Origin of the sequence: Terrimonas ferruginea DSM 30193, from assembly GCF_000425585.1 — a bacterium.
GTDB lineage: Bacteria > Bacteroidota > Bacteroidia > Chitinophagales > Chitinophagaceae > Terrimonas > Terrimonas ferruginea.
On record NZ_AUDS01000014.1, the window covers coordinates 1 to 57,671 of the forward strand.

Consider the following 57,671-nt stretch of genomic DNA (forward strand, 5'->3'; position numbering starts at 1 on the left):
CCACCAAACTGGTGGTGCTATACGGCGACAAAGAAACCAAGACCAACACCGTGTCTTTGCAACAACTATTACAAATACCCGATACCCAAACCCGGAACACTTTATCTTTGCAGTACTACAAAAAACAAAGCCATCAGCACACAGGTAACGACCAATGCCGATGGCTTCAAAAACAAAAACCAAAGATATGAGGAAAAAAATTGTCCCTGCGGATAACCGCAGGGTTTTGTCTTTCCCTTAAGTTGACGGCTATGGTGTATACACGAACCACGGAAGTGTAACTTTGCTAAGGCTCCTGAAGAAATGCCGCAACTTTCCCGGCGTTTATATTACCCAATCCTGGAACAGTTATTGCACACCGCACAAAACTTTATTCCAAAAATCAACACGCAGCAAATGGATAACAAAACACTTTCCATCGTCTCTTACATTACCATTATCGGATGGCTCATTGCTTATGTCATGGGAAAAGACAAAATGGACAGCCTGCTCCGGTACCACCTCAAACAATCACTCGGGCTCGGACTGGTCAGTCTCGCCTTTTCCATCTCTCTCAATATTGTGGCTTCTATCGTTCCGGCCTTAAGCTTTCTCGGTATTATCGGTTATGCCATCATCGTACTCTGGGTGATCGGCATCATCAACGCCGCCAACGGCGAAATGAAACCTGTTCCTTTTATCGGGAAGGCATTCGAAGACAAGTTTTCTTTCATCGGTTAATCAACTGATCAATCCTGAGTATACATCCTAAGCAGAAGGCTATCCTTCTGCTTTTTATTGCGCACTTTTGAGATTGGACTCAGGCACTACTATCCCGGTGAAAGGTTCTTTAAAATCTATTTCATAGCAGAATATCTTGGACAGTACCCGGCGTATAATGCCGGTACTTCCCTCGGGAATTGTACCTTTTTTCACGTTGTAATCTCTCGTTAGCTGCACGTGATCGTTTTTCTGAAATTTCATTATTGAACGGTTAATTGACTTTTGTAATAGTTGTATGCTTGCTTCACCGCCTGTATCGCGGCTACTCTTTTCGCCGTGTTGTTGGATGTCAGGTCATCTTTATAGGCCGCTACTATCGTAAGAAATGTGTTCGTTAATTTTTCATGCTCCTGTGCCAATGCCGCCGCCTGCTGCCTGTTGGCATCAAGATTTTGCAGTTCAGGTACCAGTGGCTCCTCCGCCGTGCCGCCGGACTTCGCCTGGGCCGGTGCAGGAATAGATATACCTGAAAAATGCTGGATACTTTGACTAAGCACTTTGAACGATGTCCGGAACGCCTGGTCCGCATCGAGCCTCACTCCCTTGATTACAAAACTTCCGGGACCATCCATTTTAATGGCGATATCTGAATTACCAACAACAGTAGTCACTTTCGTCCGGTTGATGCGGGCTGCCTTGTCTGATTTGGCCAGGTTACTTTCGTCATCATAAAATTCCGTCTTGTATTTCTGCCAGAACTGTTCCGGTGCTTTTGCCACATAAGAGGCCATGCGATCATCGGTGATCGTGTTGCCAAAAATGCCGGCAGGTACTGCCATTGCCTTTATGTCTTCCGTGAGCGTACCAATATTATCAATAACCGTTTTATCGCGCACACCGGACTCTTCCAGTAATTCCTGCAGGTATTTCTTCAATGCGTCCAACTGCCGGTCGTAGGATGCCTGTGTTGCTTCATACTGCGCACGGAAATCAGCAGCTTCACTGTTCAACAGCTTACTCAATGCCCCGCGCGTATCCGTCATTTTACTTTTAAATAAACTCATTTCAGCATTGATCGCGCTATCGACCTGCTCCATTACGCCGGACAACTGTGATTGATCAAAATTGTCGAGCGCAGCCAGCGCACCGCGTACACTGTCAGAGATCAGCTTTGACATATCATTGAAGAAGCTTCCGTTAATGCGTGTATTATATGCTTTCAGTTCGCTCTCCAATTTCTGCCGTTGGTACTCGCGGCTTTTCTGCATTTTATCCATGTCAAATGCATCAACGCGTACATTCATGGAGGAAAAGCAGGAAGACAGCAGGCAGATCATCGCAAATCCCGTTATCAATCTTGTTTTATTCAGCATGGCTTAAAAATTAGGTAGAAGCATTTCCGCCGCCGCAGATGCTGCGGGCGATTGGGCTTTCATATTAAGGAGAAATATTTTCAGACTGGTTTTCACTTCATTCACCGAAGCACTGTCGCGAAGCGTGGTGATAAAACTATCACCGAGGGCCGTGACGGCCTGGTTGCGTTTTTTGATATCGGCAATCGCAGAGGTGGCTACAGTATTTTCCTGGATTTTTTCCCGTTGTGATAATCGCATGATCGATCCGAGTATCCGGTCGTTTTCCGCGAAAGCGCCGATTTGTTCGGATATGGCGTTGCTATTGGTGGAAAGAATTAGGACCAGCTTTTTGTTGCTGTCGATCCTGAGCTGATCTGTCGTATGATCTTTGGGATCGGTGGTATAAAAACGCACGGACGAAGCATAGGTGGTATCCTTTTCCACGGGCTGCGACATTTCACCAAAATAACGGTCTACGGCTTTGTCGTCGTAGAAGCCACTCATGTACCGGGCTTTTGAGGCAAAGGATTTTTCGTCGATGCGCAGGCGGTAATAATTGTTACCACTTTTAAAGTAATGGACTTCGTGGCCGGTCTGGCAGGCGGCCAGTAGCAAGCAGGCCAGCACAGCGATTAGTTTTGGTTTATATGGTGTCATGTTGTTTGCTTTACCTGAATGAAGAAAAGCAATTCAAGATAAAGCAGATATCACGCTGTAAAGGAGGGTGTTTTTCCCGGGTACACCCCGTTTTTTCCCGGTGGGGTGCGGTTTCCGGAAAAATCCCTGACTTTTTATCAAACCAGACAAATACTTTTACCCATATTATTTTATCATGGAAATGGAATACCTGGTCATATATGCCATCATCTCTCTTATACTGAGTGCTGTGATTGCTGAAAACATTGGAAAGAGAAAAGAGATTGGCTTCACCGGTACATTGTTGCTCGGTATTTTTTTTACGCCGTTGGTAGCGTTAATCGGAGCCCTCGTCAGTGCACCGTTAGACAAACAACACACCAATCCAGTTAAAAGCTCAGCCCCAACGCCCGGCAACAATATTTCTATGGCAGATGAATTACAAAAGCTCGCCAGCCTGCGGGAAAAAGGAATGCTCACTGAGCAGGAATATCAACGCTTAAAAGACAGGATTATTCAATAAAAACCACATAGTCTCCTGCCGGAATTAAAATAGGAAACGATTAATAGTAAGGAACAGGTGTATTGACCGTAATAGGCGTTCCACTCCAATAAATCGTAATGTCAGGGTGCAGGTATCCGCCGCTGGCCGTTACAAACCCTGAATAAAGACAAGGTGTCCAGGTAGTACCACCAATATAAAGATCCACCTGGCAAGCCGAAGGATCATAATAGGTAAAATGAACAAGATCACCGGATGGTGTATAATAGTCAGCCTGTAATGTAACCGTTTTGGAAAATTTGCCGACCGACTGAACGGAGCCATATAATTTTTCCGAAGAAAAGATAAACGTAGCGAGGAACACTAACAGTAGTGCATAAACAATTTTCTTTTTCATGTTGTAAGGTTTAAAGTATGATAGCAGGAGACTATGAGGCTTTTTTGTCAATTGTGAATAGCCAATAGTGAATGGTGAATCGTCAATCGTGAATCGTCAATCTGCCCTATTACTTAAAACTTACAACCTTATCCCTTACGCCTTAAACCTTACGCCTTCACGAAAGGCAGCTCCACCAAAAACACTGCCCCGGCTCCCGGATGACTTTCCGCCCAGATACGTCCCTTATGGCTTTCGATAATCTGACGCGCAATGTAGAGGCCAAGGCCGCTTCCCGGTTTTGATTCGCCGGGAACACGGTAAAAGCGATTAAAAATGGCATCGGTATAAGCTGCGGGTATTCCCGGTCCTTCGTCGCGCACCGACAGCCTAACATGTTCGCCCGATGACTCGGCTTTGAGGGTTATCAGCGAACCGGTAGGAGAAAATTTCACGGCATTTGATAAAAGGTTGGTCAATACCCTTGTCAGCTTTACTATATCTGCCCGCACGGTTAACGGTTCTTCCGGCAACAACAGATCCAGGCGATGGGTAACCATTTCCGTTGTGTCGATGCACTCGCGGATGAGGTTTTGCAATACGGCCGTGTTAAAGGAGAGATCGAGCTTACCTGCCTGTATTTTCGACACATCCAGCAGATCGCCGATCATGTCTTCCAGCCGGCGCAACTGCCGGCCGATCTTATCCAGGATTTCCGGCGGTACGGATGATAATTGTTTCGCTAATTGCACATAACCGCTGATGGTGGTCAGGGGCGTTTTGAGTTCGTGGCTGGCAAAGCCGATGAAGTCGTCCTTTTTTGCATTGAGGATACGTACTTCTTCATATAGTTTGGCATTGTCCAGCGCAACCGCTGCCTGCGATGCGATGGCAGATATCACCTGCTCATGTTCATAGAGAAATTTCGACGGTTCCGGATGGCCGAAGAACAGGCCGCCGATTACTTCACCCGTGCTCCTTGCCACGGGCACTGCCAGGTAGCTTACCACCGGCAGGTGTCCCTCCGGCATTCCTGAGTGTGGATTATTTTTCCCATACAATGGATCGCGTCTGATATCGTCCGACCTTACTATCCTTTCGCCATGAAAGGTTGTGCGGAATAGCGCCGTGTTTCTCGGCATACCCATCTTTTCAAATGCTTCACGCGGGGCACCGGATAAACTGAATAGATGGTAACTTTCGCCTTTATCGTCCACCTGGTTATAGAAAAAAGCGCCGAATGCCGCGCCGCACAGGCGTCTAGTAGCATCGGTCACTTCCTGCAGGATCTGCGGCACATCCAATTGAGCGGCAATCCGTTTCCCTACATAATTGACCTGTTCCAGGCGATGTGCATATTGCCGGATCAGCTCTTCGTCCTGTTTCTGTTTTGAAATATCACGTGCAATTTTTGAAGCGCCTACTACTTTTCCCTGTTCGTTACGGATGGGGGAAACGGTCAGGGAAATATGAATAAGTTTTCCGTCTTTCCGCTGGCGGATCGTTTCAAAATGTTCGACCCTTTCTCCGCGGGCCAGCCGCGAAATGATCATACCTTCTTCCTGGTGGCGATCGGGTGGAATGATGAGGTACACAGGGCGGCCCACTGCTTCATCGGCGGTATAGCCGAATATCCGTTCAGCCGATTTATTCCAGCTTATAATGGTGCTGTTCAGATCTTTGCTGATGATGGCATCTTCCGAAGAATCGATAATCGCTGCCAGGAATGCCTTTCTTTGCTCAATGTCATCAGGTTGCATAAGTAGTTCAGGGGATTATTTAGACATGGAGAAACGGGCTTGATGCACTGCATAAAAATAATCAAAAACATTTTACGCTATACCTTGCCTGTTATCGTTTTTAATTCTATTTTAATTTTTTGGCTGCAAATTTGCGGCTGAAGTCCGAACCACCATACCATAACGATAATCATTAACCGGTATTTTTATTTGAACACCACCATGCAGCACATTTTAATTGTAGACGACGATCCGGATCTTTTGGAGATGATCACGCTTGTACTTGTCAGCCAGCGCCATAAGGTCACCACTGCCAGTTGCGGCGCCGCCGTTGCCGGCGCACTCGACGGACCACTCCCCGATCTTATTCTTATGGATATCTATCTCGGCGATGCAGATGGCCGCGACCTCTGCCGTCAGTTGAAAGATTCATCCGCATACGGCCATGTTCCCGTTTTACTGTATTCTGCCGGTTATATCCAGCAGGAAAGCATTGCCGCATCGGGAGCAGACGACTTTATCGCCAAACCCTTTGACATTTATCAACTCCGCGAGCGGATAGACCAGTTGATCCTGCAGAGCAGAGATGCGCAAAAAAAATCCCCTGTTGAAGAACAGGGGGATATGAGCGAAGGCGTTGCGCTTGTTTAATGTCATTGAACTTCTCCGGTGAAAGACAATAGATCACCACCTTTCGAAGATTTTTCGAAAATCATTCGATAAAATTCGACAGCCTCAGGTTCGGGAATCTCTGAGGTCCAACCGTCGAGCCTACTACTCATATTGCAGAAAACCCGAAATGCTGGTTCGTGGATACACGAACCAAGGCATTGACCATTCACCATTCACTTATTGTCTTATTGACTTATTGCCTTAGTGCGCCTTCTCCGCATACGCACGGAAACTATCCAGTATCGCCTGCCATCCCATGCGCTGCATCTCCAGGCTGTTCTGGTTCTCCGCATCGAAGGTTTCTTTCACATGCGTACCACCTTCCACTGCTGTGAAAATGATCTCCACCTTGCGGCCATCACCCAACGTATACGCAATTTTCTCGTTCTCTTTTACCTCGGTATACGTACCGGCAAAATCAAATCCCATGCTGCCATCGCGGGCTTCCATGCGCGATTTCAGTTGTCCGCCCACACGCAGATCGTTTTCGGCTGAAGGTGTGTGCCAGTCCGGAGAAGCGCTGTTCCATTGAATAATGTGCTCGGGCTTGTTCCAGATTTCCCATACTTTTTCTACAGGCGCATTAACGGTGGTTTCAATAGTGATGCTTTGCTGTTGCGTTGCCATGACTGTCTGTTTTGTTGATTGTGTTATTGGTTATTGACCACACAAAGATGATATCCTGCTAACAAACCGATCGCGTGTCAACACGACTTTGATGAGGGTTATTTGCGACGTCGCAATTTATTTTTCGGTATGAATGTATTGCAGTGCGCGTTCCAGTATTTCGTCGCGGCCCTTCAGCACCGCTGCCAGTGTGGGCGTGACGGTTATATCCACACGTACACCTACCCGTTGCGTGGGGGTGCCATCGGGATAATATACACCGAGGCCGGACATCATCGTACTGTAACCGCCGGGAAATACAATCGTTGATACGTTGCCGTCGGCACCAGCCGTCTGATTGCCGATGGTCATAACAGCGGGAGCTGTTTGCAAGAGCATCGTTGAAAATTCTGCATGACTTTGTGTGCTTTCATTTACCAGCAGGATCAATTTTCCTTTATAAGGCTGCTTATTTTGTGTTCCGCAAAAAAAGTCTTTACTCTTTTCAAATAACCCGGGCCTGTCTATTTGTGGTACTGTGGCATAGACAAAGGGAACTGCTTTCGGATGTGTGTACCGGCTTAGCTGTTGCGCCGTGCCTTGCGGATAATTGCGGATATCTAAAATGATCGCACGCGTGTCTTTCAATGCATTCATGATCTGTTTAATGCTGTCTTGTTTCAACCTGCCCATGTGAATGTAGCCCACTCCCTCTTCCAGCATTTTCCACATCCCATCTTTTGACGGCGTCATCCATGGCTTTATCTCCTCCCAGGCATAACGGTGAATCTTTTTTTCCATCAGCTTGCCATCACGTTCTATCACCACATCAGCTACCGGCGAATTGCCATGCAGCAAAGTAGCCACATTGTTCCGGTAGCGCCCGCGTTCGTTGGAGCCGCCGATGTACAACCAGTTGGCATCAATGATCTGTTGTGGTGTGCGGCCGTCTATTTTTTTTATAATGTCACCTGCCCGTATATCATCCATTCTGCAAAGAGAATCGCTGCTCAACCGCACCACCACCGCTTCTTTTTCTATCCATTGTAATGACAAAGGTGCCATTCGCACACCAAAAAGCGGACTGCCGCAGGATGGTACATAAGGTGCGCAAACACCTACCCCATGACTATCGTTGATACGCGCCGCCAGTTGCCATATCGCAGCCTGATAGGCAAGCGTGTCGCCTGCATCACGGAAAGGAATGATCATTTCATCCAATAGGTTGTTCCAGTCTTCGCCAATATCTTTTTTATAAGGGAAAAAATATTGGACCACATTCCAGTAACGATACAAACCGAGCAGGCGATACTCCATCGACGGGTAAGCCATGGTTTCATATTTCGGCTCATTCATCATTTCTATATTACCCGCCCCCTTATTGCTTAGATAAAAAGGTTTACCATGATACCTGTTTTGCAATACATCCAACAGCCTTGCCCGAAGGGTCGTATTTAAAACAGGATTTTCTTTCAGCCAGGTAAGTCCTGCCGTGGTCATATCATCGTCTGTATAAGCACTGCATGAACGGCATTTTTTTACTTCGCCCAGCTCGTCCAGCCAAGTGGTATAAAAAGCATTGACGGCTTCCGCGTCGGGCAGCTTTTCAAGTTGCCCTATTTTACGGATCAGCACCTCGTCCCAGTTGTACTGCCCGCCTGCAACAGCCGGATGAAAGTATTTGAGGAAACCCCACACGCGACCCAAATCTGCCAGCCGCTGCTCGTGCGTGAGCGCCTGCGCATGGCCATGAATAAACGAAAAAACCGAGACAGCCAGCAACAGGATTTTTTTCATGATAATGTATTAATGGATGAGGATGAGCGTAAGTTAAGCCGCGGTATTCATCCGGCCAACAACTGCTAATTTTTTTAGTTTGTGTTTTATCGTATTTTAGCCGCAACAATCGATCACCCATGCCTGCAGATATTAAATGTCCGCGTTGCGGACACGAATTTGAACCCAATGATGCCATCCGCGAAGAAGTGGAAAAGGAATTGCGCGCCAAAGCCGCCGAATGGCAGAAGAAAAAATCGGAAGAATACCAACAGCAAACGCAACGCCGTGAAGCCGAGTTCCAGCAGCAACTGCAGCAGGAAAAGCAACGCCTTCAGCAGCAACTGGAAGAAAATATCCGCAAGAACATTGCAGCCGATTACGAAGTACAACTGAAACAACTTTCCGACAACAACCGGCACAACGAAGAGAAACTGAAGGAAGCCCGGCAGAAAGAACTCGAATTCCTGCAAAAAGAACAAGCGCTCCGCAACCGTGAAGCTGAAATGGAAATCAACATTCAGAAACAATTGCAGGTGGAACGCGAAAAACTGACCGACGATATCCGCAAAATAGAAGAACAAAAGATCGCCACGCGCGAAACGGAATTCCAGCTTCGTTTGAAAGAACTCGAAAAACAACTGGAAGACCAGAAAAAACTTGCCGACGAAATGCGTCGCAAAGCCGAGCAGGGCTCCATGCAATTGCAGGGTGAAGTACAGGAACTGGCATTGGAAGAGATGTTGCGTGGCTCCTTCCCCTTCGATCTTATTTCAGAAGTAGGAAAAGGCGTGCGGGGGGCGGATTGTATCCAGACCGTACGCAACGGATTCGGGCAGGAATGCGGCCGCATCATCTTCGAAAGTAAGCGCACCGCGCATTTCGGAACAGACTGGATCGAGAAACTCAAAGCCGATATGCGCAGCCAGGGCGCCGACGTGGCCGTGATCGTTACCCAAAGCCTGCCCCGCGATATGGACCGGTTCGGAGAGAAAGACGGCGTATGGATCTGTTCATTTGCCGAAGTAAAAGCCGTAGTGTACATGCTGCGCGATGGCATCATAAAAGTATCCACCGCACTCAAAAAACAGGACAACAAAGGTGACAAGATGCACCTGCTGTATGATTACCTGACAAGTTCTGAATTTGCGGAGCAATGGAAAGCGATCCGTGAAGGATTCATGAGCATGAAGATTTCTATTCAGAAGGAAAGAGACGCGATGGAAAAATTGTGGAAGGCGCGGGAGAAACAACTGGAAAAAGTATTGCTGAGTGCAGCACATATCCGCGGCTCCATCGAAGGAATCTCGGGATCAGATGTGGACCTCGAACTACTCGGCCCCGGTGAGGAAGAAGATAGCGATTGATCAGGACACCACCCAGGCCAGCACGAGGTGATCGAAATGACGGTAATACAGATCAAGTGAAGTATTGTTCTTGGTAAAAAGACAACGCACTCTGCCCGCATCGGCATCTCGTTCCAGTAGACGGATATGCGCTTTGAAATCCACTTCTCCGTCACCATACCATTTATACACAGCTTCCTTGATGCTCCAGATCGTCGTGAGTCCGCGCACACCCGGTTCACTACCGAATACGGCTCGCTCTTCCGGCGTGGTAAATTTGGAAGCGATGCGTTCGATGCGCGCCACGGGAATTTCGGCATCCACGCCCGTGCGCAGATCGCGGCTTACCAATGCCGCCGCATAGTCACCGCAATGAGAAATGGAAAAATGATACTGCGCATCCGGTAAAAAAGGTTTGCGTGTATCGGCGATGCGGATGAGTTCGTAAGGAAAATCCGGATAAAGATATCGCAGCAGGAAACGCCCCGCCAGGTGCTGCAAACGCTTATGGGGGTGCGTTACATCGCGGTGTTGCGGAACATTATCCTTAAAAAATTCCTCCGTTTCTTCGATCTTCCATACACCGAGGCGGGTGGAAGGGTTGATTTGTTGTTGAAAAAAAATCGGCATTCGTGCTGGTTTCTCCTTTATTTTGCCGGTTAAAGATAGAGTAAAACTACGGCTATGATCCTCTCCGATAAACGTATCCTCGAAGAAATTGAAAAAGGCACCATCAAACTGGCGCCTTACGACCGCGAATGCCTCGGCAGCAACTCTTACGATGTGCACCTGGGCAAATGGCTGGCTACGTACAAAGAACATATCCTCGACTCCAAAAAACATAACGAGATTGAATACTTCGAAATTCCGGAGGAAGGTTTCGTATTGTATCCCCATATTTTTTATCTCGGTGTTACACTCGAATACACCGAAACACATGCGCATGTGCCGTTCCTGGAAGGGAAATCATCTACCGGCCGTCTCGGCATCGACATTCATGCTACTGCCGGTAAAGGCGACGTAGGTTTTTGCGGGCACTGGACGCTCGAGATCTCGGTCAAACAACCTGTGAAAGTGTATAAGGGAATGCCGGTTGGCCAGCTTATTTATTTCCCAGTGGAGGGTGAGATTGAAGTACGCTACGATCAGAAGAAAAATGCCAAATATTCCGGTCAGCCCGATAAGCCGATCGAGAGTATGATGTGGAAGAACAAGTTCTGATTTGGCAATTTGATGATTTGAAAATTAGAGAATGGAATTAGCAGTAAGTCTGATTTTCAAATCATCAAATTTTCAAATTAACCCTCATATTTCCTGAAACTTCCGGTAATAAGCAATCAGCCACGCCACCACTTCACTGTAGGTTCTTTTGCCGCCGGGCTGATTATTGGCTTTGAGGTAACTTCCGTAAGCCCAGGTGATCAGCGGCTCGATGGGATTCTTGTATTTCTTTAAATAATCACGGTAGGCTTTGATGTCGGCTTTTACCTGCGGATGCAGGGTCTGGTTGTAGGCGCGTAGTGCTGCGGAATCGCGGCGGTATAATTCTCCTCCCGCATACTGGTACATGTCGAAATAAACCGAGTAGCGGAAGAACACGGATGGATGTTTGCGTGAAGCAAGGAAAGCCACAAAGTTGGCTTCGTTCTCTTTCCCATACCCCAATTGATGCGCGATCTCGTGCATGGTCACAAAAGGTTCGAGTGCACTGGGGATAGTGGTATTGACCTGTGCTTCACCCGAAAAGGGATTGTAATAACCCTGGAAACCGAGTATGTTTCCCGCATAACTGAATAAGGAAGGTTTGGCAGAGCGGGGCTGGTAAGCCAGGTAAGGATGTTGTTGCGCCATGCTGTCGTATCCGCGGCCTGCCTGGCGAAACAGCCTGTACTTATCACGGGCAAAAGAATCACGCGCTTCAGGTGTGAGTTGCGAAGCCTCTTTGTTGAGCGCAGTATGCAAGACCTTAACCAATGAATCCAATTCGCCCGTAGAATAGGCGCTGACCTCGGTAAGACCGAGCTGCGATGAAATGCCCAGCCGGTTATAGTTGAGTCCCCACAGGAGATTGAAGAAAACGTAAATAAACAGGAAAAGGAAAATGCCTTGTTGCAGCGCGGCTTTGAAATAAGCGCGGTTGAGCCGGCGGAGAAACAGGAAACGGAAGAAACGGACCACGCGGAAGAGCAGCAGCAGGATCAGGAAGCCATAAAAAAGATCACCGATACTGAAAGGAATCCAGCCGAAGAGGGTACGCTGCAGCCTTGATACAATAGGATAAAAGCCGTACGTATAATATTTTTCAACCATATTGGGGTACAGCGATACCCATTTAATGGCAATCGCCCCCAGGATCAGCAACACCCAACTCCAGCCTTTCATCAGCCGGGAAAAAAGGCGGGAGAAAAACTTTTGCACCGGAATAAATTAAAAATCATTAATAATGAGCAAATTACGATAAATTGCCCAGCAAAAATAAATGAAAAAGACCGCGGAATAGTTCATAAATTTTACCTACCTTTGCCTCCCGATTTTTCAGGACAAATGTTGAGCCATGGGTCACCGCCGAGATTTTGAGATAGCCTTTGTAGGGTTGAAACCCGGAGTTCATGAGTACAACTATGAGATTGACGACAAGTTCTTTGAGGCATTTCAGCAGCAGGATTTCCGCCACTGCTCAGCGAAAATAAAACTCTCGCTGGACAAGAAAAACAGCTTCATGTTATTGAAGTTTGAAATTGGCGGTACGCTTGAAGTCACCTGCGACCGTTGTAATAACGACCTCCCGCTTGAACTGTGGGACGAGTTTAACATGACGGTTAAGATGGTGGAAGATGCGGAACTGATGAATGACCAGGAAGATGATCCCGATGTGTATTATATCGGTCGGAATGAAAGTCACCTAGACGTAGCCAACTGGATCTACGAATTCATCAACCTGAGTATTCCGATGCAGAAGGTCTGCGGCTATGAAAACGCCGACGGTCCCAACTGCAACCCGGCCGCACTGAAAATGCTTCGTCACATGGAACCCGATCCTGAACAGGACGAGCCTAAGGAATCGAATCCGATCTGGAAAGGCCTTGAACAGTTCAGGGACCTGAAAGACAAAGGGAAAAAATAAAAAGAGAATAATTTTCTAATTAGTTAAATAGCAGAGATATGCCAAATCCCAAACGCAGACACAGCCAGCAAAGAAGCGCAAAGCGCCGTACTCACTATAAAGCTACTGCGACCACGCTGACCACTGACAGCACTACCGGAGAAACGCATGTACGTCACCGTGCACACGTAAGCGAAGGAAAACTGTACTACAAGGGCAAACTGGTTAGTGAGACCGCTCCTTCCAAAGCTTAATATTGTTTTTTCAAATAACGGACTTGATTCCAAATCCATTGCCGACCTTTGGTTTGCGATGAGGTTTGGAATTTTAATTTTGGGAAATAAGCTTCTATGGTTATAGGCATTGATATGATGGGCGGTGATTATGCTCCCCTCGAAGCCGTTAAGGGGATCAACCGTTTTTTGAATGAGGACAAGGAAGGTGATGTACGCCTGCTGCTGATCGGCGACGAGTCACAGATCAACCCACTGCTGAATGAGCACGCCGTGCCCACCGGCAGACTGAGCGTTGTACACGCGTCACAGGTGATCGACATGCACGAACATCCCACCAAGGCCCTTAAGGAAAAACAACAGTCATCCATCGCCATCGGATTTCATTTGCTGGCATCCGGCAAAATGGACGCTTTCATCAGCGCAGGTAATACCGGAGCCATGCTCGTCGGCACACTTTTCACCATCAAAGCCGTGGAAGGTGTCATCCGCCCTACCATCTCCAGTATCGTTCCCCTTCACAACGGAGGAACCGGACTCCTGCTCGATGTCGGTCTCAATGCCGATTGCAAACCGGAGCAACTGAACCAGTTCGCCGTGATGGGCAGCATCTATGCGCAGCTCATTCTTGGTATCAGCGAACCACGCGTAGGCCTGCTCAACGTGGGAGAAGAAGAAGGAAAAGGAAATGTGCTGGCCCAGGCCACTTATCCCCTTCTCAAAGAAAATAAACATATCCGTTTTATCGGTAATATTGAAGGAAGAGACGTACTCACCGGCAAAGCCGATGTGATCGTGTGCGAAGGTTTTACCGGCAACGTCGTACTTAAACTCGCAGAATCGCTGTACGACCTTAAACCGGTCAACAGCACGAACGACGATTATTTCAACAGGTTCAACTTCGAAATATATGGAGGTACTCCCGTATTGGGAGTAGCCAAACCCGTTATCATCGGGCACGGTATCTCCGGACAACTGGCATTCAGCAATATGATCGGCGTAGCACGTAAGATGGTAGAAAAGGATGTATTGGGTAAAATGAAAGAAGCCCTGCGTCCGGAAGAAGCCTGACCAATGCCAACCGATCATCGCGGCTGCTTATGAAGCAAACTTTCATTACGGCACTTAAAGCTGAGCTGGAGCATACTTTCGGCAGGAAGATCCGTTCTTCCCGCGATTGCCTGCAATTGGTAGACGCGATATTTCAACGCACCGGTGAAACCATCAATGCCAACACGCTCCGCCGTTTTTTTGGTCTCGTTCAATCCCAGTACGCCGCTTCCTCCGCTACCCTACTTATTCTTTGCCGTTATTGCGGATTCGATTCTCCCGATGAAGTAGAGGTCAATATCCGCAAACAAACCACTACCGATATCGCACGCCAGGAAGTATTGCATTACCTCGTAAGCCTCTTCCGCGACGTACCACCTCCTGAAGGCCAGGACTACGACCGCGTACTCGACAATCTCACCCGCCGGACGATTGAATTCCTCGAACGCAATGAAGCACTCATCGATCCGTTTCAACGCGAAGTGGCCCGCACACGTGCCGGACAATTCTATTATTACGAACAGGCCGTGCAGATGGATCATCTCAATGGTTCTTATGGAAAAGGTCTTCGTTATTATCTCGCTGCCAAGGCCACGCCGGATGCCATCCTGTTCGCACATGCCATCCAGGTATTCCGCTATTGGCTCAACCAGGACCTGCGGCAACTCGATAAACACATGAGCCGGCTTGCCGACACCCCACCGCATCCACACCTGGCTCCGCACATCATGGGCAGACTGATGGCCGCGCGTTTATTTCATCTGCATGCGCATGGAGAAATCACCGACAAACTGCTCGCCGAAATGCGCCGCTACCAATCCATTCTTAAAATCACGAGGGAAAACTCACCTTCCGCGGTCCCGGATTTTGAACTGATCATCTGCGAAGCACTCACGCTTACCGGGCACCTGACCGAAGCACGCGAATACCTCCAACGCGGACGCAACTATTATGCAGCTTCACATCACCTCTTACCCAACGAACCACTCGCGATCTGGGAAACATTATTAAGTAATATAGACGGACGGAGAACGCGCAAAAAGAACAAGGCCGCCAGCATCCCGTCCCTCGATCCACTCTGCCGCAAATACCATAGCTTATTATTATACCGGCTCGGAACTCCACTGCGGCAGCCCTCCGCCAAAAAGCAATTAGCCACGCTCGTAGAAGAAACAGGCTTTCAGATTTTCGCTCAACCCGGAGCAAATTTCATTCTGAACAAAAAAGAACAATTCTAATATTATTTTTATTTCTACTTTAGACGCAGAAACAACCCCGTCTCACTTAGTCCTTCCTATAGAAGTCCTCTTTATCTTTCTTTTCCAATTCTTCTGAAATCATATCCGTTTGCTGATTGGAGCACCAGCGATTGCATTGACCGGTTATGGCCTTTTTCTGCCATTTAAGCCGGACAGGCAATTCATTGGCCTATTTTAAATTATTTGTATGTTATCTATTCCCTATAAACGGACACTGCTGGTCTGTGCTGCGATGTTGTATGTTCTGTTGTTTAGTTCCTGTACCAACACCAAGAAGGCTACTTACTTCTATGGTATGAAAGATGGTGCCGTAGCTACTCCAACGCCTGTACCCGAATCGATCATTCAGAAGAATGACATTCTCTCCATCACGGTATCCAGCCTCAACCCTGAAGCTTCGGCTTTGTTCAATGCTTCGAATGGTATCGCCACTGCCGGCGGCAGTAACGGCGGTAGTACCGGAGCCGCTGCAGTCGGTTATCTCGTAGGTCCGGAAGGCAACATTCAATTTCCCTTGCTAGGTCTGGTAAAAGCAGAAGGCCTTACCAAGAATCAGTTGAAGGATTATATTACCAAAACGCTCGGCGACCGCAAGCTGCTCGTAGATCCTATTATCACCATCCGTTTTCAAAACTTCCGTGTTACGGTGCTGGGAGAAGTCAACCACCCTTCGGTGGTGAGCGTTCCCAACGAAAAACTTTCTTTACTCGAAGCGCTGGGCCTGGCCGGTGACCTTACCATCTACGGCGAGCGCAAGAACGTAATGATCATCCGCGAACAGGGCGACCAAAAGCTCATCAAACGCATCAACCTGAATTCAGCAGAACTGTTCTCTTCACCCTACTACTATCTTCAGTCCAATGATATCGTATATGTGGAACCCAACAAAGTAAAAGTATCCAGCGCTGGCCGTACCATGCAATGGTTACCGATCGTGATCAGCGGTTTGTCGCTGGCCGTGATCGTCGCAGACAGACTTATCCCGTCCAACTAATACGCTATTATATGCAAACAGCACCTTCCAAACAGAAAAAAGAGCACCGCAACCTGGTCAGCGAGGTCTGGTATAAATATTTTCCCTATTGGCCCCTGTTCATCATCATGTTCATCCTTTGCATGTTCGTGGGCTGGTTCTATCTGAAGGTAACCGTACCGAAATACGAGATCAGCGCCTCCCTCATGCTGAAGGACGAAACCAAAGGTTCGTACGACGGCGAAACCCTCAACTCACTCGACCGGCTTTCCGAAAAAAAGATCATCGAAAACGAGTTGCAGGTATTGCAATCACGCAGCCTCATGCAGGATGTAGTACGCCGCCTTCACCTCTACGCTTCGTATTTCGAAGAGGGAAAACTGGTTGCGACTTCCGCTTACACCAGCACACCCGTAGTGGTGGAAGCCGCCAACCCGGATGAATTGAAGACCATCAAAAAGCTTCCGTTCACTTTCCGCGCGTCGGACAGTACGGTGCGCATCAACGGGCAGCGTTATGCCTTGAACCGCTTTTACGCCACTTCATTCGGCAACATCCGTTTTGTACGCAACCCGAATTTCCGTCACGCATCCAAGCGGGATCTTTACCTCACACTGACCAATCCCAAAACGGCCACGTCGGTCTTCATCGGCAGTCTCCGCACTCTCGCCGGCAAAGAATCGACGGTTGTTTCGCTTTCAATCAAAGACATCGATCCTTATCGGGGTGAGCAGGTGCTCGACGAACTCATGGCTGCCTATGACCGGGCCGCTATCGACGAGAAAAATAAAATCGCTGAAAACACCTCCGCCTTTGTAGACGAACGCCTGCTTGCCGTGCAACAGGAACTCGATAATGTGAACCAACGCAAGCAAGCCTACAAAGCAAGCCGCGGTGCTGTCGACATCAGCGCACAAGGTGAATTGTTCCTGAAAAATGTTGGAGAGAATGATCAGAAAGTAAGCGATGTGAACATGCAGCTTTCCGTTCTCGACCAGGTAGAGAAATATGTGCAATCGAAAAACAGTGCCGACGGAATCGTTCCTTCCACTATCGGGCTGAAAGATCCATTGCTGGCCAAACTCGTGGATCAGTTGCAGGAAACCGTAACCAGCTACGAAAAGCTGAAGAAGACCACCGGCGAGAACAACCCGATGGTGACCTCGCTGAATGACCAGATCACTAAATTGAGACCCAGCCTGCTGGAAAACATCCGCAACCAGCGCAGCAGCCTCGAAGCCACCAAGCTTAATCTCTATTCTACCAACAACCTCTACAGCTCCATGCTGCAGACCATTCCGCAGAAAGAAAGAGACCTGATCGATATCGACCGCGAACAGGCTATCAAACTCGGTATTTATAATTTCCTTCGTCAGAAAAAAGAAGAAAGTGCGCTGGCCCATATCTCTACCACCTCGGGCAGCCGCATCGTTGATAAGGCACAGGCCAGCTTTTTCCCCGTGACACCGAAGTCACAACTCATTTATATTATCGCCCTGGTATTTGGTTTGGGACTTCCCATTGGCTTCATTGCCATCCGCGAAATGCTGAACAGAAAAATATTGTTCCGCAGCGAAATTGAACACCTGACCAATGTGCCTATCATCGGCGAAGTAGTGCTCGACAGAAGCAAAGATCCGTTGGTGATCCGCGAAGGCAACCGCACATTCATTGCAGAGCAATTCAGGAGAATACGTTCTTCGCTTGGTTATCTCGGCGTGAACACCGTCAAGAAAAAAATATTGGTCACTTCTTCCCTGCCGGGTGAAGGCAAGAGTTTTGTTGCCGCCAACCTCGCGCTGAGTTTAGCCGTTGCCGGTAAGAAAGTGATCCTTGTAGAATTTGACCTGGCCAATCCTTCCCTGAGTCAGAAGCTCGGTCTTCAGCTCGACAAAGGGGTAACCAATTATCTCTGGAACGAAGCAGAGCCGGAGGAGCTGATCCGCCGTGCTCCAGCTCACGACAATCTTTTTTTCCTGCCCGCCGGTCCGGTGCCCGAAAATCCTTCGGAGCTGCTGATCAATCCGCGGGTACAGGAACTGCTCGAATATCTCGAAGCAATTTTCGACGCTATCATCATCGACTCTGCACCGGCCAGTCTGCTGTCCGATGCATATGTACTATCTCCGATGTGTGACGCTACATTGTATGTCGTGAAACACAAGTTCACACCGAAGATTCACCTGGAGCGTCTCGATGAGAGCAATGCGGTAAATCCGCTCAAGAACATGGGTATTATTTTCAACGGCATCCGCTCCCGTGGCTTTACCAAAAATGGTTATGGCTATGGTTACGGATATGGCTATATACATAACGGACAAACCGGTAGCAAAAAAAAGCGTTCGCGCGCGGCAACGCGTGGATAAGCGAACAGTTTTCGCACAGGTTTTTCCGGAACGGCTTTCATTCAAAGACTCATTACACATGTGCCCTGTAACTGAGATGGGCGGAGCCTTTTCCCGGGAAAACCACTGATTAGCAGTTTTTACTCAACTCTTAAACCTGATAACAATGGTTTCGCAAGATGGTAAACAATGGTTCGCACTTTATACCCGCCCACGCTGGGAGAAAAAAGTGACCGAACTGCTGGACAGAAAAAAAATTCAAGTTTACTGCCCGCTTAATAAAGTACAGCGTCAATGGTCTGATCGCAAGAAGATCGTTCATGAGCCATTGTTCAGCTCCTACGTTTTTGTTTGCCTTTCTCCTGAAGAACAAACAAAAGCGTTGCAAACCGACGGCGTGATCAATTTTGTGTACTGGCTGCACAAGCCGGCGGTGATCCGCAACGACGAGATCGACGCTATCCGCCGTTTCCTCAACGAATACGAGAATGTTTCACTGGAGAAATGTCCGGTAAACATGAACGACACTGTCCGCATTCTCAACGGTCCGTTGATGACATGGGAAGGACAGGTGGTGGAAGTGCGCGCCAATACAATCAAAGTAATGTTGCCTTCGCTGGGGCAATGCCTCGTGGCCGAGTTCCGCAAAGAGAATGTAGAGAAAGTGATCCATCCGGTATCGGCCTATCACATGAAAGCCGTTTAATTCAGCATTATGCCATTGAGTGAAGTGAAGCTCCTGGAGCTTCCGAAAATTCTGGACCCGCGCGGCAATCTGTCATTTCTCCAAAACAATGATCAGTTACCTTTCGCTGTACAACGCGTGTATTGGATTTATGATGTTCCGGGCGGTGATTTTCGCGGTGGTCACGCTTATCGTTCTTTGCAGGAAGTGATCATTTCCCTTTCCGGCAGTTTTGATGTGGTGCTGAGTGACGGCTATGAAGAAAAAAAAATCACATTGAACCGCTCCTATTACGGCTTGTATGTGCCAAAGATGATCTGGCGTCAATTGGAAAATTTTTCGACCAATGCGCTTGCCTTTATCGCGGCCGACCAGCCTTACAGCGAACAAGATTACATACGCGATTTCGAAGCCTTCAAGCAAACTGTATGAGTCAGCCATCCGTATTCGATTGCAGCGTTATTTATTTACCCCGCATTCATAACCGCTCAGGCAACATCACTCCTATTCACAACAGCCGCGAAATCCCTTTCGACGTGAGAAGGATTTTTTACCTGTATGATATTCCGGGCGGTGAATCACGCGGTGCTCATGCACACCGCCGCTGCCACCAGTTCCTGGTAGCCGTGAGCGGTTGCTTCGAAGTATTGCTCGACGATGGACATACCCAACGCCTGGTGATGCTCAACCGCCCTTATATGGGCCTGCACATTCCCCCGGGCATGTGGGCATCCGAAGTAAATTTTTCTTCCGGTTCCGTTTGCCTCGTACTGGCTTCCGAACTTTATGACGAGCATGATTACATCCGCAACTATGACGATTTCAAAAGCTTCAGGACTCCCGCCTGAAATTACCGGTCGCAAAACAATATTGAAAGAAGTAACACCGGAGGACGCGGAAAACATTTGCCGCCTGCGCAATGATCCGCAGATCAACCGTTACCTCTCGAGCTCCGAGGCCGTTTCAGTGGAACAACAAACCAACTGGATCATCGCCAACAAGGCTCGCAACGACGGCTATTATTTCAAAATCCTCGATAGCGATCATCATTTCTGCGGCACCGCTTCCATTTATAATGTGCAGAATGGCGAAGCCGACTTTGGCCGTTACGTTTGCACACAACCTGTTCAGGCAGTGGAAACGGAATACCTGCTGATGGAGTACGCATTCAACAGCATGCAGTTGAATAAACTGTTTTGCCGAACGGCGGAAGACAACCGTCGCGTATGGCGGCAGCATGTAACGCTTGGTTTCCGCGAAACCGGCCAGGAAATATTACCGGGAAAAGAGCTGCTGATCAAAGTACAGGAACTTACCCGCGATGCATTTTTGCAGCATGACTATTCATTTTTACAACGGTTGATCGACCGTTTCTAGTTTTGTTAATGACACTTTATTTTATTTCAGATACGGTTACCACTCCTATAACCCGGGAACTTAAAAAGACATTGCCGGAACTTTCCGTGGAAGAACGTTATGAAGAAGACCTGATCCCGGCATTAATGCAATGGCCCGAAAAGCCTGCTGATGCGGTCTATTTCATTCACTCCGATCAGTACTTCCGGCACAAACCCGCTGCCTGGCAAATGCAGTTCTTACAGACGGTTCATGCATTTGCGGCAAGGCAAACCGGCCCTGTTCTTTTATCCAATCAACTCGACGACAGTTTCGAACCACGTGCATGGGCCGGCTACGCAGGAAGACAAACCAGCATGGCAGACCGTTATCGCCCGCAACTGGAAGCATGCCTTTCATTACCCAACTTATTTGTGTTTGACCTCGCGGAACTGGTGCTGAATATCGGTGCGGCACAATTTTACCAATACAATCTCGGGCATCTTTACCAGATGCCTTACACCAAACCGGCGGTGAAAGCCATCGCCGGTGAATTGCAACAACAATTGCAATGGCTGCAGGCGGAAGAGAAAAAAGTAATCGTGCTGGACTGCGACAATACACTCTGGAAAGGCATCGTGGGTGAAGATGGGGTTGAAGGGATCATCTGTGACAACAACGCCGATGGGATCACTTATTATCACTTCCAGCAATTCCTCAAAAACCGGATCGAAGAAGGGTTCCTGCTTTGCCTCTGTTCAAAAAACAACGAGGCTGATGTGGAAGCGGCTTTCCGCAAACGCCGCATGCCCCTGCAATGGGAAGATTTTATCGTAAAAAAAATAAACTGGCAGGACAAGTATACGCAGTTGCAATCCATCGCGCAGGAACTGAATGTGGGCATCAACTCACTGATCTTTATCGACGACAATCTCTTTGAACTGAATGCCACCAGCGCCATGCTGCCGGGACTGACTACTTTGCATTTCACCGGTGACTACAAAGATTTCCTGCACCTCACGCGTTCCTTCCATTTCAGAAAAAGAAATATTTTAAAAGAAGACCGCCAGCGTACGGAACTCTATCGTACGGAACAGGACCGCAACCGCCTGCTGGGTGAAACCGGTGACATGAATGCGTTCATTGATGCGCTGGGAATTGAAATGGAGATCGGCGTCAACGATCCGAAAGATCTGGAACGTTTGTCACAACTCACCGGCAAAACGAATCAATTCAATTTTAATAAACAGGCTTATACCACCCGCGAACTCGAAGAGATGATTGAAAGGGGCTGGAAATTATTCTCCCTGCGTGTAAGCGACAAGTTCGGGGATTATGGCCTGGTAGGATTGATTATAACAAGACCGGTGGTAGAAAATCATCTCATCGAAAACTTCCTGATGAGTTGTCGCGCTTTGGGCAAACGCATCGAAGAAAAATTCTTTCACGAAGTATTCTTGCAACTACAAAACCAGGGCACTGCGCCAGGCCAATTCATTTTTACGCCGACCGAACGCAATCAACCTGCCCAAAATTTTATAACCATACTGACAAATGACTATCAGCTTAGCACAATTGCAGGAAATATTCCAGAGCGCCTTTAACGAAGACATAGACCTGCTGCCCACCAGCAGCAAAGACACACTCGAGGCCTGGGATTCGATCAACCACCTGCAACTGATCGTAGAACTCGAAGACCGTCTCGGCGTTTCTTTTACGAAGGAAGAAATAGAACAGCTCGACTCCGTACCGAAGCTGACAGCCATGCTTGCCGCAAAATAAGCCCCATGATCAAATTCCTGGATCTTCAGAAAATCACTGCCTCCTACCATTCGGAGATACAGGATGCCGTGAACAGAGTGGTCAGCTCCGGCTGGTACCTGCTGGGCAATGAAGTAAAAACTTTTGAAGAGCAATATGCGGCGTATTGCGGTTCGTCGCATTGCATTGCCGTAGCCAATGGGCTGGACGCCTTGAGTCTTATCCTTCGCGCCTATAAGGAAATGGGCGTATTGCAGGACGGCGATGAAGTGATCGTTCCGGCCAACACTTATATTGCATCGCTGCTGGCCGTCACGGTCAATCATCTCAAGCCCGTACTCGCCGAGCCTGAAATGATCACTTATAACCTTGATGTAAAAGAGGTTGAAAAACTGATCACCCCACGTACACGCGCCGTAATGGTAGTGCATTTGTATGGTCAATGTGGTTATTCAAACGAACTCAGGGAACTCTGCCGCAAGCGCGGGTTGAAACTGATCGAAGACAATGCGCAGGCGCAGGGAGCTTTTTATCACACTAAAAGAACCGGCAATCTCGGTGATGCGGCCGGTACAAGTTTTTATCCGGGAAAAAATTTAGGCGCCCTTGGTGACGCAGGCGCTGTTACGACCAACGACGCTATTTTGGCAGAAACAGTAAGAACCCTGGCCAATTACGGCTCAAAAGTCAAATATATCAACGAATACGCCGGGCAAAACAGCCGGTTGGATGAAATACAGGCAGCCGTTCTCAAAGTGAAGCTGGCTTATCTCGACTCCGACAATGCCAAACGCCGCCAGATCGCGCACCGTTATCTTACCGGCATACATAATCCGCGTATCGTGTTGCCTGCTGTGCAAACGGAAGAAGGACATGTGTGGCATCTGTTCGTGATCCGCACCGCCGAACGCGAGCGCCTGCAACAGTTCTTACAGGAAAAAGGCATTCAGACATTGATCCATTATCCTGTACCGCCACATAAACAAGCGGCTTATAGCGAGCGCAACGAGGAAGAATACCTGCTCACCGAACAGCTACACCGAGAGGTATTGAGCCTGCCCATCAGTCCCGTGCTCACCCTGACCGAAGCGGATACGATCATAGAGGCGATCAACGAATTCAGGTGAAACGTGAATGGTGAATCGTGAATGGTGAATCGTGAATGCGCCTTGGTTCGTGTTGTCACGAACCAATAGAAATAATTCTAGCGCATCAGCCCCTCTCAATTGCAAACTATGGCTGTTTTACTTATAACTTATAACTTACTACTTACGCCCGAAGTATCGGGCGGCTGTTTTAACCTTATACCTTACACCTTACGCCTTACGCCTTCATCCTTCTCCCTCCAATGCTGACCCGCATAAAAAAAATAATCGCAACCGACCTGGTAAAAGTCACCTCGCTGAATGCAGTGGCAACACTCGTGCGGATGCTCACGGGTTTCATCAGCGTGAAGGTGGTGGCAGTACTGATCGGTCCCGCAGGTGTTGCCTTGCTGGGCCAACTGACCAACTTCACTACTATCCTACTGAATATTTCAACGGGTGGTATTGGTCCGGGCATGACAAGATATGTGGCGCAGTACAGTGAATCACCGAAAAGATATGCAGTGTTCCTGTCTGCCGGATTGCGCATCATTCTCACTTTATCGATTATCTCGGGAATCGTGCTGCTCGTAGCCGGACGTTTCTTTTCCATACAAATATTAAAAGATGCCGGCTATGCATTTGTGTTTCGTATACTGGGTGGCACGCTGATCCTTTATGCGCTCAATACTTACCTGGTGGCGATCATCAACGGATTCCGTGAGTTCCGCAAATATGCTTTGGCCAACATGGCCGGCAGCGTTACCGGATTATTGTTTTCCGTAGTACTCGCTTATAATTTCGGACTGACGGGCGCGCTGATCGGTGCCGTTACTTACCAGTCGGTCGTATTCCTGGTAACGTTGAGTATGGTAACGCGTTCATCCTGGTTCAGCAGACGCGCGTTTGGGCTGCCATTCAGCCGTCAGGCAGGCACCCGTCTCGGACACTATGCAATAATGACGCTGGTCAGTGCAATCACGGTTCCGGCCAGCCAGTTACTGGTAAGATCTTACATCAATCACAGCACCGGATCCATGGACGCAGCAGGTTTGTGGGAAGGTATGAACCGGATATCCGCGATGTACCTGATGGTCATCACAACCTCGCTCAGTGTTTACTACCTGCCGAAACTGGCACGCCTGAAAACACGCGCTGAGGTAAAGACGGAAATTTTCCAGATTTACAAATTGGTACTCCCCTTCCTTTTGATATTATCGGCCGGCATCTATTTGTTCCGCGGATTAATCATCGAATGGCTGTTTGATACCTCATTCGCCGATATGCGATCTTTGTTCCTGTTTCAGCTTATTGGTGACTTTTTCAAGATCGCGAGCTGGATACTGGCGTACCAACTGATTGCGCGTGCCATGACAAGAACATTCATTTTCACAGAGATATTCTTCAACGGTTCATTCGTGTTATTGTCGATGTTATTTGTACCGATGTACGGTCCCCTGGGGGCAACGATTGGTTATGCGGTAAACTTCTTTTTATACCTGATCACGATGGTGCTCATCTTCCGTAAAACACTTTTCGCCCATGCATCCTGAACCGACAGCCAGCATCGCCCTGATCACGTATAACCAGGAAGCTTATATCCGGCAAACAGTGGAGTCGTTGCTGAAACAACGCACCGACTTTAGTTTTGAAATAGTGGTGGGTGAAGATGCGTCGTCCGATGCCACGCGCCTCATCCTGGAAGAATACCGTGATCGATATCCGGGAAAATTAAGCCTGCTGCCGGAAGCGCCGAACAAAGGATTATTGCTGAACTTCCGCGACACTTTGAAATCCTGCCGTGGCCGATACATTGCTATCTGTGCCGGGGATGATTACTGGCACGACGAATACAAACTGCAGAAGCAGGTCACTTTCCTGGATGCTAATCCCACATTCGGGCTGGTACACACGGATGTTGATTTTTATTTTGAAAAAAATGGCAAGGCGCTTCAGCAGTTCAATCAACAACATCAATCGCGCATTGTCGATGGCGAGGTATTTGAAGCGTTGCTCACTGGTCAGTTTTTCATTCATGCGTTAACGGCATGTTTCCGCCGCACTGCCTTCGAGCAGCATGTTGACTTCGGTTTGTTCGAGCGCGAAGGTTTTGCTTATGAAGATTTGCCGACCTGGCTTTGCCTGTCGCGTCACTGGCATTTCAAATACCTGCCGGACAGCACCGCTACCTACCGCATCATCGACGATTCGGTATCGCGTCCGAAAGATCCGGCGCGCAAAATCCAGTTTCTCAAAGAACATTACAAGATCAAGCAATACTTTATCGACCGGTATAATGTTGCAGCAGAAACGGCCAACGCCTTCTCAATACATTATCACCAGAAAAAATTTGATACCGCTTATAAATGGAATATCCCTGCTGAAGCAGAAGAATCCTATCAGTTTCTTCGTTCACAGGGAAAAGCAGACAACCGTCTTTTCCTGAAAAGAATGTTGTTACGCTATCCTGGTTTAAAAAAATCCGTTGGCCGGTTCAGAAGAATGTTGCAACCGGCAGTTTCAGTGGCGGATACTTAGCTAATTTGAAAATTTGACGATTTGACAATTAGTCAATCCATTATCAAATTTTCAAATTACCAAATCATCAAATTAACATGTCTCTCTCCCTCCTATTCATGATCGTCGGTGCCCTCGGTGTTGGGTACAGCCTGCTTTATAAGCCGGAGTGGGTAGCTATTCTGCTATTCACGACGGTGATTGCGGATGTGAACTTCGATTTACGCGGTATGCCGCTGAACTTCCGTGCTATGCTCAGCGTATGTTTGTTTGCCCGGACGTTCACCATGAAACCGCGTTTCATCCTGCCACCGTTTTTCAAGCAGGGATATACGTGGTGGATCTTACTGTTCATCCTTTACCTGTTCCTTATCTCCGCCAACTTCGAACTGCTGAGTTTCGACCTCGTGAAAGAATTTATCCTGGCTTTTCTTTGTGCCTATTTCGGTTATTTCTTTTACGCTTACACGGGTGATTATCGTCTGTTCAAAACCAGTATTATTTTCGCGGGTTTGATTTGTCTTGCCGACCTGGCTTATACATATGCATTCATTGGCACTTTCCCCGTTGTACGCGTTCACTACATATTTACACCGGCCTGGGAACTGGTGAACCATAATTTCTTTGGTTACATCTGTGGCGCAGCATTCGTTTTCTTATTGAGCGACTACCTCGCCGAAGATGAAAAACCAGGTAAATGGAACCTGCTGCTGCTCCCTCCGATGTTTCTTGGTGTGCTGTTGTCTACTTCGCGCAGTGCCATGCTGATCCTGATAATGGTTGCCCTGTGGCTGATCCTGAAAGGGCTTTTCAGCCGCAACAAAAGCCGCAAAGCTTATACACTGGTACTGGTCAGCATCAGTTGTTTGTTCCTTTGCCTGTTCCTGTTCCAGATAATGCAAATTTTCTTCAATGTAAACAGCGAGTTCATGGAGCAGATCACCGCGCGGCTGATAGACGAACCACTGGCCATTATCAACCGGTCATTGGGTAACAACTACAATTCCCAATCGCTCGACTCGATGGAATGGCGGAAAGAAGCCTCTTCCATCGCCTATCACAGTTTCATGAATCTTCCGTTCGACGAACAACTCTTCGGCATCGGTTATGGTGGTTTTTTGAAAAGGGACTATGGCTCCGGTTATGACGCGCACAACGGTATCCTCTTATTATTGATCGAATTGGGTATTGTGGGCTTTGCCATTTACTTCCTGATGCTGATCACCTTTTTTATCCGTGCCATCAGAACCGGGCTCAACTCACCGCTGGTCATATGCCTCGCTTATGTGATTCTGTATGTTACCAGCCACAATAAAGAACTTACTTCTTTCTTCGTGTTCCTGATAGGCGGCACACTTACGGCGCAATTGCAAATGCATCAGCATGGTGCGACCGACCGCGAAGAAGAAACACCCGGAAATTTAATCCCCGAATCTTTGCAGGCATGAAGATCCTGATGATCACCAACACGCTGAAAAAAGGCGGCAAGGAAAGACGGATGCTGGAGCTGATCAAAGGCCTGCTGGAGGCAGATGGCGATTGCCGTATTATGCTGGTATCACTCGACAACATCGTCGATTATCCGCAGGTATACGAAATGCCCATCCGCTTTGAAATGATTGTAAAAGGAAAAAGCAAAGACTGGAGACTGGCGTTTAAACTTCGCCGCGCCATAAAAGATTTCAATCCTGACATTATTCACTCCTGGGATATTACGGCAAGTGCCTACCTGCAGATAGCCAATCTGATTTCCCGCAAACCCGTTATCCACGGTGTGATCTATGACGCAGCCGCTGATTCAGACGTATTCCGGAAACATTACCGCCGGATAAAAATGCTGACACCTTTTTCCAAAATGTTTGTCGCCAATTCAAAAGCCGGATTAGCGGCATACGGAACACCATCTATAAAATCAGTATGCATCTACAACGGCATCGATCTGAATCGTTTTAATAAACTACCACCCGTCGAAGAAACAACGGCTCAATTATGGCCGGAAAAAAAGCCGCGGTTTGTAATAATGATGGTTGCCGCTTTCGAGATCCGCAAAGACCACGGTACATTGCTGGAAGCAGCCCTTCAGTTGATCAACGAAGACGACTCCTTTCATTTTGTTTTCATTGGTGAAGGTGAGTTCCGTTCTGCCCTCATGGAAAAAGTACCGGCGCATTTACTGAACACACATATTTTATTCACCGGCATGCGGCATGATATTGAAGCCTTACTGCAATGTGCAGACGTTGGCGTATTGACCACCAATGCCGGTAACCATGGCGAAGGGCTTTCGAACGCCATCATTGAATACATGGCATCCGGGCTGCCCGTAATCGCTACCAAAGGCGGCGGCACCGATGAATTGGTACGTGAAGAAGAAACCGGCCTTCTCATTGCGCCGGGTGATGTAAATGCACTGGTTGCCGCTATCCGTAAATTGAAAAACGATCCCTTACTCGCCGGCCAACTCGGTACAAAAGGCGCCGCCTGGGTGCGCAGCGAACTCAACCTCGGGCGTGTAACCCGGTCCTATTTGCAACTTTATCGTCACCAACTGGGAGAACAAATTCCTTTGCCCACCAATTAAGCGTTATGGAATACAACAAACAAGCGCATTTTTTACTGGAGAAATCACTCGCCGACAAGTTGCGCATCAGCTCGGCCGAAGAGCGCAGGGTTTTATACCAACAGCTCTACAACGAACTCTTTACACAGTTCCCCAACATTCCGGAAGGACTGAACATTTCAAAAGAAGACCGGCTGGCCTGGCAACTACGCCTCCTCTCCCGTTTCTTTGATAAGAAGAAAACGATCCTTGAGATCGGTGCGGGTGATTGCCTGCTCAGCAAGGAACTGGCCAAACATTTTGGTCATGTAACTGCCTATGAAGTGGCGGACAGCATCCCGTTCATCGAAGGCCGCCCCGATAATTTTGAACTCCGCATTTTCAATGGTGTGGACATGGCGCAGGAAGATGCATCGGTGGATATCGTTTACAGCAACCAGGTATTCGAGCATTTGCATACCGATGACACGGAGCCGTTGCTGCAAGCCTATCATCGCTTTTTGCGCAGCGATGGCTTGCTGATGATCATCACACCGCACCGCCTGACAGGCCCGCACGATATATCAAGAGAGTTTACACCGGAAGCCGAAGGCTTTCACATGAAGGAATATACCTACTCGGAATTGAGCAAACTGTTACGCAAGGAAGGTTTCACGAAAGTCCGGGGATATATAGGTTACAGTAAAATAGGTTACTTCCCCGTAGTGATGCCTTTATTGATCCTGATGGAAAAAATGTATGGTATCCTTCCCGGTGCATGGCGCCGCAAGATCCGTGGCAATACGGTTATTTTTAATTTGTTTGGCATTAAGCTGACCGCGCGGAAGCGCGGGGTAATAAGTAGGAAGTTATAAGTAATAAGTCAAACAGCCTCATTGTGATTTGACACTTTCAATACCGAAAGATCAAACGTAGGGTCTGGAATATCTTTTTTTGCGTCTTTTTCTCCTTACGCGTCTCTGCGTGAACCAACAACTTTTTCACGCAAAGCCGCAAAGTAATAAAGAAGCAAAGAATAGCTTTCCGAACTTCATTTACACATTTACACACTTACACATTTACACATCATCTCCATGTGCGGCATCCTGGGTTGTATAAATTTTAAATTCTCGCCGGCCTCGCTGGCTGCGATCAGCCATCGCGGACCGGATGGCGACGGCGTTTACGAGACCCGTGTCGGTGTGCACAACGTAACGCTGGCGCATCGCCGTTTGTCTATTGTAGATGTAAGCGAAAATGGCCGCCAGCCGATGCAGGCTTCTGAAATGCCGGTATATATTACGTTCAACGGAGAAATCTATAACCACCAGGATTTAAAAGACGAACTCGGCGAAGTGACTTTCCGCGGGCATTCCGATACGGAAACACTGGTAAACTTTTTCGCACGGCACAACCCGCTGTTGCAGCTGCACCGCCTAAATGGCATCTTTGGTTTTGCGCTGCTGGATGAAACACAACAAAAGCTTTACCTCATCCGCGACCGCTTCGGCGTGAAACCCGTTTATTATCATCTGCGCGATAATCAACTGGCGTTTTCCTCCGAACTGCGCGGCATCGGTCATTATGTTTCACTGACGCACGATAAAGAAAAAGTGATCGAGGGCATGAAGATGCGTTATGTGGCGGCACCTGCCACCATTTACAAAGACGTTTATAAAGTAGAACCCGGACAGGTAATTGTATTTGATCTTTCGGGGGAAAATATACGGACCAGCTATCATTATTATACCCAGCCGCAACCAACCGGCTCCGTACGCAGGGAAAAACAACAACTCATCAACGAGTACGGCGATCTTTTTGAAAAAGCGGTCGAACGTCAATTGATGTCGGATGTGGAGATCGGCGTATTGTTAAGCGCCGGCGTAGACTCGGCCCTGGTGGCAGCAGTTGCACGCAATAAGGCTGTCACACCCCTGAAGACCTTCACCGTCGGTTTTGCGGAAGGACTTTTTGCCGATGACGAGATTGCCGGTGCAGCCATCACCGCCCAAACGCTGAACCTGCCGCATTTTCATACACGTGTTGAATTCTCCGACTTCATCAATCAATTGAAAGAAGTCACCCGCATCGTGGAAGAACCGATTGCCACCAACTCCATCATTCCCATGTATTGGCTGTCGAAGCTGGCTTCACAACATGTGAAAGTAGTATTGAGCGGACAAGGTGCGGATGAGCCGCTTTACGGATACCGCAAATACAAAGGACTGAAAATACTGGAACCGGTGCGCCGCAGCAGTTTGCTGAGGGCCGGTATGAAACTAAGCGGCATGGGTGCTGTGCGGAAAGAAGATGTACGCCGTTTATATACCGCTGCGCAGGAAAAAGACTTGCTGAGTGCCTATCGTGCCTTCAATGCCATTTCCTCCGAAAAAGAATTGGAAGAAATGTCGGGCACATCGCTGAAAGAAATATTCCGCGACAACGAACAGCAATTCCGCCGTCATTGGGAAGCACGCCTGCCTTCACCATCTGCAACAATCAGTTTTCCTTATCTCGATCTCCGTACTTCGCTGGCAGATGACCTGTTGATGTATTCAGACAAACTCATGATGCACTTTGGCGTGGAGTGCCGCGTGCCTATTCTCGACAATGATCTTATTGCTTTTATTGAATCTTTACATCCCGATTATAAATTCAGCTTCCGTAAAGGCAAGCTGATCCATAAAGCGTTTGCAGAAGCCTATCTTCCTGCAAGCATCGTACATCGTAAAAAAATCGGCTTTGCCACACCTGCGTCATCCTGGTACAATACTTATCACCGGGAGATTACCGATATTATTTGCGGATCAGCCACCATTCGTCAGTTGTTTGACGTAGAGGCCATCCGGCGCTTGCTGACCGAACACCGCCAAAACCAAAACAGGGAAAAACAAATTTTACTATTGTTATCCCTCTCTTTAAACCAGCCTGCCTAAACCTTATTCTGATGCGTTTCACCAGCGGATTATCATCCCGTCACGAACAAGCCGGCCGGCCGGCCGATGTGTTGCTTGCCACCATCGGACGTATGCCGGTCGCGGTTTTCTTTGCTTTCCTGTTTCTTTATCAGCTTGCCTTTATCTTCCAGGGCCTCGACTTTGCTGATGAAGGATTTCATGCCACTTTTTACCAGGAAATTTTTCATGATCCTTCTTCCGTCCAGTACAATTTCATGTATTGGTTTTCCGGCATTATCGGCGGACTCTGGATGAAAGCCTTTGGCTTCCTGGGTTTGTGGGGACTGCGCTTAGCCGGCGTATTAGCCACTACATTGACCGCTTACCAGACTTTCCGGTTTTTACGTCAATACATCAATAAAGGCCATTTGTTCATTGGACTGATGCTGGCAACGATGTTTATCAGCAACGATCCCAAGGAACTTTATTATAACAATCTTTCCGCACTTTTTTACGTACTCATCGCCACGGCTTTTTTTAAAGGCCTTCGCTATCACAAGCCTTTGTTGTTGCTGGTTGCCGGTGTGCTGGTTGCTATCAATACGTTTACCCGCTTACCCAACCTCCTGCAATCCGGATTGATCCTTGCGGTATTCTATCACGGCTACATTGCGCATGTCCCGATGCGTACACGCATACAACAAGCACTGTTGTTTGCAGCGGGACTCGCCGGCGGACTGCTGCTGATCTGGTTCATCATGTACAGTGTTGGCCACTGGCAACTGTTTATGAATAATTTCAATCTGCTGGTAAACCTTGCAGGTACTGCTACCGGCACCACAGAAGGACAGGCAAAAGACAGTGGCGGTTATTACAGCCTCGGCGCGCAACTGAGCTTGTTCTGGGGCAACTACATGATTTCGCTGCGTTATACGGCCTATCTGCTCGCTTTCCTGCTGACAGCAGGGTACGTTACCGGACAGGCACGCCGTTACAGTTGGATCAGGCGTCTATTGCCCTTTGCAGGATGGCTTTGCTTTTTTGCTTTGTGCATAGCAGTCGTGAGCGTCACGAAAAATGTAAATCTTCCGAATACTTTATTGCTTTATTTGTTCTCCGGTAGCGCCATCCTCATCGGCGGATATACGCTGTTGCGCGGACGCAATGTGGATATCCGCCTGCTGGCATTCTTTGGTTTGTTTCAGACATTGAGTTATCACGTGGGCAGCAGTTCCGGTATGTTCACCGCAGGTGTATATGCGTTCTGGATCACGTTGCCTTTGATCGTCGACTGGATTTATCGTTTGCGATCGGTTCAGCTAAGCGGACAAATGCAATCCATACGCGGGGAAGAAGAGGAAGCGAATATCTGGATCTCGCCGCGGCAACTTCGTCACTTCCGTCAATACGGACTGGTCATCTGCCTGCTCGGCTGTGTTTATTCTTCCTGGAATCATCCGTTCTGGGATTGGGCGGGAAGAGATAAACTGACACATAGCATCAACAGTGAAAAAATGCGCGGCATCTTTACTTCCGGTCCCAGAGCCGAAGCCATTAACGAATTACTCGAAGCATCCAAACACTATATCAAGCCGGGCGATTTTCTGCTGGCACACGATGCCATTCCGATGGTTCACTATTTAACGGGTACGCGTCCATTTCTCCACAACTCTTACCCCTGGCTTTACCAGGCAAATGTTTACAAGGCCCTGCTGGAGCAAAGCACGGAGGAAAAAGATCATTTACCGGTAATCGTTATGCAAAAAGTAGCCGCCAATAGCCACCGCGGAATACATTGGCCGGAAAACAGTGCGCCGGAATATGAACAGTGGAATAGTGTGCGCAATAATATTCTGCAGCAATACCTCACACGTTATCATTATAAAGAAGTATGGTCGAATAATGCTTTCCGTTTATTCGTATCCGAAACACCTGTTTCTGTTTTTCATCCATGAGATTATTTTTCATCATAGTTGTATTTATTCCGTTCATGGCGGCGGGTTGCCGTCATCCGGCAAAAGACACGCTGCCTCCCGGCGCCGATACGGTTATATTCAGCGAAGGCAATCGCCAGCACCTGCTGTTTTCTTCAGGATTTGAAGACAGCAATTATCTCAGCGGCTGGCAAAATCAACAGCATTGCTGTGATTATTCTGTTACGGCTGCACCCAGGAGCCGCGCCGGTAACCAGGCCGTACGTTTCGAGTTGAAAAGAAATGATCCGTCGGTTTCAGGAAGTGTTCGCTCGGAGATCAACCTCGAAGCAGAACTGAGCACCTACGCGGAACGCTGGTATGGCATCAGTTTTTACCTGGAAGATTACGAGGCCGACAATGGCAGTGAAAGCATCATTCAATGGCATCATACCGCCCATATCAGCAGCGGCAGTCCGCCATTGGCACTTTGGGTAAATAACGGCAAGTTGTTATTGGTACACCAGGAAAGAGAAGGCGCCAACACGTACGAAGAACTGGGAGCCGCCACCACGGGTCGCTGGATCGATGTGGTCTTTCATGTAAAGTGGACCGACCAGGCCGACGGTTTTATCCAGGTTTGGAAAAATGGCAGCCTCGCTTTTAATAAATATGGTATCCGCACCAATTTCAGTCCCAATTACGTGAAGCTCGGTATCAACAAATGGTCCTGGGCGCCGGGGGGAGGACAATCAACAAGCACGCACCGGGTGTTGTATGCCGATGAGTTTCGTGTGGGCAATGAAAAAGCGCGTTACGAAGACGTACAACCCGGTCCCTGATTTATTCTGATGAGTCAACACAAAATTGCCTTCCTGATACATGGCCTCGTTGTTGGTGGCGCTGAAAAGTTTTTCATCAGCCTCGTCAACGACAGCTATCGCCGCGGGCTCGATCCCCTGGTTATTTTACTCAGCAGTGACAACGCCTTATTTCACGAACTGGATGCGGGCGTGCGATCTGTGATCATCGAGCGCAACTTCAAATACGACCTGACCGTTGGCAGACAAATTCGTCGTGTAGTAAAGGAGAATGATATCGATACCGTTTTTTGCGTCGGCATGTTTTCTTTTTTCCTGATGAAACTTTACCTGCGTACCGGCAAAGGCATCCGTTTTATTCTGTCGCTTCATTCTACCATCCCCCGGTCGTTCAGGGATTACCTGATGAACCTGGTTTATTTCCGCGCAGCAGGCAAGACTGACAGGATTTTGTTTATCTGCAAAGCGCAGCAGGATTACCTCCGGAAATATTATCGTTTCACGCCCGCTAATGCAAGGATTATTTACAATGGCATCGATACGGATTATTTTACACCGGATGCACAGGCGGCCAATAAACCGGCTTTTATTCCTTCCGGTGAAAAAGTAATTCTCAAAGTAGCGCGCATGTTCCGCGAAAAAGGCCATCAATATGCGATTGCGGCGCTGGAACATTTACATCAAGATCATCAGTTGCCCGCTCACCTGTTGTTTGTCGGCTCCGGCGATGCAGCCTATGAAAAGGAGATAAAAGAAAAAGCAGCAGCAAGTCCCGTGGGCAGGTACATTCATTTTATACCACACCAACCGGATGTGCGGCCTTTTCTGAATGCGGCGGATCTGTTTACCCTCACGTCTTATACAACCGAAACCTTTTCACTGGCGGCGCTGGAAGCTTTGTCATCCGGCGTGCCGTGTTCACTCACGCATATAGGCGGTGCGGCCGAAATGATCAACGCATCCAATGGCGAACTCAGCGAATCAAAGAATGTTCAATCCATTGCAAAAAGCTGGCATCATATCCTGACACGCAGCTACGACAAACAAGAACTGCATCGTTTTGTAGCAGACAATTTTTCCCTGCCAGTCATGTTGGAAAATTACCGGCAGGAATTGCTATCCTGACTTATGTCTTATTGGAAAAAATATACCGGCAAACTTTTCCTCAAGCAATGGGGCGTAGGTATGATGCGCTGCGACATCAAAGACATCATCCGCCAAAAGAAAATTACGGTGCCGGTGAAATGGTATGAAGTAGCGGACAAATACTGTTCGTATGCCGACCCCTTTGTCGTAAGCCGTCCGGATGGCACTTATCATGTATATGCCGAAAAAGTGACTTCCGATGCACTGGATGGCACCATCGAATTGTTGTCAGCAGATCATGAGATGAATATCCGGTCAACGCAGACTATCCTCAAAAAAGATACCCACCTCTCTTATCCTTTCTTTTACGAAGAAGAGGGACAAACTTATTTTTTTCCGGAAAATGCCTTTGGTGGTCCGCTGCAGGCTTATCTGCTGAATGAGACAAAGGGCACATGGCAACTACAGGGCATCGTGCTAAACAAACGGTTACTCGATGCCACCATTGTCAAAAAAAATGAACTGTACTGGCTTTTCTGCACCATGCCCGGACCCGGTAAACACAGCGAACTGCAAATTTTCTATTCCTCGTCGTTACTCGGTCCCTATGCACCGCACAATACTAATCCTGTTAAAAAAGACCCATCGGGAAGCCGCCCGGCAGGAAGTGTGATTGAAGTAGACGGAGAGCTTTACCGCCCGACGCAGAACTGCCGCTACTACTACGGGCAGTCGATCGTTATCCAGCGGATCGTTGAACTGGATGCCGATCATTTCCGCGAAGAGTTTTACATGGAACTGAAACCATCCGACGGCTCGGCTTATTCATATGGATGGCATACTATCAACGGCCACGGCGATTGCACGGTAATCGATGGACAACGACTGCATTTTGAGCCATGGCAGCAATTGAAAAGAAAATTATTTAAAAAGTAAGCAGTGGCTGATACGTTTGAACATATTCTTTTTGTAGGCCCGGATCACCGGAATCACCGCGGCGGCATAGGCGCCGTGCTGGCGGTGTATGCCAAACATATCAGACCTTTCAAGTTTATCCCTACGCTTTCTTACCGGCATAAATTGATCGAAGCCTTCTTTTTTATCGGCGCGCTGTTCCGCCTGACCACCACCCTTCTCAGCGACAGAAAGATCCGCATCGTTCACGTACACGGTGCAAAAGACGGCAGCATCTTCAGAAAAGCATTTGTCGTTTTTATCAGTAAAAAATTATTCGGCAAGAAACTGGTTTTTCATATTCATGCCGGCGCCTTTGATGAGCGATATACCGGGGGAAGTGCTGTTTACCGGACACTTTGCCGTTTTGTCGTCAACCAAAGCGATCAGCTCGTTTTGCTTTCAGCGCAATGGAATGATTTCTTTTATAAAAATTTCCGTTTAAAAGGAATCCGGGTGATCCCCAATCCCGTAGAACAAAAAGCAGCGCAACCGCCCACCGCGGGCCCGATGATCCGTTTTCTTTTTCTCGGGCGCATTGCCGATCACAAAGGCATCTTCGATCTGCTGCGGCTGATTCATGCAGAACAGGATCAATGGAAAAATAAATGCCATTTCTCCGTAGGAGGCAATCACGAGATCGAACGTTTGCAAAACACGATCCGTGAAAACGGTACGGGCCAACTGGTTGAATTCATAGGATGGGTGGACGGTCAGGACAAAGAACAACAATTTAATAATTGTCATTACTTCATTCTGCCTACTTATGAGGAGGCCATGCCGATGACATTGCTGGAAGCATTCAGTTACGGCAGGGCTGCACTGACCACTCCGGTGGGCAGCATTCCCGAGATCATGCAAAACGGTTGTGAAGGCTGGCTCTTCCAACCCGGCGATACCGACACACTCCGCGGACTGATCAACCAGGCGCTGGACAACCCGGAGCAGGCTGTTCAACTCGGTAACAATGCCCTGCAAAGTGCCAGCCGCTTTTATCCCGAAGCCATCCGTCATCATTTAGAAGAATTATACCGCTCCTTAGAAAAATGATCCCTACCCGCGTTAAATGGTATTATTATCGTCTGCAGACCATGCAACCTGCCGAGTGGGCGTTTCGTGGCAAACAATGGCTGCGCAAACAAAAAGAAAAACGCAAACCGGTCAATCCTGTTTTTACCAATGTGACGGTGCGTCCTTTCGATTTTAGTTTCCCCTATGAAAAAATGCAGGTTGGCGGACCTTATACGGTGTTCGGCAAAGAACTCGATCCGTCGGCCATTCAGGATTTTCATCTCGATATTTTCTCCGGGAAAAGATTTCCGCAAAATGATTTCTCAAAAAATATAGATATCCGGACAGACCGCCACGGCAGCGCTAAGGTAGTGTGGGAAGTTAACCGCCTGCATTACCTGCTGCCGTTATTGATCCGTTACCGCCAGGAAAATAATCCTGCCCATCTCGGCCTTTTTATGCGCCTGATGCGCAATTGGCAGGAACAAAATCCTTATCTGCGTGGCATCAACTGGTATTCCAATATCGAAGTGTGCCTGCGGTTGATCAACTGGTACTGGTGCTGGAACATCCTGGAATCGGATGAGCATTGGCAACAGGATGAACAATGCCAGGCCTTCAGGCAGCAAACCTGGTTACCGCTGATCTATCAGCATTGCTATTATGCATCACGCAATCCGTCCCTGTATTCTTCCGCGAACAATCACCTGGTGGCCGAATACGCCGGGCTGTGGATAGCTACATTGAAATGGCAATTCCCCGAATCTGCCGGATGGAACAGTTACGCCAAAGCCGGACTGGAACGTGAGATACTTTTACAATATTCTCCCGCGGGCATCCACCGCGAAGAAGCATCGGTGTATATCCAGTTTGCTACCGATTTCTTTTTGCAATCGATGATCGCAGGACAACATTACGGTTCACCTTTCTCCGCTGCCTTTGAAGAGCGTTTGCAAGCGGCTTTCCATTATATCGCCCAACTGATGGACATCCGTCAGCAGGTACCGCATTATGGCGACGAAGACGATGGCCGCGTGATCCTTCCCGACAACGATCACCGCAGTAACAATTTCGTTTCGCTGCTGAACACAGCCGCCCTCTTATGGAATAATGCAGACTGGAAAATGTCGGTTACTGCCGATACAAAAACGGCACTGCTAACGGCACATCTTGACGAAACGGCCTTACCAATAGCAGCAAAAAAATACCATTCCGTTTGTTTCCGCGAAGACGGCCATGCTATTCTGCGTAAAACCGACAGCACGCAGCAGCAGGAAATTTATTGTCATTTCGATGCAGCCCCTTTGGGTTATTTATCCATTGCAGCGCATGGGCATGCCGATGCCTTGTCCGTGGTGTTGCACATCGATGGTTATCCGTTCCTCACAGATCCGGGAACTTTTGCCTATCACACGCATCCGGAACACCGGAAATATTTTACGAGTACTCTTGCCCACAATACGATCACGATCGACCAAACTGATCAGGCCATATTAGCCGGACCAACATTGTGGCTCCAGCATTACAAGGCTCAAATCGAACAATGCACGCTCAGTGAAACGACCGATATTGTTACCGGTTCACACAACGGTTACCGGCAGAAACAAATCATGCACAGCCGTACTGTGCGTTTCTACAAGACAACTGACCAACTCATTTTATCAGATACCATACAGGGGGAGAAAGCAGGTTATCATATTGCCATGCCTTTTCACCTGCACCCCGACATCCAGGTGAAGCAGACTGCAGCTAATTGTTACCGGTTGTCGCATCCTGCTATCAAACGGGTGGTGGATATTCAAATGGATCGTATGCTGGAAGTACATCGTATGCAGGCTAATGAGCAGGGACCGCAAGGCTGGTACTCGCCTTCATTCATGCAAAAACAACCCTCCTCTTTTTTGCTGGGTGAATGTACTTCAGAAAAAAAATCACTGGTGTTAACCACCACTCTTACTATAATCACACTTCATGAACATTAGTATTTTTGGGCTCGGCTATGTTGGCTGTGTCAGTCTCGGATGTCTTGCGCGCAACGGCCACCAGGTGGTGGGCGTAGATGTAAGCGAAACGAAAGTAGCCCAGATCAATGCCGGCCTTCCCACGATCATCGAAAAAGAAATCGACACCATCATCCGGGAAGAACATGCGGCCGGCCGTATCAGCGCCACAACCGATTATCTTTCCGCTATCCGCGGTACCGCTATTTCCATTATCGCCGTGGGTACTCCGTCCGGACCGAATGGTCATCTCAACCTGGATTATATCTTCAACGTTGCCGAAAAATTCGGAGACGCTTTGAAAGAGAAAGAAGGCTTTCACATCATCGCGCTGCGCTCGACCGTATTACCGGGAACGAATGAAAAATTTGCGTCGATCGTTGCGCAACATTCGGGTAAAAAAGCCAACGAAGACTTCGCTGTGGTATCCAATCCGGAATTCCTGCGGGAAGGAACGGCCGTACACGACTATCATCACCCACCGCTTACACTGATCGGTTCCGCGCATACCGAAGCTGCGGAGCAGGTGGCTTCGCTTTACCGGCACCTGCCGGCAGAGGTGATCATTACCGATCTGAAAGTAGCCGAGCTGATGAAATATGTAAACAATACCTTCCATGCGCTCAAGGTTTCATTTGCCAACGAAATCGGTAATATCTGCTCTTCCCTGTCGATAGACTCGCATAAAGTGATGGAAATATTCTGCATGGACAAAGTGTTGAACATTTCTCCCTATTATTTCAAGCCGGGATTTGCCTACGGTGGTTCCTGTTTGCCCAAAGACCTTAAAGGTCTGCAGACACTGGCACATGATCAATACGTGCGTACGCCACTGATCGAAAGCATCGACGTCACCAACCAATTGCAGATCACGCGGGCGGTGAGTATGATCCAGGCAACCGGAAAAAGAAACCTTGGTTTCATGGGACTTAGCTTTAAAGCCGGCACCGACGACCTGCGAAACTCGCCCGCTGTTACCTTAATCGAAACGCTGCTCGGCAAAGGTTATACCATCACCATCTACGACAGCAATGTGAGCTTATCCAAACTTACCGGCACCAACAAAGAGTACATCGACAGGCATATCCCGCATCTGTCGCGCCTGCTTACACAGGATTTGCAGGAACTGGCCGGTGTATCAGAAGTACTCGTGGTCAATAACAAGGAAACCGATTACATCGACTTTTTAGAGCAACTCGAAAGTGATCATCATGTCATCGACATGGTCCGGTTGCCGGAAGCGATACGTCAGAAGAAAAATTATCAAGGAATAAACTGGTAGATATGTTTGAAGGAAAACATGTGCTGATCGTTGTAGAGAACCTCCCTTCCCCTTTTGACAGGCGTGTGTGGCAGGAGGCCACTACGCTGCGCGAAAACGGAGCCGCCGTGAGCATCATTTGCCCGAAAATGAAAGGATACACCAAATCCTACGAGCACATCGACGGCATCGACATCTACCGCCACAGCCTGCCGCTGGAAGCGCGTGGTGCATGGGGATACCTGCGTGAGTACACTGCCGCACTCTGGTGGGAATTTATCCTGGCCTGGAAGATCTATTTCAAAAGACGTTTTCACGTGATACAGGGATGCAATCCTCCCGATCTCATTTTCCTCGTTGCTCTTTTCTTCAAACCTTTCGGAGTGAAATATGTGTTCGATCATCACGACATCAATCCTGAATTGTACATCGCCAAGTACAACAAAAAAGGTTTTTTTTATAAATTTTTATTACTGGTTGAAAAGCTGACGTTCAAAAGTGCTTCCTACAGTATTGCCACTAATGAAAGTTACCGGCAGATAGCCATCGAACGCGGTGGCATGAAGCCGGAAAAGGTAACCGTGGTGCGCAGCGGTCCCAAACTTGATCGTTTGCGGCTCACCGAAGGCAATGCGGCTTTCCGCAAAGGCCGGACTTTCCTTATCGGCTACGTTGGCGTTATCGGCGAACAGGAAGGACTCGACCTGTTGCTCGAATCTGCGGCAAAGATCGTTGCGCAACGGCAGGATGTGCAGTTCGCTATCGTTGGCGGCGGCACCGACCTGGAAAAAATAAAACAGCTATCAACCCAAATGGGACTCGACGATTATGTCGATTTCTATGGCCGGGTAGACGACCAAACATTGGTTGATGTTCTCAATACTGCCGATGTGTGTGTGAACCCCGACAAGCCGACGGAGATGAACAACCTTTCCACGATGAACAAGATCATGGAGTACATGGCGCTTAAAAAACCCATCGTACAATTTGATCTGAAAGAAGGAAGAGTTTCCGCACGTGAAGCTTCGCTGTATGCGGAGAATAATGACACGGCTGACTTTGCCGATAAAATCTGCTGGCTGCTCGACAACCCTGAAGAGCGTACCCGCATGGGCGAGTATGGTTACCAGCGTATATTAAATGAGCTTTCCTGGAATCATGAAAAGACCAACCTGCTGAACGTTTACCGGAAAGTATTTCGTCTCGGACAAACCGATGCGCAACTGGTCAATGCGCCCACTCCCACCCGCTGAATAATATGAATCACCGGTTAACCACACTGCTGCGCCTCTGCTTTGCGTTCCTGGACCTGATCGTCCTGAACCTGGTATTTATTATCTGCCGCTATGTTTTCAGAACGCATATTCCGGGTGATATGGAAATCCAGTACAGTTATCTCTGGTTCTCCTCCAATCTTGCCTGGGGCATTGCCGCCTGGGCCAACGGCATCTACCATGACCGGCTGATGTATTCGTTTGAAAAATTCTCCCGCATGACCATGAAGGCATTTGTGTATTTCGTGGTATTGGAAATGCTTTATCTTTTCTTTTATAAAGAAGCGGACATCTCGCGTTTGTTTATCATCAGCGTGCTCACCTCCTTCCTGAGCAGCCTCCTGCTTAACCGCTTCCTGCACCTGACCGTTTTGCATTATGTACAACGCAAACATCACATCGTCCGCAAGATCATTATTGTTGGCTACAACACGCAGGCAAAAAAACTGGCGCTTTACCTTGAACAGGAACCGATCAAAACCGAGATCATGGGCTTTTGCGAACGGGACGACAATATCCAGGAACTGACGAACTACCCGGTGATCGGCGACATCGACAACCTGCTGAGTTTCTCCCGCACCAACCAGGTAACCGAAATATTTTCGACCGTGGCACCCGAACAGGATCCGCGGTTGTATCCTTTGATGGAAGAAGCCGACCGTTCACTGATCCGCTTCAGGATCGTGCCCGACCTCAGCTATTTTGTACGCAAACCGGTCTATCTCGATTATATCAATGACATTCCGCTATTAACCCTGCGCCGGGAGCCGTTGGACGATGTAGGCAACCGCATCAAAAAACGGCTGTACGATATCGCAATAAGCTCATTGGTCATCATTTTTATATTATCCTGGCTGGTGCCCATTCTTGCTTTACTGATATGGCTCGATTCACGAGGCCCCATCTTTTTCGTACAGCAACGCAGTGGCAAAGACGGCAAAACATTCAATTGCCTTAAGTTCCGCAGCATGCGGATGAATGCGGATGCCGATGCAAAGCAGGCTACTAAAAAAGATGTGCGCATCACGCGGCTTGGCCGTTTTCTGCGGAAGAGCAACCTGGATGAAATGCCGCAATTTTTCAATGTATTCATGAGCGACATGAGCGTGGTAGGCCCGCGTCCGCATATGATCAAACACACGGAAGACTATTCGAAATTACTCGATCATTATATGATCCGCCATTTCCTCAAACCCGGCATTACGGGCTGGGCACAAATCCACGGCTACCGCGGTGAGATCCGTATTGTCGATGATATCAATAACCGCGTGGAATACGATCTCTGGTACCTGGAAAACTGGAGCCTCTGGCTCGACACGCGCATCATGTTCCTTACCGCTTTAAATATGGTACGCGGAGAAAAAAACGCGTATTAACATTTCTACTCATCTCCTTCCTTTATTTTTAGGGCAAAATCGCCCTGATGTCCCGCATTCTTTTACTGACCGTCTTTTCTTTTTTCTCTCTCTTTGCTGTTGCCCAGGATTCGCTGCAACAACCCTTCCTCGATTGTAAAGTAACCGGTAGTTCGGTCATCTTTGACTACCGCAACAACAAATGGCTCATCACCGATACGGCAGACAGCCGTGCCATCACCTGTCCCGCATCCACCTTCAAAGTCATCAACCTGCTCATAGCACTGGAGACAGGTGTGATCAAAGATGAACAAGCGGTTGTAAAATGGCCAGGCAAAACGGATACGGTGCTATACGGTTACCGCCCGGAGATTTATCATGATATCACGGTGGAAGAAGCCTTTCGTGTTTCCGCGGGATGGGCTTTTATCGAGCTCGCCAAAAAAGTTGGCCGGGAACGGTATAAAAAAATATTGAAAGCAGCCGGTTATGGGAATGGCAACCTGTCTGAACCGGGTGACGACTTTTGGAATTTCGGGCCGTTCGGCATTTCGCCCGAAGACCAGGTAAAGTTCCTGGTAAGACTGTATGAGGGCAAACTGCCGTTCTCTAAGAAAAACATGGAGACCGTTAAACGTGTGATGATCACGGAAACGAAACCCAACTATACCCTGCACTCCAAAACCGGCTGGACCCGCATCGACGGGCAGGACATCGGCTGGTGGGTTGGCTACTTCGAATCCGGCAAAGACGTTTATTTTTTTGCCACACGCATCACAAAACCCCGTAGCGAATACAATCCTGAATTCTCCACATGCAGGAAAAACATTACATGGAAGCTATTGAAATACATCGTTCCTGAACCTTAGGAGCCCGCTGATGATGTGTATCAACTCCTGACATGATTAAAATCAGGCATCTGAAAGAAGCACACAGTTAATTTACTGACTGGTTTGTTCCTTTTATGAGAAAGATCCTCCTCGCTATCGACAGCCGGCAGGCCTCCTGGCCGGCACTGGACTTCGCCTGCTACCTCGGAAAGCTCACACGCTCGCCGGTTACGGGCGTGTTCCTGCATCACCTCACCGACCGCGACGCCGGCCCGACCTCTGGTATATCAGATGATGTTTATCTCACAGATCATAATGTACGGCAGTTTGCAGATGCCTGCTGCCGCCGCGATCTGGCCGTTCGTATCCACCGTGACAAAGGTGATCCCGCGACAACCTTGTTCACGGAAACCAAAGCGGCAGATGTGTTGATCGTGGATCCTGAATTATCGTTCAACAAGCGCATCGAGGGAAGTGTTACTACCTTCGCAAAAGATGTGATCCGTCATACCGCCTGCCCGGTGCTGATCACGCCCCAGCGTCAATCACCACCGAAAGAAATTATTTTTACGAGCAATGGCACTGCCTCCTCCATGCTCTCCATCAAACAACTCACCTATCTTTTTCCCGAATGGCATTCCATTCCGGTAAGAGTGATACAGGTAAATAAAAATGGTACGCCCGACTATGAAGAGCAATACCATTTAAAAGAATGGTTGTCGCGACACTACCGGCAGTTATCATTTGAAACGGTAAAAGGGGATGCTGGTATGCGCTTTTTCGAACAACTATCCGGGTATACAGATAGCCTGCTTGTGCTCGGCGCATTCGGACGAACAGCCCTTTCAAGACTTTTCAAACGAAGTCATGCAAAACAAATGATAGTAGCCCTCCGGCAACCGGTGTTCATTGCTTACTACGAAGCCATCGAAGAAAAAGCCATAGAGGAAAACGAGTCCTTGTTTGCTACGGTTTAGCAGCGCCGCGGCGGCGTATCAATTTTTCCAATTCCACTGCCCAGAATATCAGGGTTGCGGCTCCGGTACAGATCAGCAACTCCTGCCAGGTAAGCGGTTGCGTGTGAAAAATTTTATTGAAGAACGGCAGATAAATAATACCCAGCTGTAATGCAAATGTTCCGGCAAGCGACCATAACATGGGTTTGTTAGAAAGTATGCCGATACTGAAAAGAGAATTGTATTCCGATCTTATTGCCATTACATGGAATAACTGACCAAAACATAAAACGGTAAATACCATCGTTTGCCAATGTGCGTCGCCAACATTTATCGACCATGCCTGTGTCACCAAGGTAATCCCTGCCAGGAATAATCCCGCCCATAACACATGCGCTCCCAACCCTCCGGCAAAAATACTTTCACCAGGTTTGCGTGGCGGTCGTTGCATGATTTGCCGCTCCGCTTTCTCCGCGGCCAACGCCAGTCCGGGTAAACCATCGGTCACCAGGTTGATCCATAAAATATGTATAGGCAACAGCGGTACAGGCAGGCCGAATAATGGTGCGAGGAAGATCGTCCATATTTCTGCGGAATTGCCGGTAAGAATGTAGCGGATAAATTTCCGGATATTATCAAATATTCTCCTGCCTTCTTTAACAGCACCGACAATCGTTCCGAAATTATCATCGAGTAAGATCATGTGTGCCGCTTCTTTGGATACATCTGTTCCGGATATACCCATGGCTACACCGATATCGGCATGTTTCAATGCCGGCGCGTCATTCACCCCATCACCCGTCATCGCCACATACTGCTCTTTTTTTTGCAGCGCCCGGATGATGCGCAATTTTTGTTCGGGCGAAACGCGCGCATACACGCGCACCTGCTGCACGGTTTCGTCCAATTGCTCATCGGAAAGGGCTGCCAATTCTTTACCGGTCAACGTGCGATCTTCCTCAGTGGCAATAATCCCCAGGCGCCCCGCGATAGTTGCGGCGGTTACGGGGTGGTCACCCGTGATCATAACGGGTGTGATGCCCGCGGAGCGGCACTCCTCTACGGCCTGCTTTGCTTCTTCCCGCGGCGGATCCATGAGACCAGCCATGCCCGTAATGCGGATCGACTGCTCTATCGAATCCGGTTGCGGATCATCCGGTTTGCTATCGAGTGTACGGATACCAAAACCAATCACACGTCTTCCGTTGGCCAACATCTCCTCCAATAACTCCGACCACTTTTCTTTCTCCTCGTTGTCAGATTTTTCCAATAATATTTCCATGGCCCCTTTGACAATTACAAAATAACCATCGCCATCCTGGTGAATGGTGCTCATTAATTTTCTTTCGGAATCAAAAGGAATTTCGCCCACGCGTGGATGCTGTTGTTCCAGTTCGTCTTTGGTAAAGCCTTTATCCGCTGCGTAATTGAAAAGAGCTGTTTCTGTAGGATCGCCGACAGATTCATCCTTGTCGTTTTTCGTTACATCATTGTTGAGCGCCATGCCTTTCATCAGCCATTGAAAATCTTCTTCGCCGGTTTCCGACGTATTTTTTTCATCCAGTAAAAAATTCTTCCCGGCAACGGCTTCCACCGTCATCTGGTTAAGCGTAAGGGTACCGGTCTTGTCGGTGCAGATATAAGTGATGGAACCCAATGTTTCAACGGCGGGCAACTTGCGGATGAGTGCATTTTTACGTACCATTTTTCGTGCGCCCAAAGCCAGGGAAATAGTAATGACGGCGGGCAGTGCCTCGGGCATGGCAGCAACGGCTAATGACAATGCGGTGAGCAGCATCACCACCGGATCTTCGCCACGCAGGTATCCGGTCAGGAACACGATCACGCAGATACCTAACACTACCCAGGCCAATGTGCGGCTGAAAGCGGCCAGGCGTTTTTGCAAAGGCGTTTGCGTACCCGGTTCCTGCAACAAACTGGCAATGCGTCCGAGCGCAGTGTCCATACCTGTTGCCACCACCACACCTTTGCCGCGCCCGTTGGTAACAAACGTGCCTTTGAAAGCCATATTGAGGATATCGCCCTGTGCCGGATCATTTTCATCAATGGGTTTCATGTCTTTATCCACGGCAACGGATTCGCCGGTGAGTGCAGATTCATTGATTTGTAAATGGCTGAGTTCGATGATGCGCAGATCGGCGGGCACCAGGTCACCTGCTTCGAGCACGATGATATCGCCACGTACAATTTCGGCTGAGGGAATGGAGGCGGTATTGCCGTCACGCAAAACTTTCACGTTGGCCACGGCCATATTTTTCAAAGCCTCCATGGCCTTCTCGGCCCGGTATTCCTGCACAAAACCAACGATGGCATTGAGGAAAACAATCACCACAATAATGATGGTATCGGTAAGATCACCGAGGATACCCGAGAGCACAGCGGCACCCATCAGGATAATGATCATGAGGTCTGCGAACTGCCGCAGGAACATCATCACCGGCGAGCGTTTGCGTGTGCCTTCCAGCTGGTTGGGGCCGTCGGCCGCCAGCCGTTTGCCGGCTTCAGCAACGGAAAGTCCACCGGCACTGGCGCCGGTTTCTTTGAGTGCTTCTTCTGCGGAAAGTTGGTACCATTTGGTCATGTGGAGGAAATGCAAAAAGCTGACCAGAGCACTAATGTGTTAATTTGAAGATTTGATAATTTGATAATTATTGCCAAATTGTCAAATCTTCAAATTGTCAAATTGCCCTAAAAAAGTCCCACACGTATTGCGTGGCACTGAAATCCTGGCACACATTGCCGGTGCCCGTACCGCCGCCTGTGCCGGGCCAGGTATGACCACCGCCCTGTATTTTGATAAAAGTGACTTTGGCGCCGGAGCTGCCTCCGGCATAAACATATTGCGTAGCGGTACATCCGTCTGTGGGTACGCGATCCGGAATGGCCGTTGTCACCGGAGTATTGTTGCAATTATTGACCGCTACCCATTTATTAACAGTTGCCTCCGCTCCAACAACGCGACCGCGGCACGGTATGCCAAAAATTGCGCCTCCATTGTATAATACACCCGGATCGTCAGTACCATTGATCAGCAGAGCCGATACCGGACTGCTGACTGAAAAACCCGGATACACCGGCTCCGCGATGGAAGCGATAACGGCAGCTATTCCCTTGATGCGTGTGGAGAGTCTGGAGGCCAGATAATGGCAGAAGATACCGCCGTTGGACACACCACAGGCAAACACTTTCGACGTGTTGATCGAATAATGTTGAGAAACAGCATCAATCAATGCATTTACATACGCCACATCATCCTGCGACTGATCGATACAGCTTGCGTTGCGGCCATCGTTCCAGTTATCGTTGTATGCATCCGGGTATACCACGATGAATTGATCGCGGTCAGCCAATGCATTGAAACCAAGTGGCACAACCGAGGCAGAACCTCCACCACCACCGCCATGAAATACAAATAATAAGGGAAAAGTTGTAGAAACATTTGCCGAAGGAGGAACATATACCTGATAAGTACGCTGAACGCCGTTTACGGTCAATTTACCATTCAGCGGAACAGTGTCATTTTGCTTATCCCTGCGGCAGCCTGCCGCAAAAAGCATGATCAAGGCAATACAATATAAACTATTACGCATGTGCAACATAGACTCCGATTAAAGTATGATGTTTAAACATGAATAAAAAATAAGATCAATAAGCTCCGGGTATTCCCTGATTTATTGATTTACAGGGTGAAGTATTTCCCAACAAAATTGGACAGGCAGCTCTTTGGCATTATTTTCCCACCTATTACTACAGCCACCGCGACGAATTTTGTCCAACTTCCCCTTACCATTGCTCTAAATGTAAATTATGGAAAAGTTTTCTATACAACAGACTTATGCCCTGCATGAATGTATACAGATCGCTTCGCAGCGGGAGGTAGACGTGTGGGTTACGGGTGAACGAAACGGTGCCAGGGAACTGGTGGCGGAAGCTATTCATCATTTCAGTCCGCGCCGCCGGCATCCTTTTATCGTTATAGAATGCAATCGCCTCGGCGAAAATAACCTGCACATTGAACTCACGCGGCCTGTAAACAGGAATATCAGTGGTTTGATCCATTCTCATCCGGAACTATTGGATAACCTGAAAGGCTGTACCGTCTTCCTTAAATACGGCGCTATGATATCGCAGGAAACTCTCTCGAAGCTCGTCACCACACTGGTGGAGCGGACCAAAGCCAGGATTATCTTCGATGGTCCGGCAGAAGCTCCGGCAGCGGGTGATGCGGACAGCAATTACCTGCTGATACGGCTACCGATATTGAGCCATTGCGAAGAAGACATCGTATTCTTTGCACATCTCTTTTTGAAGCGGGCCAATCATGACTTTGATAAAAACATTACCGGTTTTTCCGAAGAGGTCATCCCCCTGCTGCTGCAATATCCCTGGCCCGGGCATCTGCCCGAACTGCGCCAGATGATCAGGCAGGCAGTGTTTCTTACTCCGGATGGAGAACAAATAACCACACCGGTAATGCCGGATGAACTGAGGATCGGTCAGCATGCCAACCGCGCCAACGTGTTGAAAGAAGTAACCAACCAGGCTGAATATGATCTGATCATGCAGACCCTGCAGCAGACTCGCTATAATAAAAAACAGGCAGCACAATTGCTGAAAATAAGCAGGAAGACACTGTACAGCAAATTGAAAAAACTCTCGCTGCCATCGTCTACTTAATCTGTTACGCAAACGCACTAGGCGTGTGTAAAGTTGACCACGTTGTTATGCCCGCGCAGTAAGCTCTTTTTTATAACCCAAAGATTATCATGTAACTGGCTTTTCCTTTACTGACGGCATGTGCTTTGACCTGTTACACTATAAAATATTTTATCAAAAAAACACACAGATATGCCAACCACAAAAGCCAACACAGGTAAGCAGAAAAACGCCGGAAGCGAACAGCTCGAAGAATTTTTCATCGATGCCCTGAAAGACATTTATTGGGCGGAAAAACATCTCACCAAAGCGCTTCCCAAGATGCAGAAGGCCGCCACCACTTCGCAACTGCAAAGTGCAATCAAGGAACATATCGGCCAAACGGAAGAGCATATTTCCAGGCTGGAACAGGTCTTTGAAATGCTCGGCAAGAAAGCCCAGGCAAAAAAATGTGATGCAATGGAAGGCCTGATCAAAGAAGGGGAATCCATTGTTGAAGAAACAGAAGAAGGCAGCCTCACACGCGATGTAGCAATCATTATGGCTGCGCAAAAAGTGGAACACTATGAAATTGCAACCTATGGAGGACTGGCACAATTAGCCATGACTATGGGTTATGACGAAGTATCCGCGGTACTTGCACAGACATTGGAGGAAGAAAAACAAACGGATGCCAATCTTACCGCCATTGCCGAAAATAACATCAACTGGGAAGCAGAACAGGAAGATGAATAAGCATTGTGTACGAAAGGAGGGCTTTACGCCCTCCTTTTACTTATCAATAGTTGCGGTCCACTCCAGACCACTTACGTCAATCAGCCTGAGCACATAATTACCCCGGGGCATCCACACGTCTTTAAATCTCAGAACCGCCTTCGCTCCCAGCGGAATAACCAGGCTGTACTTACTGCCTTTTACCTTCGCTACGTAACTATTGACGATCGAAGCAGCCGATAGCCCTGCCCCGGTCTTTGAAAAAACTATTTCACCTTTATCGTTTTCAATTTGAACACCAATCAGGAAAGATCCGTATACATCCGCGCCTTCTGTACGCTGAATTTCAAACACCAGTTCGCCTTTTTGTATCCGGGCATTACTTATCTCAAGCACCGGCCTGATCGATCCATTGTGCAAAGTACCCCAAACACCTCCGTGAAAATATTGATTGGTAAACAATGTAAGGAAGGTGATCACTATAGCGCCGGTTATTACCAGTTTTTTATTCTGCAGGGGAATGCTTTGCCGGTAAAAGAAGCGCCTTCCACGACCAAAAATATGGTCCAAAGAAACAGGACCACCACCAGCCACAAAAACGGTAAATCCCGCAGCAATACCCAATACGCCGATCTGCCATTCATCCAGGCAAGTAGTACCGAGCCATCCTGCACCCAGTAAAATACCCGCCGCGAGCGATACCACCAGCACACTCATCCATCGCGTCATCAATCCGAACATAAAACACAACCCCGCTATGGCTTCTGCGATGGTAAAGACCCACATCGACCTATGCAGCAAATCCGGATGAGAGACCAGGTATTGAATGATTGGTTTTATTCCTAATGCCTGCGGCAGAAAATGATTGAATTTTTCACCGATATATCCCGGCGCATCAGGATCCAGTTTATTTTCGAGAACAAGACGGCGCCAGAAGGCGGAGAAGTAAGTCCATCCCGTTACCAGACGAAGGGACAGCACGATGAGACCGGCCGGTGTTGCCGGAGTGGTAAATTCTTTTTGCATGTTTGATAATTGAATGAGAGAATAAATTGTCTGTGCATTTATTCTCTCATATCCTCAAACAGCGGTTCCGCAAAAAAACAGGGCAATGTTCCGGTGACTGGATTGCCCGCGACTGCAAAGGCATCACATTGTATGCCCGCAGAACACCAACAGCAACAGTTGCATTGTATGTTGAGATACGGGCAACCTGCACATTCTTTTTTTCGTTGGCAACAGGTACGGCACAAACAACAGCAGGTTTTGAAAACCGGACATCCGTAACCGGCACTCCCACCAGTCGCTTAGTCTCGCGGCGTAGCGCACAGGGAATACTGATCCATACTGCCAATATGATCAGCGTTATCCGGATAAATATATGTGCAGATCGTTTTATCATTTAGCCGTCGTAAAGTCTAATACATAAGGAACCAGTCGTGTGCCATCGGCCATTCTGAAATTAGCCGTGATTACAAACTGGTATCGACGCCCCGGTTGCAACTCCGCATCGAAGCTCCAACTCTGGCCATCTTCCGACCACACCCGGCCCGCAGCCGGAATCTTCGGGCAATAGTCCTCACCCAGCGGTCCGAAATCAATACCCGTATTGTGTTTATTCATCGGCTTTGAAAAACGTAAAGTGAATTTTTGTACACCCGCAGGAATATTTACCGTTCCGCTACTTAAGGGCAATACTTCCACTATTTTCGGACGCTTGCTTTCATAGACCGCAAGTAATGCTTCGTACGGTTTATCGAAGTATCCCGAACGATTCATGAATGAAGTAACTACGCTGTCATTCCCATAATCCATTTCGATCATTTCCGCAATCGCACGTTTTTTATCAGCTGCATTTGTATAATAAGTCTCGGCAGTGCGATAGCCGATATAATAACCAAGGTCCCGTTCTTTCAATTCATTGCGGTTAGTACCCCATATCCAATTATACATTCTGTCGGGATAAAAAATATCCTCCTGGAATTTTTGCTTTACGCGTTGTTCATTTTGCGCAGCAAAAACAAAGGATGGTGTAGTGGAGGGTTTGCCGGTGGCCAGGCAGGAAACAAACTCTGCTACTCCTTCATACAAACTATTCGCCAGCAGATGATCGTAAGGCAGCTTTTGTTGCGTGTGCACATACTCGTGCGTACACAACAAATCGATCGTTTCAGCGGGATGATAGCTGTGATAATAGGTACGGAAAAAATCAGGCAGCCCGGTGGTATCGATGGATCGTCCGCTCAGCGCCATTTCCACGCCGATTAACACCTTTCCATCACTGATAGTACCATTGGTACGGAAAGCACCCACCGCAAAATAAACGGGAGAAGGGCGCAAAGCCGGATAGATAGCCTGCAACTTTCCGATGGCCGTTTTGATCTGCTTTATTTGCGCAGTCGTTGGTTTACTGGTTGGACGAAGAGAGGCCCAAAATGCCGGATAAAGCCGGATAGCATCCAGGTAATCTTTTGCTTCATAACGGCGAACCTGCCGGAGGGCTTTCAGTCCGGGCGATGCTTTATCAAGGTAAAGTTCCTGTAGATATTTTTGTTGGAGCAGCGTATCCGGGGTACTCCTGATTTTGTCGTACGCCTGCCAGAAATGGTCGACATCCGTCGAAACAATCACCGGCTGCTGGGCCCGTACAGATAAGGTCATCAACAGCAGGATAACACAAGAAATTCTAAACATAAGCGCTAAGATATAGTCCGTTCATTGATAACCGTCTTCATCACCTGTTAAAATCCTTTCTGCAACGCGGTTGTTTTAATATTTCCCAAACGTATATAATGAATTATTATTTTTGCACCCATGCGGTATTTCGCTTCATTTATGGCTTTCATGATGCTTGCATTGAGCATATTGCCTTGCCGGGACAATCCGGGATCGGAGCCGTCTGCCGCCATTTATACGCTTTCCTCCCAGCACGACCCGCATCAGCACGAAGATCATAAAGACGTTTGTTCGCCTTTATGCAGTTGCGCCTGCTGTGCCACGAGTTCGGTCACGGCTCCGGCTATCGAATTTACCACCGCGGCAGTACACCATCATCCCGGTATCTGCGGGTTCCGCTCAGGTTCTCTTCGCCAGATGGCCATTCCCGTATGGCAACCTCCTCAATTGATCAGTTGATCCTTTCTACCGATGCCGGTTGCGTGAACCGGTAATTATTCCCGTTTACTTTCCTGATCCGGACAAACTGTATATACAGGTCGTCAGGCCTTTTATTATGGTATGCCCGGTGACATAAACTGTTATTATGCTCAACAGCATTATCCGTTTTTCCATAAAAAACAAACTGATCATCGGGTTGTTTACGTTGGCGCTGATCATCTGGGGTATCTGGAGTGCCACGCGGTTACCCGTGGATGCCGTACCCGATATCACCAACAACCAGGTGCAGGTGATTACCATCACACCTACCCTCGCCGCGCAGGAAACCGAACAACTCGTTACTTATCCCATCGAACAAAGCCTTGCCAATCTGCCCGACATCGAAGAGATGCGTTCCATCTCGCGTTTCGGCCTGTCCGTGATCACGGTTGTGTTCAGTGACAAAACAGATATTTATTTCGCAAGGCAGTTGATCAACGAACGGTTAAAAGAAGCAGAAGAAAGAATTCCTCCCGGGCTTGGCAAACCGGAGCTCGCGCCGGTAAGTACCGGTCTGGGAGAAGTATATCAATATGTACTGCATCCGAAAAAAGGCGCCGAAGACAAATACTCCGCTATGGACCTGCGCACCATGCAGGACTGGATCGTGGCACGTCAACTTTATGGTACGCCCGGTGTGGCCGAAGTGAACAGCTTCGGTGGCCTGCTCAAGCAATACGAAGTAGCCATCAATACAGAAAGGCTTAAAGCCATGAACGTAACGATAAGTGAATTGTTCTCCGCATTGGAGAAAAATAATGCCAATACGGGCGGTGCCTATATCGATAAAAAACCGAATGCTTATTTCATCCGTGGCCTGGGAATCGCCAGCGGCCTCGAAGACATCCGTAATATCGTTATCAAGCGGGTGAATGCGATTCCGGTATTGGTAAGAGATGTGGCAACCGTTGACCTGGGTAGTGCAGTACGTTACGGCGCGCTCTCCTTCAACGGAGAAAAAGAAGTAGTGGGCGGGATTGTGATGATGCTCAAAGGCGCCAACTCTGCAGCTGTTGTGCAACGCGTAAAAGAAAAGATGAACACCATTCAACGTTCATTGCCGGAAGACGTGATCATTGAACCGTTTCTCGACAGAACCGACCTGGTCGATCGCGCCATCCGAACCGTAAAGACCAACCTCGTGGAAGGCGCACTGATCGTGATCTTCGTGCTGGTTTTGTTTTTGGGAAATCTACGCGCCGGGCTGATCGTAGCCTCCGCCATTCCGCTCTCATTATTATTTGCCCTGGGCATGATGCACGCCTTTGGCGTAAGCGCCAATCTTATGAGCCTTGGTGCCATTGACTTTGGCCTGATCGTTGACGGCGCCGTGATCATTGTGGAAGCCACTTTGCATCACCTGGCCATTCGTAAAAACAAACAACCGCTCACGCAGGCACAGATGGATGAAGAGGTTTATCAATCTGCTTCGAAAATCCGTAACAGCGCCGCATTTGGCGAGATCATTATTTTGATTGTATACATCCCGGTGCTTACACTGGTAGGGATTGAAGGAAAAATGTTTCGGCCGATGGCGCAGACCGTGAGTTTTGCCATTCTCGGCGCCCTGTTGCTTTCCCTCACCTATATTCCGATGATGTCGGCATTGATCTTACCGAAACGTATTTCCCAAAAAAGATCTGTATCGGATCGCATGATGAGCTGGCTGGAAAAAAGATATACGCCACTGCTGCAACTGGCCATGCGTTTCCGCAAAGCCGTGATAACCGTTACGGTGGTATTATTCATTGCAAGCATCTGGCTCTTCAGCCGCATGGGTGGCGAATTCATTCCGCAGTTGCGCGAAGGTGATTATGCTTTTCATTGCATCCTGCCGCAGGGAACCTCGCTGAGCCAGAGCGTTGAAACATCCATGCAGGCAAGCCGCATCATCCGTTCCTTCCCCGAAGTAAAAATGGTGGTAGCCAAAACAGGTTCACCCGAAGTGCCCACCGACCCCATGCCTCCCGAAGCATCGGATCTGATCATTGTACTGAAACCGGTCAGCGAATGGACAACAACAAAAGATTACAACGAACTGGCGCGGTTGATCAGCAAAAAACTGGAAACCATTCCCGGTGTTTTCTTCGAAGCGAACCAACCGATACAAATGCGTTTCAATGAACTGATGACCGGTATTCGCCAGGATGTAGCGGTGAAAATATTCGGAGAAAACATCGACACCTTAGCGAAGCTGGCTGGTAAAGTAGCCCAGGTCATCCGCAGCGTGCCCGGCACTTCTGTTCCGCAAATTGAAAAAACAACAGGACTGCCGCAGATCACGATTGATTATGACCGGGCAAAACTCGCTTCGTACGGGATGAATGTAGCAGACATTAACCAGACGGTAAGCACTGCGTTTGCCGGACAATCTGCCGGTGTGATTTATGAAAACGAAAGACAGTTTGACCTGGTGGTGAGGCTCGACAGCGCCAGCCGGCGTTCACTCGAAGATGTAAGCAATCTTTTTGTATCCCTGCCGGACGGCGGACAAATTCCTTTATCGCAACTAGCACGTGTTGAGTTCCGCGAAGGTCCGGCGCAGATCAGCCGGGAAGATGGCCGCAGGAGAATTGTGATCGGCTTCAACGTTACCAACCGTGATGTAAGCAGCGTGGTAAAAAATATACAGGAAAAGCTGGATGCCGCTTCGCTCCTGCCCACCGGATATTATTATACTTACGGCGGCACATTTGAAAATCTGCAGGAAGCCTCCGGGCGATTGAAGATTGCCGTTCCCATTGCCCTGGCATTGATCTTTGTGTTGCTTTATTTTACGTTCCGCTCTGCCGGAGAGGCCGCTTTGATTTTTACTGCCATTCCCATGAGTGCCATCGGTGGCGTGTTTGCTTTGTTGCTGCGCGATATGCCTTTCAGCATTTCAGCCGGTGTTGGCTTTATTGCCTTGTTCGGTGTGGCCGTGCTGAATGGGATCGTACTCATCAGTACGTTCAATCAATTGCAAAAAGAAGGCGTGCAGGATATCTATCAGCGCGTAATCGAAGGCACGCGCATCCGCCTGCGGCCTGTATTGATGACTGCCACCGTAGCATCGCTCGGGTTTATTCCGATGGCTTTGTCTGCCGGTGCAGGCGCCGAAGTACAAAAACCGCTGGCTACCGTTGTGATCGGCGGATTGGTAACGGCAACATTTCTTACCCTGTTCGTTTTACCCCTTCTCTATATTTTATTTTACTCCGTAAAAAAGAAAAAAATGAAACCGCCGGTTTCCGCATTGATCGCCGGACTGTTGCTTTCTTTTTCCGCATTGAATGCGCAACAGCGCACCGGCATCGATCCATTGCTGCAGCAATCGGGCAGCAACCTGCAATATGGCATTAATGAGCAGCAGATCAGCCGTGCGCAAACACTTATCCGCAGTGCCGGTATGTTACCCAAAACAGGTGTATTTGCCGAGAATGAAGATTTACGGCCAAGCGACAACAAAGGCATCCTGAAAATCGGCGTTACGCAAAGCATTGCCTGGCCTGGATTGTACGCGGCACAAAAGAAAGTATACAGTGAAGAGCTGGCCTACTATCAACTCAATACAAAACAACTCGATGCTGACATCCGGCGGCGTACGCGCACAGTATATTATCAATTGTGGTTTTTACAGGACAAGCAAAAATTATTTATGCGGCTGGATAGTTTGTACCGCTCGCTTGCGCAGGCGGCCACGCTCAAAGTAAAAACCGGTGATAGTCCGGGACTTGACAGCATTGCGGCCAATGTGCGCTTGCAGGAGATCGAAGCGCAACGCCAGCAGGTAATGAGAGACATGGAAATACAACAACGTGCACTCCAGCAACTGCTGAATACCAACATGGTTTATCTCGCTGAAGACAAGAAACTTGAAAAGCTGACCCCGCTTGGCGCTATAGATAGTCTGCATCCGCTGATGGCATTGCGGCAGCAGCAGATCGATATTGCGAGCGCCTCTGTCAATGTGGCCAGGAATGAAAACCGACCGGAATTCTCGGGGCGTTTTTTCAGCCAGCGTCTCTATGGCATGCGTGATCCCTTCAGTGGTTTTTCGGTCAGCGCGGCATTCCCGCTATTTGGCAGAGGAGCCATGCGGCAAAAAGTAAAAGCGGCGCAGCAGGAAGTAGCAGTGCAGCAAAAGCAACTGGCTTATCAGCAACAACTATTTGAGACGGAAAAAGAACAG

Annotated in this window: 54 protein-coding genes (1 of these 54 running past the window's edge); 41 read left to right on the forward strand and 13 right to left on the reverse strand. The window is 48.4% G+C overall.

Going from position 1 to position 57,671, the window contains the following annotated elements; translation table 11 throughout:
- Both H608_RS24610 and H608_RS0104330 read left to right on the forward strand, forming a co-directional pair.
- Positions 1-191, forward strand: a 191-nt coding sequence (locus H608_RS24610) for a hypothetical protein (RefSeq protein WP_038007186.1), incomplete at its 5' end; no start/stop codon positions are given.
- Between the two features lie 205 nt (positions 192-396).
- Positions 397-720: a DUF4870 domain-containing protein gene (locus H608_RS0104330; RefSeq protein WP_028786604.1), complete on the forward strand. Its 324-nt coding sequence runs from the start codon at positions 397-399 to the stop codon at positions 718-720.
- Between the two features lie 54 nt (positions 721-774).
- Here H608_RS0104330 and H608_RS0104335 read toward each other — a convergent pair whose 3' ends face one another.
- Genes H608_RS0104335 through H608_RS0104350 form a run of 3 tightly spaced genes read right to left on the reverse strand, consistent with a single transcriptional unit; the run spans position 775 to position 2,714 of the window.
- Positions 775-963 (reverse strand): hypothetical protein, encoded by a 189-nt coding sequence (locus H608_RS0104335; protein WP_028786605.1) that lies wholly within the window; start codon positions 961-963, stop codon positions 775-777.
- Complete coding sequence (locus H608_RS0104340; RefSeq protein ID WP_155990047.1) at positions 963-2,075, reverse strand: hypothetical protein; 1,113 nt, start codon at positions 2,073-2,075, stop codon at positions 963-965. The genes H608_RS0104335 and H608_RS0104340 overlap by 1 nt, the downstream gene beginning before the upstream one ends.
- A gap of 3 nt (positions 2,076-2,078) precedes the next feature.
- A complete protein-coding gene (locus H608_RS0104350) occupies positions 2,079-2,714 on the reverse strand; it encodes a hypothetical protein (protein ID WP_028786607.1) in 636 nt (211 codons plus the stop codon).
- A gap of 175 nt (positions 2,715-2,889) precedes the next feature.
- On the opposite strand from H608_RS0104350, the gene H608_RS21225 reads away from it, so the two are divergent.
- On the forward strand, positions 2,890-3,216 hold the full coding sequence (locus H608_RS21225; RefSeq protein ID WP_038007189.1) for an SHOCT domain-containing protein: 327 nt from the start codon (positions 2,890-2,892) through the stop codon (positions 3,214-3,216).
- Between the two features lie 40 nt (positions 3,217-3,256).
- On the opposite strand, the gene H608_RS0104360 is transcribed toward H608_RS21225, so the two are convergent.
- Positions 3,257-3,592, reverse strand: coding sequence for a hypothetical protein (locus tag H608_RS0104360; RefSeq protein WP_028786608.1), 336 nt, complete (start codon positions 3,590-3,592; stop codon positions 3,257-3,259).
- Positions 3,593-3,741: 149 nt separating this feature from the next.
- Positions 3,742-5,331, reverse strand: coding sequence for a sensor histidine kinase (locus H608_RS21230; protein WP_051268035.1), 1,590 nt, complete (start codon positions 5,329-5,331; stop codon positions 3,742-3,744).
- A gap of 201 nt (positions 5,332-5,532) precedes the next feature.
- Here H608_RS21230 and H608_RS21235 point away from each other — a divergent pair, with 201 nt between their 5' ends.
- Positions 5,533-5,961 carry a response regulator transcription factor gene (locus H608_RS21235; RefSeq protein ID WP_051268036.1) on the forward strand — a complete coding sequence of 143 codons (429 nt, stop codon included), beginning with the start codon at positions 5,533-5,535 and terminating at the stop codon, positions 5,959-5,961.
- Positions 5,962-6,183: 222 nt separating this feature from the next.
- On the opposite strand, the gene H608_RS0104375 is transcribed toward H608_RS21235, so the two are convergent.
- Together H608_RS0104375 and H608_RS0104380 are read right to left on the reverse strand one after the other, a co-directional pair.
- Positions 6,184-6,609 (reverse strand): SRPBCC family protein, encoded by a 426-nt coding sequence (locus tag H608_RS0104375; protein WP_028786609.1) that lies wholly within the window; start codon positions 6,607-6,609, stop codon positions 6,184-6,186.
- 117 nt (positions 6,610-6,726) lie between these two features.
- Entirely contained in the window at positions 6,727-8,385 is a 1,659-nt protein-coding gene (locus tag H608_RS0104380) for a S41 family peptidase (RefSeq protein WP_028786610.1), read from the reverse strand.
- Between the two features lie 119 nt (positions 8,386-8,504).
- Here H608_RS0104380 and H608_RS0104385 point away from each other — a divergent pair, with 119 nt between their 5' ends.
- Complete coding sequence (locus tag H608_RS0104385; RefSeq protein WP_028786611.1) at positions 8,505-9,731, forward strand: DUF2130 domain-containing protein; 1,227 nt, start codon at positions 8,505-8,507, stop codon at positions 9,729-9,731.
- Here the strand turns inward: H608_RS0104385 and H608_RS0104390 are convergent, their stop codons facing one another.
- Complete coding sequence (locus tag H608_RS0104390) at positions 9,732-10,340, reverse strand: 4'-phosphopantetheinyl transferase family protein (protein WP_028786612.1); 609 nt, start codon at positions 10,338-10,340, stop codon at positions 9,732-9,734.
- Positions 10,341-10,394: 54 nt separating this feature from the next.
- Between H608_RS0104390 and dcd the strand changes: the two genes are divergently transcribed.
- On the forward strand, positions 10,395-10,931 hold the full coding sequence (gene dcd, locus H608_RS0104395) for a dCTP deaminase (RefSeq protein ID WP_028786613.1): 537 nt from the start codon (positions 10,395-10,397) through the stop codon (positions 10,929-10,931).
- 84 nt (positions 10,932-11,015) lie between these two features.
- Here dcd and H608_RS0104400 read toward each other — a convergent pair whose 3' ends face one another.
- Positions 11,016-12,128, reverse strand: a complete 1,113-nt coding sequence (locus tag H608_RS0104400; protein WP_245565720.1) for a DUF3810 domain-containing protein — start codon at positions 12,126-12,128, stop codon at positions 11,016-11,018.
- Between the two features lie 136 nt (positions 12,129-12,264).
- Between H608_RS0104400 and H608_RS0104405 the strand changes: the two genes are divergently transcribed.
- The 30 genes from H608_RS0104405 (at position 12,265) to H608_RS0104555 (ending at position 44,974) form a co-directional block, all read left to right on the forward strand.
- Entirely contained in the window at positions 12,265-12,834 is a 570-nt protein-coding gene (locus H608_RS0104405) for a YceD family protein (protein ID WP_028786615.1), read from the forward strand.
- Positions 12,835-12,872: 38 nt separating this feature from the next.
- Entirely contained in the window at positions 12,873-13,067 is a 195-nt protein-coding gene (gene rpmF, locus H608_RS0104410; protein ID WP_028786616.1) for a 50S ribosomal protein L32, read from the forward strand.
- Positions 13,068-13,163: 96 nt separating this feature from the next.
- Positions 13,164-14,117 carry a phosphate acyltransferase PlsX gene (plsX, locus tag H608_RS0104415; protein WP_028786617.1) on the forward strand — a complete coding sequence of 318 codons (954 nt, stop codon included), beginning with the start codon at positions 13,164-13,166 and terminating at the stop codon, positions 14,115-14,117.
- Positions 14,118-14,146: 29 nt separating this feature from the next.
- Positions 14,147-15,334: a hypothetical protein gene (locus H608_RS0104420; RefSeq protein WP_028786618.1), complete on the forward strand. Its 1,188-nt coding sequence runs from the start codon at positions 14,147-14,149 to the stop codon at positions 15,332-15,334.
- 208 nt (positions 15,335-15,542) lie between these two features.
- Positions 15,543-16,349: a polysaccharide biosynthesis/export family protein gene (locus H608_RS0104425; RefSeq protein ID WP_038007194.1), complete on the forward strand. Its 807-nt coding sequence runs from the start codon at positions 15,543-15,545 to the stop codon at positions 16,347-16,349.
- An 11-nt stretch (positions 16,350-16,360) separates the two neighbouring features.
- On the forward strand, positions 16,361-18,694 hold the full coding sequence (locus tag H608_RS21240) for a GumC family protein (RefSeq protein ID WP_051268037.1): 2,334 nt from the start codon (positions 16,361-16,363) through the stop codon (positions 18,692-18,694).
- Positions 18,695-18,839: 145 nt separating this feature from the next.
- Positions 18,840-19,379, forward strand: coding sequence for a transcription termination/antitermination protein NusG (nusG, locus tag H608_RS21245; RefSeq protein WP_038007195.1), 540 nt, complete (start codon positions 18,840-18,842; stop codon positions 19,377-19,379).
- Between the two features lie 9 nt (positions 19,380-19,388).
- Positions 19,389-19,790 (forward strand): sugar 3,4-ketoisomerase, encoded by a 402-nt coding sequence (locus H608_RS0104440; RefSeq protein WP_028786620.1) that lies wholly within the window; start codon positions 19,389-19,391, stop codon positions 19,788-19,790.
- The gene (locus tag H608_RS0104445) at positions 19,787-20,206 is read left to right on the forward strand and encodes a sugar 3,4-ketoisomerase (RefSeq protein ID WP_028786621.1); all 420 of its coding nucleotides are present in this window, start codon (positions 19,787-19,789) and stop codon (positions 20,204-20,206) included. The genes H608_RS0104440 and H608_RS0104445 overlap by 4 nt, the downstream gene beginning before the upstream one ends.
- Positions 20,172-20,735, forward strand: coding sequence for a GNAT family N-acetyltransferase (locus H608_RS0104450; RefSeq protein ID WP_028786622.1), 564 nt, complete (start codon positions 20,172-20,174; stop codon positions 20,733-20,735). Before H608_RS0104445 ends, H608_RS0104450 begins: the two co-directional genes overlap by 35 nt.
- Before the next feature lie 71 nt (positions 20,736-20,806).
- The gene (locus H608_RS0104455) at positions 20,807-22,297 is read left to right on the forward strand and encodes an HAD-IIIC family phosphatase (protein ID WP_162142841.1); all 1,491 of its coding nucleotides are present in this window, start codon (positions 20,807-20,809) and stop codon (positions 22,295-22,297) included.
- The gene (locus H608_RS21250) at positions 22,248-22,475 is read left to right on the forward strand and encodes an acyl carrier protein (protein ID WP_081658792.1); all 228 of its coding nucleotides are present in this window, start codon (positions 22,248-22,250) and stop codon (positions 22,473-22,475) included. Before H608_RS0104455 ends, H608_RS21250 begins: the two co-directional genes overlap by 50 nt.
- Positions 22,476-22,480: 5 nt before the next feature.
- Positions 22,481-23,581 carry a DegT/DnrJ/EryC1/StrS family aminotransferase gene (locus H608_RS0104465; protein WP_028786624.1) on the forward strand — a complete coding sequence of 367 codons (1,101 nt, stop codon included), beginning with the start codon at positions 22,481-22,483 and terminating at the stop codon, positions 23,579-23,581.
- Positions 23,582-23,802: 221 nt separating this feature from the next.
- A complete protein-coding gene (locus H608_RS0104470; RefSeq protein ID WP_038007200.1) occupies positions 23,803-25,092 on the forward strand; it encodes an O-antigen translocase in 1,290 nt (429 codons plus the stop codon).
- The gene (locus H608_RS23415) at positions 25,082-26,077 is read left to right on the forward strand and encodes a glycosyltransferase (protein WP_051268038.1); all 996 of its coding nucleotides are present in this window, start codon (positions 25,082-25,084) and stop codon (positions 26,075-26,077) included. Before H608_RS0104470 ends, H608_RS23415 begins: the two co-directional genes overlap by 11 nt.
- 77 nt (positions 26,078-26,154) lie before the next feature.
- Positions 26,155-27,504 carry an O-antigen ligase family protein gene (locus H608_RS0104480; protein ID WP_028786626.1) on the forward strand — a complete coding sequence of 450 codons (1,350 nt, stop codon included), beginning with the start codon at positions 26,155-26,157 and terminating at the stop codon, positions 27,502-27,504.
- On the forward strand, positions 27,501-28,637 hold the full coding sequence (locus tag H608_RS0104485; RefSeq protein ID WP_028786627.1) for a glycosyltransferase: 1,137 nt from the start codon (positions 27,501-27,503) through the stop codon (positions 28,635-28,637). The genes H608_RS0104480 and H608_RS0104485 overlap by 4 nt, the downstream gene beginning before the upstream one ends.
- Positions 28,638-28,642: 5 nt before the next feature.
- Positions 28,643-29,470, forward strand: coding sequence for a class I SAM-dependent methyltransferase (locus tag H608_RS21260; RefSeq protein ID WP_051268039.1), 828 nt, complete (start codon positions 28,643-28,645; stop codon positions 29,468-29,470).
- A 219-nt stretch (positions 29,471-29,689) separates the two neighbouring features.
- A complete protein-coding gene (gene asnB, locus H608_RS0104495; protein WP_028786628.1) occupies positions 29,690-31,531 on the forward strand; it encodes an asparagine synthase (glutamine-hydrolyzing) in 1,842 nt (613 codons plus the stop codon).
- An 11-nt stretch (positions 31,532-31,542) separates the two neighbouring features.
- Positions 31,543-33,447 carry a hypothetical protein gene (locus H608_RS0104505; protein ID WP_155990048.1) on the forward strand — a complete coding sequence of 635 codons (1,905 nt, stop codon included), beginning with the start codon at positions 31,543-31,545 and terminating at the stop codon, positions 33,445-33,447.
- Positions 33,444-34,247 (forward strand): polysaccharide lyase family 20 protein, encoded by an 804-nt coding sequence (locus H608_RS0104510; RefSeq protein ID WP_028786630.1) that lies wholly within the window; start codon positions 33,444-33,446, stop codon positions 34,245-34,247. The genes H608_RS0104505 and H608_RS0104510 overlap by 4 nt, the downstream gene beginning before the upstream one ends.
- Before the next feature lie 9 nt (positions 34,248-34,256).
- Positions 34,257-35,351, forward strand: coding sequence for a glycosyltransferase family 4 protein (locus tag H608_RS23420; protein ID WP_028786631.1), 1,095 nt, complete (start codon positions 34,257-34,259; stop codon positions 35,349-35,351).
- A 3-nt stretch (positions 35,352-35,354) separates the two neighbouring features.
- Positions 35,355-36,248, forward strand: coding sequence for a glucosamine inositolphosphorylceramide transferase family protein (locus tag H608_RS0104520; protein WP_028786632.1), 894 nt, complete (start codon positions 35,355-35,357; stop codon positions 36,246-36,248).
- Positions 36,249-36,251: 3 nt separating this feature from the next.
- Positions 36,252-37,316, forward strand: a complete 1,065-nt coding sequence (locus H608_RS0104525; RefSeq protein ID WP_028786633.1) for a glycosyltransferase family 4 protein — start codon at positions 36,252-36,254, stop codon at positions 37,314-37,316.
- Positions 37,313-39,259, forward strand: coding sequence for an alginate lyase family protein (locus H608_RS0104530; protein ID WP_028786634.1), 1,947 nt, complete (start codon positions 37,313-37,315; stop codon positions 39,257-39,259). Before H608_RS0104525 ends, H608_RS0104530 begins: the two co-directional genes overlap by 4 nt.
- Positions 39,249-40,559 (forward strand): nucleotide sugar dehydrogenase, encoded by a 1,311-nt coding sequence (locus tag H608_RS0104535; protein WP_028786635.1) that lies wholly within the window; start codon positions 39,249-39,251, stop codon positions 40,557-40,559. The genes H608_RS0104530 and H608_RS0104535 overlap by 11 nt, the downstream gene beginning before the upstream one ends.
- Positions 40,560-40,561: 2 nt before the next feature.
- Positions 40,562-41,791: a glycosyltransferase family 4 protein gene (locus tag H608_RS0104540; protein ID WP_038007202.1), complete on the forward strand. Its 1,230-nt coding sequence runs from the start codon at positions 40,562-40,564 to the stop codon at positions 41,789-41,791.
- Positions 41,792-41,796: 5 nt separating this feature from the next.
- Positions 41,797-43,188, forward strand: coding sequence for an undecaprenyl-phosphate glucose phosphotransferase (locus H608_RS0104545; RefSeq protein WP_028786637.1), 1,392 nt, complete (start codon positions 41,797-41,799; stop codon positions 43,186-43,188).
- Positions 43,189-43,235: 47 nt separating this feature from the next.
- Complete coding sequence (locus H608_RS0104550) at positions 43,236-44,036, forward strand: penicillin-binding transpeptidase domain-containing protein (RefSeq protein WP_038007205.1); 801 nt, start codon at positions 43,236-43,238, stop codon at positions 44,034-44,036.
- A 95-nt stretch (positions 44,037-44,131) separates the two neighbouring features.
- Positions 44,132-44,974 (forward strand): universal stress protein, encoded by an 843-nt coding sequence (locus H608_RS0104555; protein ID WP_028786639.1) that lies wholly within the window; start codon positions 44,132-44,134, stop codon positions 44,972-44,974.
- Here the strand turns inward: H608_RS0104555 and H608_RS0104560 are convergent.
- The gene (locus H608_RS0104560; protein ID WP_028786640.1) at positions 44,964-47,555 is read right to left on the reverse strand and encodes a cation-translocating P-type ATPase; all 2,592 of its coding nucleotides are present in this window, start codon (positions 47,553-47,555) and stop codon (positions 44,964-44,966) included. The genes H608_RS0104555 and H608_RS0104560 overlap by 11 nt on opposite strands.
- Before the next feature lie 97 nt (positions 47,556-47,652).
- Positions 47,653-48,573: a CE1 family esterase gene (locus tag H608_RS0104565; RefSeq protein ID WP_081658793.1), complete on the reverse strand. Its 921-nt coding sequence runs from the start codon at positions 48,571-48,573 to the stop codon at positions 47,653-47,655.
- Positions 48,574-48,781: 208 nt separating this feature from the next.
- Between H608_RS0104565 and H608_RS0104570 the strand changes: the two genes are divergently transcribed.
- Positions 48,782-49,651 (forward strand): sigma-54-dependent transcriptional regulator, encoded by an 870-nt coding sequence (locus tag H608_RS0104570; protein WP_028786642.1) that lies wholly within the window; start codon positions 48,782-48,784, stop codon positions 49,649-49,651.
- 171 nt (positions 49,652-49,822) lie between these two features.
- Positions 49,823-50,365, forward strand: a complete 543-nt coding sequence (locus H608_RS0104575) for a YciE/YciF ferroxidase family protein (RefSeq protein WP_038007208.1) — start codon at positions 49,823-49,825, stop codon at positions 50,363-50,365.
- 36 nt (positions 50,366-50,401) lie between these two features.
- Here the strand turns inward: H608_RS0104575 and H608_RS0104580 are convergent, their stop codons facing one another.
- Positions 50,402-51,370: a TQO small subunit DoxD gene (locus H608_RS0104580; protein ID WP_155990049.1), complete on the reverse strand. Its 969-nt coding sequence runs from the start codon at positions 51,368-51,370 to the stop codon at positions 50,402-50,404.
- Between the two features lie 32 nt (positions 51,371-51,402).
- Here H608_RS0104580 and H608_RS0104585 point away from each other — a divergent pair, with 32 nt between their 5' ends.
- On the forward strand, positions 51,403-51,750 hold the full coding sequence (locus tag H608_RS0104585; protein WP_155990050.1) for a hypothetical protein: 348 nt from the start codon (positions 51,403-51,405) through the stop codon (positions 51,748-51,750).
- Here the strand turns inward: H608_RS0104585 and H608_RS21270 are convergent.
- Positions 51,743-53,038: an Ig-like domain-containing domain gene (locus tag H608_RS21270; RefSeq protein ID WP_155990051.1), complete on the reverse strand. Its 1,296-nt coding sequence runs from the start codon at positions 53,036-53,038 to the stop codon at positions 51,743-51,745. The two genes, H608_RS0104585 and H608_RS21270, sit on opposite strands and share 8 nt — an antisense overlap.
- A 120-nt stretch (positions 53,039-53,158) precedes the next feature.
- On the opposite strand from H608_RS21270, the gene H608_RS24325 reads away from it, so the two are divergent.
- On the forward strand, positions 53,159-53,479 hold the full coding sequence (locus tag H608_RS24325) for a DUF6660 family protein (protein WP_155990052.1): 321 nt from the start codon (positions 53,159-53,161) through the stop codon (positions 53,477-53,479).
- Between the two features lie 127 nt (positions 53,480-53,606).
- Positions 53,607-57,671, forward strand: partial view of a CusA/CzcA family heavy metal efflux RND transporter gene (locus tag H608_RS0104600; RefSeq protein WP_028786646.1) — the 5' portion only. Its footprint extends 237 nt past the window's final position; the window shows 4,065 of its 4,302 coding nt (coding positions 1-4,065); its start codon is at positions 53,607-53,609; the stop codon falls past the right edge of the window.

Coding starts and splice junctions, on each gene's coding strand:
- H608_RS21250 (WP_081658792.1), top strand. CDS start 22,248: ATGACTATCAGCTTAGCACAATTGCAGGAAATATTCCAGAGCGCCTTT.
- H608_RS0104505 (WP_155990048.1), top strand. CDS start 31,543: ATGCGTTTCACCAGCGGATTATCATCCCGTCACGAACAAGCCGGCCGG.
- H608_RS0104335 (WP_028786605.1), bottom strand. CDS start 963: ATGAAATTTCAGAAAAACGATCACGTGCAGCTAACGAGAGATTACAAC.
- H608_RS21235 (WP_051268036.1), top strand. CDS start 5,533: ATGCAGCACATTTTAATTGTAGACGACGATCCGGATCTTTTGGAGATG.
- H608_RS0104480 (WP_028786626.1), top strand. CDS start 26,155: ATGTCTCTCTCCCTCCTATTCATGATCGTCGGTGCCCTCGGTGTTGGG.
- H608_RS23415 (WP_051268038.1), top strand. CDS start 25,082: ATGCATCCTGAACCGACAGCCAGCATCGCCCTGATCACGTATAACCAG.
- H608_RS24325 (WP_155990052.1), top strand. CDS start 53,159: ATGCGGTATTTCGCTTCATTTATGGCTTTCATGATGCTTGCATTGAGC.
- H608_RS0104530 (WP_028786634.1), top strand. CDS start 37,313: ATGATCCCTACCCGCGTTAAATGGTATTATTATCGTCTGCAGACCATG.
- H608_RS0104375 (WP_028786609.1), bottom strand. CDS start 6,609: ATGGCAACGCAACAGCAAAGCATCACTATTGAAACCACCGTTAATGCG.
- H608_RS0104570 (WP_028786642.1), top strand. CDS start 48,782: ATGGAAAAGTTTTCTATACAACAGACTTATGCCCTGCATGAATGTATA.
- H608_RS21225 (WP_038007189.1), top strand. CDS start 2,890: ATGGAAATGGAATACCTGGTCATATATGCCATCATCTCTCTTATACTG.
- H608_RS0104560 (WP_028786640.1), bottom strand. CDS start 47,555: ATGACCAAATGGTACCAACTTTCCGCAGAAGAAGCACTCAAAGAAACC.
- H608_RS0104550 (WP_038007205.1), top strand. CDS start 43,236: ATGTCCCGCATTCTTTTACTGACCGTCTTTTCTTTTTTCTCTCTCTTT.
- H608_RS0104390 (WP_028786612.1), bottom strand. CDS start 10,340: ATGCCGATTTTTTTTCAACAACAAATCAACCCTTCCACCCGCCTCGGT.
- nusG (WP_038007195.1), top strand. CDS start 18,840: ATGGTTTCGCAAGATGGTAAACAATGGTTCGCACTTTATACCCGCCCA.
- H608_RS0104450 (WP_028786622.1), top strand. CDS start 20,172: ATGACGATTTCAAAAGCTTCAGGACTCCCGCCTGAAATTACCGGTCGC.
- H608_RS0104340 (WP_155990047.1), bottom strand. CDS start 2,075: ATGCTGAATAAAACAAGATTGATAACGGGATTTGCGATGATCTGCCTG.
- H608_RS21260 (WP_051268039.1), top strand. CDS start 28,643: ATGGAATACAACAAACAAGCGCATTTTTTACTGGAGAAATCACTCGCC.
- rpmF (WP_028786616.1), top strand. CDS start 12,873: ATGCCAAATCCCAAACGCAGACACAGCCAGCAAAGAAGCGCAAAGCGC.
- H608_RS0104540 (WP_038007202.1), top strand. CDS start 40,562: ATGTTTGAAGGAAAACATGTGCTGATCGTTGTAGAGAACCTCCCTTCC.
- H608_RS0104510 (WP_028786630.1), top strand. CDS start 33,444: ATGAGATTATTTTTCATCATAGTTGTATTTATTCCGTTCATGGCGGCG.
- H608_RS0104330 (WP_028786604.1), top strand. CDS start 397: ATGGATAACAAAACACTTTCCATCGTCTCTTACATTACCATTATCGGA.
- H608_RS0104555 (WP_028786639.1), top strand. CDS start 44,132: ATGAGAAAGATCCTCCTCGCTATCGACAGCCGGCAGGCCTCCTGGCCG.
- H608_RS0104420 (WP_028786618.1), top strand. CDS start 14,147: ATGAAGCAAACTTTCATTACGGCACTTAAAGCTGAGCTGGAGCATACT.
- H608_RS0104470 (WP_038007200.1), top strand. CDS start 23,803: ATGCTGACCCGCATAAAAAAAATAATCGCAACCGACCTGGTAAAAGTC.
- plsX (WP_028786617.1), top strand. CDS start 13,164: ATGGTTATAGGCATTGATATGATGGGCGGTGATTATGCTCCCCTCGAA.
- H608_RS0104575 (WP_038007208.1), top strand. CDS start 49,823: ATGCCAACCACAAAAGCCAACACAGGTAAGCAGAAAAACGCCGGAAGC.
- H608_RS0104535 (WP_028786635.1), top strand. CDS start 39,249: ATGAACATTAGTATTTTTGGGCTCGGCTATGTTGGCTGTGTCAGTCTC.
- H608_RS0104465 (WP_028786624.1), top strand. CDS start 22,481: ATGATCAAATTCCTGGATCTTCAGAAAATCACTGCCTCCTACCATTCG.
- H608_RS0104360 (WP_028786608.1), bottom strand. CDS start 3,592: ATGAAAAAGAAAATTGTTTATGCACTACTGTTAGTGTTCCTCGCTACG.
- H608_RS21270 (WP_155990051.1), bottom strand. CDS start 53,038: ATGTTTAGAATTTCTTGTGTTATCCTGCTGTTGATGACCTTATCTGTA.
- H608_RS0104565 (WP_081658793.1), bottom strand. CDS start 48,573: ATGTTGCACATGCGTAATAGTTTATATTGTATTGCCTTGATCATGCTT.
- H608_RS0104485 (WP_028786627.1), top strand. CDS start 27,501: ATGAAGATCCTGATGATCACCAACACGCTGAAAAAAGGCGGCAAGGAA.
- H608_RS0104405 (WP_028786615.1), top strand. CDS start 12,265: ATGGGTCACCGCCGAGATTTTGAGATAGCCTTTGTAGGGTTGAAACCC.
- asnB (WP_028786628.1), top strand. CDS start 29,690: ATGTGCGGCATCCTGGGTTGTATAAATTTTAAATTCTCGCCGGCCTCG.
- H608_RS0104545 (WP_028786637.1), top strand. CDS start 41,797: ATGAATCACCGGTTAACCACACTGCTGCGCCTCTGCTTTGCGTTCCTG.
- H608_RS23420 (WP_028786631.1), top strand. CDS start 34,257: ATGAGTCAACACAAAATTGCCTTCCTGATACATGGCCTCGTTGTTGGT.
- H608_RS0104445 (WP_028786621.1), top strand. CDS start 19,787: ATGAGTCAGCCATCCGTATTCGATTGCAGCGTTATTTATTTACCCCGC.
- H608_RS0104380 (WP_028786610.1), bottom strand. CDS start 8,385: ATGAAAAAAATCCTGTTGCTGGCTGTCTCGGTTTTTTCGTTTATTCAT.
- dcd (WP_028786613.1), top strand. CDS start 10,395: ATGATCCTCTCCGATAAACGTATCCTCGAAGAAATTGAAAAAGGCACC.
- H608_RS0104580 (WP_155990049.1), bottom strand. CDS start 51,370: ATGCAAAAAGAATTTACCACTCCGGCAACACCGGCCGGTCTCATCGTG.
- H608_RS0104520 (WP_028786632.1), top strand. CDS start 35,355: ATGTCTTATTGGAAAAAATATACCGGCAAACTTTTCCTCAAGCAATGG.
- H608_RS0104425 (WP_038007194.1), top strand. CDS start 15,543: ATGTTATCTATTCCCTATAAACGGACACTGCTGGTCTGTGCTGCGATG.
- H608_RS0104350 (WP_028786607.1), bottom strand. CDS start 2,714: ATGACACCATATAAACCAAAACTAATCGCTGTGCTGGCCTGCTTGCTA.
- H608_RS0104440 (WP_028786620.1), top strand. CDS start 19,389: ATGCCATTGAGTGAAGTGAAGCTCCTGGAGCTTCCGAAAATTCTGGAC.
- H608_RS21240 (WP_051268037.1), top strand. CDS start 16,361: ATGCAAACAGCACCTTCCAAACAGAAAAAAGAGCACCGCAACCTGGTC.
- H608_RS0104385 (WP_028786611.1), top strand. CDS start 8,505: ATGCCTGCAGATATTAAATGTCCGCGTTGCGGACACGAATTTGAACCC.
- H608_RS21230 (WP_051268035.1), bottom strand. CDS start 5,331: ATGCAACCTGATGACATTGAGCAAAGAAAGGCATTCCTGGCAGCGATT.